The sequence below is a fragment of the Cyclobacterium sp. SYSU L10401 genome (assembly GCF_010993705.1).
GTDB lineage: Bacteria > Bacteroidota > Bacteroidia > Cytophagales > Cyclobacteriaceae > Cyclobacterium.
Genome location: NZ_WOFO01000009.1, coordinates 1 through 57,671, shown reverse-complemented (window position 1 = coordinate 57,671; position 57,671 = coordinate 1). Strand labels below are relative to the sequence as shown.

39 protein-coding genes (1 of these 39 running past the window's edge) are annotated in these 57,671 nt (G+C 43.3%); 8 read left to right on the top strand and 31 right to left on the bottom strand.

The genetic code is table 11. The features are described 5' to 3' along the window. Positions 1–513: the start of a T9SS type A sorting domain-containing protein gene (locus GL182_RS18590; protein ID WP_163381296.1), read on the bottom strand. Its footprint begins 1,617 nt before the window's first position; the window shows 513 of its 2,130 coding nt (coding positions 1–513); it begins with the start codon at positions 511–513; the stop codon falls past the left edge of the window. A gap of 462 nt (positions 514–975) precedes the next feature. Here GL182_RS18590 and GL182_RS18585 point away from each other — a divergent pair, with 462 nt between their 5' ends. Continuing rightward, on the top strand, positions 976–2,268 hold the full coding sequence (locus GL182_RS18585; protein WP_410492719.1) for a UDP-N-acetylmuramoyl-tripeptide--D-alanyl-D-alanine ligase: 1,293 nt from the start codon (positions 976–978) through the stop codon (positions 2,266–2,268). A gap of 61 nt (positions 2,269–2,329) precedes the next feature. Here the strand turns inward: GL182_RS18585 and lpdA are convergent, their stop codons facing one another. From lpdA to GL182_RS18550, 7 genes are all read right to left on the bottom strand, one after another. Continuing rightward, positions 2,330–3,727, bottom strand: coding sequence for a dihydrolipoyl dehydrogenase (lpdA, locus tag GL182_RS18580; protein ID WP_163381295.1), 1,398 nt, complete (start codon positions 3,725–3,727; stop codon positions 2,330–2,332). Positions 3,728–3,793: 66 nt separating this feature from the next. Next, positions 3,794–5,371, bottom strand: a complete 1,578-nt coding sequence (gene odhB, locus GL182_RS18575; RefSeq protein ID WP_163381294.1) for a 2-oxoglutarate dehydrogenase complex dihydrolipoyllysine-residue succinyltransferase — start codon at positions 5,369–5,371, stop codon at positions 3,794–3,796. 89 nt (positions 5,372–5,460) lie between these two features. Continuing rightward, the gene (locus GL182_RS18570) at positions 5,461–8,256 is read right to left on the bottom strand and encodes a 2-oxoglutarate dehydrogenase E1 component (RefSeq protein WP_163381293.1); all 2,796 of its coding nucleotides are present in this window, start codon (positions 8,254–8,256) and stop codon (positions 5,461–5,463) included. A 272-nt stretch (positions 8,257–8,528) separates the two neighbouring features. Next, on the bottom strand, positions 8,529–9,344 hold the full coding sequence (locus GL182_RS18565; RefSeq protein ID WP_163381292.1) for an NAD(P)-binding domain-containing protein: 816 nt from the start codon (positions 9,342–9,344) through the stop codon (positions 8,529–8,531). Positions 9,345–9,501: 157 nt separating this feature from the next. Next, entirely contained in the window at positions 9,502–10,131 is a 630-nt protein-coding gene (locus GL182_RS18560; RefSeq protein ID WP_163381291.1) for a sterol desaturase family protein, read from the bottom strand. Between the two features lie 148 nt (positions 10,132–10,279). After that, positions 10,280–11,422 carry an N-acetyl-alpha-D-glucosaminyl L-malate synthase BshA gene (bshA, locus tag GL182_RS18555; RefSeq protein ID WP_163381290.1) on the bottom strand — a complete coding sequence of 381 codons (1,143 nt, stop codon included), beginning with the start codon at positions 11,420–11,422 and terminating at the stop codon, positions 10,280–10,282. A 67-nt stretch (positions 11,423–11,489) separates the two neighbouring features. Then, on the bottom strand, positions 11,490–14,459 hold the full coding sequence (locus GL182_RS18550; RefSeq protein ID WP_163381289.1) for a glycoside hydrolase family 3 N-terminal domain-containing protein: 2,970 nt from the start codon (positions 14,457–14,459) through the stop codon (positions 11,490–11,492). Positions 14,460–14,708: 249 nt separating this feature from the next. Between GL182_RS18550 and GL182_RS18545 the strand changes: the two genes are divergently transcribed. From GL182_RS18545 to GL182_RS18530, 4 genes are read left to right on the top strand one after another with little or no spacing between them, the layout of a single operon-like run. Next, entirely contained in the window at positions 14,709–15,125 is a 417-nt protein-coding gene (locus tag GL182_RS18545) for a hypothetical protein (protein ID WP_163381288.1), read from the top strand. Beyond that, positions 15,118–16,959 (top strand): DNA mismatch repair endonuclease MutL, encoded by a 1,842-nt coding sequence (mutL, locus tag GL182_RS18540; protein WP_163381287.1) that lies wholly within the window; start codon positions 15,118–15,120, stop codon positions 16,957–16,959. The genes GL182_RS18545 and mutL overlap by 8 nt, the downstream gene beginning before the upstream one ends. 16 nt (positions 16,960–16,975) lie before the next feature. Then, on the top strand, positions 16,976–17,767 hold the full coding sequence (locus tag GL182_RS18535; RefSeq protein WP_163381286.1) for a rhomboid family intramembrane serine protease: 792 nt from the start codon (positions 16,976–16,978) through the stop codon (positions 17,765–17,767). A gap of 6 nt (positions 17,768–17,773) precedes the next feature. Next, positions 17,774–18,700: a rhomboid family protein gene (locus GL182_RS18530; RefSeq protein ID WP_163381285.1), complete on the top strand. Its 927-nt coding sequence runs from the start codon at positions 17,774–17,776 to the stop codon at positions 18,698–18,700. A 7-nt stretch (positions 18,701–18,707) separates the two neighbouring features. Here GL182_RS18530 and GL182_RS18525 read toward each other — a convergent pair whose 3' ends face one another. From GL182_RS18525 to GL182_RS18515, 3 genes are all read right to left on the bottom strand, one after another. After that, positions 18,708–19,334 (bottom strand): TetR/AcrR family transcriptional regulator, encoded by a 627-nt coding sequence (locus GL182_RS18525; protein ID WP_163381284.1) that lies wholly within the window; start codon positions 19,332–19,334, stop codon positions 18,708–18,710. A gap of 70 nt (positions 19,335–19,404) precedes the next feature. Then, the gene (gene rlmN, locus GL182_RS18520) at positions 19,405–20,454 is read right to left on the bottom strand and encodes a 23S rRNA (adenine(2503)-C(2))-methyltransferase RlmN (RefSeq protein ID WP_163381283.1); all 1,050 of its coding nucleotides are present in this window, start codon (positions 20,452–20,454) and stop codon (positions 19,405–19,407) included. A 79-nt stretch (positions 20,455–20,533) separates the two neighbouring features. Then, on the bottom strand, positions 20,534–21,973 hold the full coding sequence (locus GL182_RS18515) for a sulfatase (RefSeq protein ID WP_163381282.1): 1,440 nt from the start codon (positions 21,971–21,973) through the stop codon (positions 20,534–20,536). Positions 21,974–22,208: 235 nt separating this feature from the next. On the opposite strand from GL182_RS18515, the gene clpB reads away from it, so the two are divergent. Both clpB and GL182_RS18505 read left to right on the top strand, forming a co-directional pair. Beyond that, a complete protein-coding gene (clpB, locus tag GL182_RS18510; protein WP_163381281.1) occupies positions 22,209–24,824 on the top strand; it encodes an ATP-dependent chaperone ClpB in 2,616 nt (871 codons plus the stop codon). A gap of 167 nt (positions 24,825–24,991) precedes the next feature. Next, positions 24,992–25,906, top strand: a complete 915-nt coding sequence (locus tag GL182_RS18505; RefSeq protein WP_163381280.1) for a glutaminase — start codon at positions 24,992–24,994, stop codon at positions 25,904–25,906. Here GL182_RS18505 and GL182_RS18500 read toward each other — a convergent pair. The 8 genes from GL182_RS18500 to GL182_RS18465 all read right to left on the bottom strand — a co-directional run bounded on the left by GL182_RS18500 (position 25,903) and on the right by GL182_RS18465 (position 45,366). After that, positions 25,903–26,850 (bottom strand): sugar phosphate isomerase/epimerase family protein, encoded by a 948-nt coding sequence (locus GL182_RS18500; RefSeq protein ID WP_240469885.1) that lies wholly within the window; start codon positions 26,848–26,850, stop codon positions 25,903–25,905. The two genes, GL182_RS18505 and GL182_RS18500, sit on opposite strands and share 4 nt — an antisense overlap. Positions 26,851–26,900: 50 nt before the next feature. Further along, positions 26,901–28,403, bottom strand: coding sequence for a DUF1501 domain-containing protein (locus tag GL182_RS18495; RefSeq protein ID WP_163381279.1), 1,503 nt, complete (start codon positions 28,401–28,403; stop codon positions 26,901–26,903). A gap of 1 nt (position 28,404) precedes the next feature. Next, positions 28,405–31,140, bottom strand: a complete 2,736-nt coding sequence (locus GL182_RS18490; RefSeq protein ID WP_163381278.1) for a PSD1 and planctomycete cytochrome C domain-containing protein — start codon at positions 31,138–31,140, stop codon at positions 28,405–28,407. Between the two features lie 209 nt (positions 31,141–31,349). Continuing rightward, positions 31,350–35,348 carry a CheR family methyltransferase gene (locus GL182_RS18485; protein ID WP_163381277.1) on the bottom strand — a complete coding sequence of 1,333 codons (3,999 nt, stop codon included), beginning with the start codon at positions 35,346–35,348 and terminating at the stop codon, positions 31,350–31,352. A gap of 138 nt (positions 35,349–35,486) precedes the next feature. Beyond that, positions 35,487–40,310, bottom strand: coding sequence for a PAS domain S-box protein (locus GL182_RS18480; protein WP_163381276.1), 4,824 nt, complete (start codon positions 40,308–40,310; stop codon positions 35,487–35,489). A 72-nt stretch (positions 40,311–40,382) separates the two neighbouring features. Next, positions 40,383–40,832, bottom strand: a complete 450-nt coding sequence (locus tag GL182_RS18475) for a hypothetical protein (RefSeq protein ID WP_163381275.1) — start codon at positions 40,830–40,832, stop codon at positions 40,383–40,385. Positions 40,833–41,280: 448 nt separating this feature from the next. Then, positions 41,281–44,265 carry a DEAD/DEAH box helicase gene (locus GL182_RS18470; protein ID WP_163381274.1) on the bottom strand — a complete coding sequence of 995 codons (2,985 nt, stop codon included), beginning with the start codon at positions 44,263–44,265 and terminating at the stop codon, positions 41,281–41,283. Between the two features lie 243 nt (positions 44,266–44,508). Next, the gene (locus GL182_RS18465; protein WP_163381273.1) at positions 44,509–45,366 is read right to left on the bottom strand and encodes a hypothetical protein; all 858 of its coding nucleotides are present in this window, start codon (positions 45,364–45,366) and stop codon (positions 44,509–44,511) included. Positions 45,367–45,426: 60 nt separating this feature from the next. Here GL182_RS18465 and GL182_RS18460 point away from each other — a divergent pair, with 60 nt between their 5' ends. After that, entirely contained in the window at positions 45,427–46,314 is an 888-nt protein-coding gene (locus GL182_RS18460; RefSeq protein ID WP_163381272.1) for an IS1595 family transposase, read from the top strand. A 167-nt stretch (positions 46,315–46,481) separates the two neighbouring features. On the opposite strand, the gene GL182_RS18455 is transcribed toward GL182_RS18460, so the two are convergent. The 12 genes from GL182_RS18455 to GL182_RS18400 all read right to left on the bottom strand — a co-directional run bounded on the left by GL182_RS18455 (position 46,482) and on the right by GL182_RS18400 (position 56,979). Next, positions 46,482–47,198 carry an HTTM domain-containing protein gene (locus GL182_RS18455; protein ID WP_410492718.1) on the bottom strand — a complete coding sequence of 239 codons (717 nt, stop codon included), beginning with the start codon at positions 47,196–47,198 and terminating at the stop codon, positions 46,482–46,484. Positions 47,199–47,550: 352 nt separating this feature from the next. Further along, a complete protein-coding gene (locus GL182_RS18450) occupies positions 47,551–48,135 on the bottom strand; it encodes a hypothetical protein (RefSeq protein ID WP_163381270.1) in 585 nt (194 codons plus the stop codon). A gap of 43 nt (positions 48,136–48,178) precedes the next feature. After that, on the bottom strand, positions 48,179–49,597 hold the full coding sequence (locus tag GL182_RS18445) for a phytoene desaturase family protein (protein ID WP_163381269.1): 1,419 nt from the start codon (positions 49,595–49,597) through the stop codon (positions 48,179–48,181). Positions 49,598–49,963: 366 nt separating this feature from the next. Further along, a complete protein-coding gene (locus GL182_RS18440) occupies positions 49,964–51,136 on the bottom strand; it encodes a Fic family protein (protein WP_163381268.1) in 1,173 nt (390 codons plus the stop codon). A gap of 349 nt (positions 51,137–51,485) precedes the next feature. Further along, the gene (locus tag GL182_RS18435; protein ID WP_163381267.1) at positions 51,486–51,662 is read right to left on the bottom strand and encodes a hypothetical protein; all 177 of its coding nucleotides are present in this window, start codon (positions 51,660–51,662) and stop codon (positions 51,486–51,488) included. Positions 51,663–51,988: 326 nt separating this feature from the next. Continuing rightward, on the bottom strand, positions 51,989–52,711 hold the full coding sequence (locus tag GL182_RS18430) for an NAD(P)-dependent oxidoreductase (protein ID WP_163381266.1): 723 nt from the start codon (positions 52,709–52,711) through the stop codon (positions 51,989–51,991). Between the two features lie 101 nt (positions 52,712–52,812). Next, a complete protein-coding gene (locus GL182_RS18425) occupies positions 52,813–53,520 on the bottom strand; it encodes a DUF4386 domain-containing protein (protein ID WP_163381265.1) in 708 nt (235 codons plus the stop codon). Between the two features lie 11 nt (positions 53,521–53,531). Beyond that, positions 53,532–54,164: an NAD(P)H-dependent oxidoreductase gene (locus GL182_RS18420; RefSeq protein ID WP_163381264.1), complete on the bottom strand. Its 633-nt coding sequence runs from the start codon at positions 54,162–54,164 to the stop codon at positions 53,532–53,534. Positions 54,165–54,171: 7 nt separating this feature from the next. Beyond that, the gene (locus GL182_RS18415) at positions 54,172–54,900 is read right to left on the bottom strand and encodes a GNAT family N-acetyltransferase (protein WP_163381263.1); all 729 of its coding nucleotides are present in this window, start codon (positions 54,898–54,900) and stop codon (positions 54,172–54,174) included. A 1-nt stretch (position 54,901) separates the two neighbouring features. Next, positions 54,902–55,348 (bottom strand): DMT family transporter, encoded by a 447-nt coding sequence (locus GL182_RS18410; RefSeq protein WP_163381262.1) that lies wholly within the window; start codon positions 55,346–55,348, stop codon positions 54,902–54,904. Positions 55,349–55,355: 7 nt separating this feature from the next. After that, entirely contained in the window at positions 55,356–56,333 is a 978-nt protein-coding gene (locus tag GL182_RS18405; RefSeq protein ID WP_163381261.1) for a cyclase family protein, read from the bottom strand. Positions 56,334–56,394: 61 nt separating this feature from the next. Next, positions 56,395–56,979: a Crp/Fnr family transcriptional regulator gene (locus GL182_RS18400; protein WP_163381260.1), complete on the bottom strand. Its 585-nt coding sequence runs from the start codon at positions 56,977–56,979 to the stop codon at positions 56,395–56,397. Positions 56,980–57,671 lie beyond the last annotated feature (692 nt).

Below are 57,671 nucleotides of genomic sequence, written 5' to 3'. Positions count from 1 at the left end.
CCCGTCCCCGTCCAGGTCTTCGATCAAGGGGATATCCAAAATATTGCTGGTCAGGTTGGCCCCATTATCTAAACGGAGAAAATCCTGAGCTACTTCCCAGCGCGGAATATCGGCACCTGCCAGGTTTTTGTAGGCTTTGATACCAAAGGGAGAACCTGTAAACAAGTCTTTTCTGCCATCGCCATCAAAATCTTTAAGTATCATGAAAGCGTTGACATCATCCGGAAAATAGAAAGGAGCCTCGGGAATAGGTACGTACTCCCCGTTTGTTTTTCTGAAAGCCCGGATCATGCCAGCATTGATATCCCAGATCACTAATTCCTCCACTCCATCCCCATCCAGGTCAATTTCTTGTATCTGGGCCGCATTGATCCCACCGGCAAAGGGCATGGAAAGTTCCTGTCCGTCTCTAAACATCACCTTGGAAATACCGGTTTCGAACTGGTATTTTTCCTGTGCATGAACTTGCAGCAGGGTAATGAACATCAATAGGATACTGAGGCAATGGTTCATAGGAGTATGCTGTTTATCTATGGATCTTGGATGCTGGGTTTGAAATATACCTTTTGATTGGCTGGTTTTAAATAAAACTCCTTCTTTAAATATTGGTTCCATTTAATGATGCGATTGTGAAGGGCAAAAAGAAGGACCTGCCTGGTTCCGGTGTAAATATTGCGTTCAAAAGCATTCCTTTGTGTTAACTTTTTTAAACTGAAAATATTGTTAAGAAAGGGGCCATTTGATTGGATTCTTTTTCCCTGAAACAATTACAAGTATAGGAAGAAACCAAGACAGTTGCCTCGATAAGTGGGAAGATGGACCGCCAATTTCTTTGGATAGAAAATTTTTACCCTTTCTATATTTGAAGTAATTTTTGACCCTGAGCAATTTAAATTGCATGCAGATATGTTACTTTTGTTGGATGGAAGTCAATATTCCCATTTTTCTTACAATTGTAAACATAGAAATTTGAGCATGGATAGGATGAATTGGCTGCATGAGCATTTTTTGTCATGCAGGAGGGTGTGTACGGATACCAGAAAACTTCAAAAAGGGGACATGTTTTTTGCCCTCAAGGGACCCAATTTTGATGGGAATGAATATGCGGCAAAGGCTTTGGAACAAGGAGCATCTATGGCCGTGGTAGACGATCCTAAGGTAGTAGCCGGAGATCAGTTTGTTCTGGTTGCAGACGGACTGAAGGCTTTACAGGACCTGGCCACTTTTCATAGGAAGCAATTTAAAATACCGGTGATTGGGCTTACCGGCTCTAATGGAAAAACCACTACGAAGGAACTGATGCAGCTGGTATTGTCCGGGAAATTCAGGGTTCATGCCACGGAGGGTAACCTCAACAATCATATTGGCGTTCCCCTTACCTTATTGGGCATAACTAATGAAACGGAAATAGCCATCATAGAAATGGGGGCGAATAAGCAGGGAGATATTGCCGAGCTTTGCCATATCGCCCTGCCAACCCATGGACTGATCACCAACATTGGGCAGGCCCACCTGGAAGGAATGGGTGGTCCGGAAGGCGTGCTGAAAACTAAAACCGAACTTTTTCAATTCCTACTGGAAACCGGCGGACGAGTTTTTTTGAACACCAGGCAACAGGTATTTGCCAATATGAAACACAGGTTTAAGGATCCGGTCTTGTATCCTGAGTCAGGGAGCTTTTGTCCGGTAAAATTTCTTGGTGCCGATCCTTTTGTGGCTTTTAGTACCGCAGATAGTGATGTCAGTTTCACCTCTGGACTAATTGGGGAATATAATTTTGACAATATTGCTTCTTCCATTTGTTTGGGTAAGTTTTTTGGAGTGCCTTTGGAGGAAGCGGCTAAGGCAGCTGCAGGATATTCCCCATCAAATATGCGTTCCCAAATCCTGGAGAAACGCAGTAATTTGATCGTCATGGATGCTTACAATGCCAATCCCTCCAGTATGGAGGAGGCATTAAAGGCTTTTGGCAGACTGGATAAGAGGAAGCATAAGATGGTGATTGTTGGGGACATGTTTGAACTGGGAGAGCATGAGGTGGCCGCCCACGAAAAGCTCGGAGAACAATTGCAGGGGATGAAATTAGACAAAATCTGTCTCACGGGTAAACTGATCAGGCATGCCCTGCCGAAGGTGCCTAAAGCATTGTATTTCCCAGATCCACTTTCATTCAGAAACTGGCTGAAAGATTCTGCTTTGGAGGATTATCAGATTTTAATAAAAGGCAGCAGGGGGATGAAATTAGAGGCATTACTTGATTATATTTAAATCAACAAGGACCGCTGGATTTCCAGTGGTCCTTGTTTTTTTATGTATCAATTTATTGGTATTAAAGGTGCAGGGCGCGGTTGTCAGTTGCTGCCAGACAAGCTTCCCTAAATACCTCTGTATAGGTAGGATGAGCGTGGGACATTCTTGCAATATCCTCAGCGGAAGCCCGGTATTCCATGGCTACAACGGCTTCTGCGATCATGTCTGCCGTCCTTGGGCCGATCATGTGTACGCCCAGAATTTCATCCGTTTCAGCATCTGCCAAAACTTTTACCAGTCCGTCTGTATCTCCGCTTGCCCTGGCTCTACCTGAAGCCATAAAGGGGAATTTACCTGTTTTGTATTTTTTACCCTTCTCTTTAAGCTGCTCTTCGGTATATCCCACGGAGGCCACTTCAGGCCAGGTATAGACGACTCCCGGAATAAGGAGGTAGTTTACGTGTGGTTTTTGGCCGGCCAATAGTTCGGCTACAAATACGCCCTCTTCTTCTGCTTTATGGGCCAACATGGCCCCTTTAACTACATCCCCAATGGCATAAATGTGCTCCACATTGGTTCTCAGGTGTTTATCTACCTCTACCTGCCCCTTGTCATTGACATTTATCCCCGCTGCTTCGGTATTTAATCCATCTGTATACGGACGTCTGCCTATGGATACCAATACATAATCTCCCTTGATGGCGACCTCCTCGTCTTTGCTATTCTGTGCGGTTACCGTTACTTCTTTGCCTTTTCTTTCTACGCCGGTCACCTTGTGTTTGAGGTAAAATTCCATGCCCAGTTTTTTTAAGGACTTCTGAAGTTCCTTGCCCATGGTTTTATCCATGGTAGGGATGATCCCGTCCAAATACTCCACCACCGATACTTTGGCTCCCAATCTCGCATATACAGATCCCAATTCAAGTCCGATTACTCCGCCTCCAATGATGACAAGGTGTTTGGGGACTTCTTTGAGCTCAAGTGCTTCTGTAGAGGTAATGATCCGCTCTTTATCCAGATTGATAAATGGGAGGTTGGCAGGCTTTGACCCGGTGGCAATGATGATGTTTTTTCCACTGATTTCTTCCTTTTTGCTTCCTTCCTTTTGGATGATTACCGTGTTTTTATCCTTGAAAACACCTAAACCCTGGTGTACATCAATTTTATTTTTTTTCATCAGGTAAGCGATGCCGTCAACATTTTGCTTGACCACTTCCCGTTTCCTGCTGATCATCTGTTTGAAATTAACTTTCAGGTCCTTGAGATCTATACCGTGGTTCTTGAAAGTGTGTGCTGCATTGTGGAAATGCTCGGAGGAATCCAGCAAGGCCTTGGAGGGGATGCAACCTACATTCAAACAAGTACCACCCAAAGTGGGGTATTTTTCTATAATGGCAGTTTTAAGGCCAAGCTGGGCTGCCCTGATAGCGGCAACATAACCACCCGGTCCGGAACCGATTACGATTAAATCATACATAGTTAATCATTTTTTAAATTTTTGCCCGTACCTGGTACAAGCGCGAAGAATAGGTTGAAAAAAGCTTTAGATGCCCAGCAACAGCCTGGCAGGATCCTCCAGCAGCTGTTTCATGCGGACCAGGAAGCTGACAGATTCCCTGCCATCGATGATCCGGTGGTCATAAGAAAGTGCCAGGTACATCATGGGAAGGATTTTTACTTCTCCATTCACGGCCATGGGTCTTTCTACAATATTGTGCATACCCAAAATGGCTGCCTGGGGAGCATTGATAATAGGAGTGGACATCATGGAACCGAATATCCCTCCATTGGTAAGGGTAAAGGTGCCTCCGGTCATTTCGTCTATGGTCAGTTTGCCATCTCTTGCTTTAACTGCCAGGCGGACCACTTCCTTTTCGATTTCGGCAAAAGAAAGTTGTTCTGCATTCCGGATTACCGGTACCACCAATCCTTTGGGTGAGGATACGGCTATAGAAATGTCGCAAAAATCATGGTAGACGATTTCATTGCCATCTATTTGTGCATTGACTGCCGGCCATTCTTCCAAGGCGATGCAGGCGGCTTTGGTAAAAAAGGACATGAATCCCAGGTTTACCTCGTACCGCTCCTTAAACTTATCCTTGTATTGTTTTCGCAAATCCATGATGGGTTTCATGTTCACCTCGTTAAAGGTGGTCAACATGGCGGTTTCGTTTTTTACGGATACCAGGCGTCTGGAAATGGTTTTTCTCAGGGAACTCATTTTTTCCCTGCGGCTTGGCCGATCGCCCCTGGCTTCTGCTGCGGGTTTGGTTCCCTCTGTTTTTTCTTTGGAAGGAGCCTCGGTTTTTGACGGAGAAGAAGTAGATGGCTTTTCCGCCTTTTCCGCATCTTCTTTGGTGATGCGGCCATCCTTGCCGGTTCCATTTACTGATTGAGGGTCAATCCCTTTTTCAGAAAGAATCTTTGCAGCAGCCGGTGAAGCATGCCCGGTAGCGTAACTTTCTTTTCCAGAACTTTCCTGCTTGCTTTCTTCCGTGGATTTACTTTCACTTGTGGCGGATGTTTCTTCAGCAGGAGGCCCATCTGTCACCTCTATTTTGCAAATTAACCCGCCAATTTCCAGGGTTTCTCCTTCAGCAGCTACCTGCCTTAATATTCCCGATGCTTCAGCAGGCAGTTCAAAGGTGGCCTTATCCGAATCAACTTCAGCTATGATGTCATCCAATTCCACAAAATCCCCATCTTCCTTCAGCCAGGAGGCCAGGGTAACCTCAGTAATGGATTCCCCGACAGTGGGTACATGCATTTCTTTGATTTCTCCCGTGCTTTTGGATTTGGCACCCTTTTCAGCATTATCCGGTTTCTTTTCGACAGCATCCGATTCCTTTTTGTTGGCAGGTTTTTCCGGTTTGGACCCTTCCTTGGCCTCAGTATCGATCTCGCAAATGACTGCACCAATTTCCAGGGTTGCTCCTTCTTCAGCTTTGGTGTGAAGCACGCCTGCCGCTTCAGCCGTAAGTTCAAAAGTGGCTTTGTCGGATTCCAGTTCACAAAGGACCTCGTCCATTTCTACAAATTCTCCATCGGTTTTAAACCACTGTCCTACGGTGACTTCGGTGATGGATTCGCCTACGGCGGGGACTTTGATTGCTATACTCATTGGTTATTTGATTTTTTCCGGACGCTGGAAAGGTGCCGGCTTGAAAATTTCAATGTTAGTTTTATAATAATAGGTTATGAAATGGAAAATTAGGAATTTATTTTTAATGCCTTTTCCAAAATTTGCGTTTGTTCTGCTACGTGTACCTTGTGGTAACCAGTGGCCGGCGATGCACTGGCTTTTCTGGCAATCACATCCATGTTCAGGTCTTTGAATAGATTTCTTACCATAAAGGCCCAATACCCCATATTCTCTGGCTCTTCCTGTACCCAAAGTGTTTCTACCTCCTTACCATAAGCATTGATGGCTTTTAAAATCTGGGTCTTCGGTAACGGATGAAGTTGTTCTACCCTGATGATGGCCACGTCTTCGACTTTTTCTTTTTCCCTCATTTCCACGAGTTCATAGTAAATTTTACCAGAACAAAGAACGGCGCGTTTTACCTTTTTAGGGTCCACATGTTCGTCTGTCATTACTTCTCTGAAGCCTCCTTTGGTAAAGTCCTCCAGGGGTGATACCACCTTGGGGTGGCGAAGTAGCGACTTGGGAGACATGACGATGCATGGTTTTCTGAAGTTCCATGCGAGCTGCCTGCGCAGTAAATGAAAGAAATTGGCGGGTTCGGTCACATTGGCTACGACCACATTGTACTCTGCTGCCAGTTGCAGGAACCTTTCCGGTCTGGCATTGGAGTGTTCGGGGCCCTGTCCCTCGTAACCATGGGGGAGCAACATGACCAGGCCATTCATTTTTTGCCATTTGGATTCTCCGGAAGTAATAAACTGGTCAATCATGGTTTGGGCGCCATTGGCAAAATCACCAAACTGTGCCTCCCATACCGTTAGGGCATTGGGATTGGCCATGGCGTATCCGTATTCAAATCCCAGGACCGCATATTCCGAAAGAAGGGAATTGTAAATGTAAAATTTACCTTTACTGTCCCTCAGTTCTTTCAGGGAATTGTACGGTTTGTTGGTGTTTGCATCGTGGACCACTGCATGTCTGTGAGAAAAGGTGCCCCGTTGGCAATCCTGACCGGTGATCCTGACTGTCTTGCCCTCTAAAAGCAGGGAGCCATAGGCCAGCAGCTCTCCGGCAGCCCAATTCAGTGATTTGGACTGGAAAAACATTTCTTTACGCTGTTTTAGCTGCGCTTCAATCTGCTTGATGGGTTTAAAGCCCTTGGGCAATACTGTAAGCGCTTCGGCGATCTTTTCTATGGAATCCGTACTGATACCCGTGTCCGGAGATTTTTCAAAATCCTCCGGCTTGGCCCTATTTAGTGCTTTCCAGCCTTTTTCAAAGGGGCTGAAGGAATAGGGAAGTGGTTTTTCCTTGACCAGATTCAAACGGTCCTGCAGCAGCTGACGAAACTCCTTGTCCATTTGCTTGGCCAGCTTGGCATCTACCTGCCCTCTTTCCAACAATGTTTTGTTATAAATTTCCCTGGGGTTGGGGTGTTTGGAGATGAGGTTATACAGTTCGGGCTGGGTAAATTTCGGTTCATCTGATTCATTGTGCCCATGCCGGCGATAACAGACCATGTCAATAAATATGTCCTTATTGAATTTTTGCCTGAAATCAACGGCCAATTTAGCAGCATAGACTACCGCCTCCGGATCATCTCCGTTCACATGAATTACGGGAGCATCAATGATTTTAGCCACGTCGGTGCAGTAAATGGAGCTTCTGGCATCATCAAAATCGGTGGTAAAGCCTACCTGGTTGTTGATCACAAAGTGAATGGTACCACCTGTATAATATCCTTTCAGATTTGCCATTTGGGTGACTTCATAGACGACTCCCTGCCCTGCCACGGCTGAATCTCCATGGATTAGAATCGGAATCATTTTGTCTTCATCACCAGCGTAATGGTCATCTATCTTGGCTCTTACAAATCCCTCCACTACGGGATTGACTGCCTCCAGGTGAGAAGGATTGGGCGCCAGTTTCAGGATCATCAATTTCCCGTTTTTTGCCGGAACTTCTGAAGAAAAACCCAGGTGATATTTCACATCCCCATCCCCCATGGTAAGATCGGGCTTGGCGGTACCCTCAAATTCGGAGAAAATCTGCTCATAGGTTTTTCCCATGATATTGGCCAGCACATTCAACCTGCCTCTATGAGCCATACCGATCATAACTTCTTCCACACCCATGTCAGAGGCCTGGTTGATCAGGGCATCCAAAAAGGGGATGGTGCTCTCTCCCCCCTCCAGGGAAAATCTTTTCTGCCCCAAATACTTGGTGTGCAGAAAGTTTTCAAAAACCACTGCCTCATTGAGCTTGGATAGAATTCTTTTTTTATCCTCTAAGGGAGGATTGAATGCCAGGGCATCCTTTTCTACTTTGATTCTGAACCAATCCAGCATTTCCGGATCCCGGATATACAGGTATTCAAAACCCATGGATCCCTCATATATAATTTTCAGGGATTCAATGATTTTGGACAGTTTGGCATCTCCTATACCTATTTCATTGCCTGCCTGATAAACGGTGTCCAAATCGTTTTTGTCAAGGCCAAAATCTTCCAGGTCCAATAATGCTCTTCGGTCTCTTCTTTCTCTGACAGGATTGGTTTTGGACCTGAGGTGGCCCCTGGAGCGGTAAGCATGAATCAGGGCACGGACTTTGATTTCCTTGGGCAATCTTTCCATGTCCATGATGCTGCCTTTGGTGGCTAGATTGCCGTTTACGGGACCCTGCACATCTGATGCTGCTGCCCCACCATTTTCATCCTCGCCATATTTGCTGATGGCAAATTCAAAACCATCAAAAAATGCTTTCCAGCTGCTATCGATGGCCTCAGGATTATTTTTGTAATCATCATATAGCTCATCTATATAGGCTACATGGGCATTGGCGATATAAGAATATTTATCCATGGGTTATTTATGTTCTGTTGACAAAATTAGCTTATTAAGTTATTTTTTAAAAACCGCTTATGCGGTTTTACAAATATAGTTGAATATCAGGTTTTTAAATTTACGCATTCAAAATAAAAACTGGTTTAATGGAGTTTGATAGAATATAATTGTTATCTAACCATTTTTATAAAAGTAGATTCTGATTTAGCTCTTAATGGACCGATTATTTCTTTCAATTAATTGGTTTTTTGAGCAGGATAGCGTTTCCTCAAGGCAAATAAAGGGATGGATTATGGGGTATAGCTAAATTCCAATGGATTATTAAATTCAAAAGTAAACCCTGTTTGTATCCATTTGTCTGCGGAAATCTTTTTCCATTTTTGCTTTGGAGGATTTTCATAGCTTGAAGGAGGATCAAAACCAAAATCTGCTGCATTCTTTTCAAACAACTCTTTTTTTGCAGGGTGTTCGGGACATACAATATTGTAAGTTTCGTTCCAAAGGTTTTTTGTTAAAATCCAGGAAATAGCCCTGACAGCATCCTTTCTATGAATGTAATTGACGGGTGGATGACCGGCCACATTTTCTCTGCCAGAGAAATACCTACCGGGGATTCTGTCATCCCCCAATAGTCCACCAAAGCGAATTACAGTAAGGTCATAGCTTTTGTTTTCCCACAATAGGTTTTCGGCAGTCAGAAGGGTAGGATTCCCCGTAATGGCAGGTGTCAGTGCCGCTGTTTCGGTGGCCAATTGATTTTCACTGGGATATACAGAGGTGGCACTGACATATATGACTTTTTTTATCTGGTATTTGATGATGAAGTTCCTGAGTTGCCGGATTTGTTTCGGATGAAAATCTGCAGGCTTCCTCCTTGTGGAAGGAGGAATGTTAATCAGCAGGATATCGGTTTCAAATAATGGTTCTGGCAGTACCCCTTTCACTTCTGGATCCAGTTCGAACAGAAAGGTCTGTATGCCTTTTGCCAGCAACAGTTCTCTTTTATCTTGCCGGGTGGTACTTCCTTTTATGCGGTATCCCTGATGGATCAACTCGCTTGCCAATGGAGTTCCCAGCCATCCCAGTCCAATAATACTTATGGTCATTTTTCTAAATATTTACTTAAAGCTGCTTTATCGAATCAAACTTGAAATTTAAAGCAGTGCTCATTAAAAAAGCGGTCAATTTGCTCAATTGCCGCTTTTAAATCTATAGGATGCCTTCAGGGATTACCTGATAATGATAGCACCAGGTTTATGCCAGCTATCGCTGCTTTTTGGGTACTGTACCAAATACGAAGTCCCAAAGCGGGGTACTCACACCGAAAGCCACATCCGGATCCTTGTAGTGGTGGATGGCGTGATTGATCCAAAGCGTTTTCAGAAAATTTTTGGGAGGTTGGAAAGCATGCACCAGAAAATGTACCCCAAGGTACAAGGAATAGCCTATTAAAAATCCCGGAAGAAAATAAAGGGCCATCTCACCCATCACAAATTCAAATAGAAAATAAAGGATAGCTGCATATAAGCCCGTGATGAACGGCGGAAGGGCCAACCTGTCCTTGTCTTTTGGGTAATCATGGTGTACACCATGCATGGAATATTGAAGTTTGTCTTTGAATTTGGTGTCAGGAACCATATGATAAACATAGCGGTGCAGCAGATATTCCACAAAAGTGAACATGAGAAAGCCTCCTGACAATAACAAAGATGCCTTTAGCAAAGAAATATCGGTAGTGGATATGCCTATATAAAGTGAGTAAGCACCAACACCCAAAAACATCGCTATCGGGATGCTGATGTGGGTTCTGCTTAGTTTTTCCAAAACTGGATTGGCAAACATTTTAGCACTCCCGCTATTGTCCGGTCGTTCCAATCTTCCAATTTTTTTCATTCTTTATGTAATTTTTTATCAGTGTATCTCCTTCAATTTTGATGCCTAAGTTAAGCATAATAATGCTTAAATGAAGGTCATTTGTCACTTAAACGAAAAGCTTGTTATACCTGGTTTCAAAATTGATAAAAATAATTGATGATTTTAATCAGAGATTAGGGGTAAGTAAAGAGTTTTCTATCGTTTTCGAATAGAATGCCTCATACTTGGGTAATATTTCCGTTACATCAAACATTTTAGCCCTGGCAAGGGCATTCTTTTTAAACCCGGGTAAATTTTTGTCGTCCAGAATGAACAATGCTTTTTCCGTCATTTCGCTGATATTGCCAACTTCGCAAAGAAATCCTGTTTCCCCATTGATGTTTAATTCCGGGATTCCTCCAACATTACTTGTCAACAGGGGTACTTCGCAAGCCATGGCTTCCAAAGCTGCCAATCCAAAACTTTCTTTTTCTGAGGGCATGAGAAAAAGATCCGCAACAGAAAGCACTTCTTCGACTGCTTCTAGTTTGCCCAAAAACCGGATGTCTTCGCAGGTGCCCAGCTGCCGGCACAACCGTTCCATTTTATCCCTTTCAGGGCCATCTCCAACGAGTAAAAGCTTGGCTGGAATGGCTTTTCGCACCTCGAAAAATACCCTGATCACATCCTCCACCCTTTTTACTTTGCGGAAATTGGAAGTGTGAACAAGGAGTTTTTCATTCATGGGGCAAATGGCCTTTTTAAAATGCTCCTTTTTTTGTTTTTTAAACCTGTTGAGGTCAATGAAATTTGGGATGACCTCAATGTGGGTGTGTATGTCAAAATGCAGGAAAGTGTCTTTCTTCAGATCCTCTGAGACGGCAGTCACCCCATCGGATTCATTGATACTGAAAGTAACCACCGGCTCGTAGCTGGGGTCTTTTCCGACCAGAGTGATGTCCGTACCATGCAAGGTGGTGACCACCGGAATGTGGATACCTTGTTTCTTTAAAATTTGCTTGGCCATATAAGCGGCAGAAGCGTGTGGGATTGCATAGTGAACATGAAGTAAATCTAGCTTTTCGTACTTTACCACATTGACCATTTTACTCGCTAATGCGAGCTCATATGGAGCGTGTTCAAACAAGGGGTAACTTTTGATATCTACCTCATGGTAGAACAAGTTTTCACTAAAAAAATCCAGCCGGGTTGGCTGGCTGTAAGTGATGAAATGAATCTCATGACCTTTGGCAGCAAGGGCTTTACCCAATTCTGTAGCGACTACACCGCTACCGCCAAATGTCGGGTAACAGACTATCCCGATTTTCATTATTTAAAGTTTTGTTAAAGGCCAGGTTTATACTTCAAACTTTAACACGGTATTCATGTAAAATTGTTCATTTATTGGCCAAAAGTATATGTGTTTTTATGGATTTGTAAATAATATCCTGGATGTCTGAGCGCACATTATCTCTCAACAGCCGGTTGTTTCCGGCATCTGGATGCACCCGGTTGGAGAGGAATATATAGATCAACTGGTTTTCAGGGTCTGCCCAGGCGGCCGTTCCCGTGAATCCGGTATGGCCAAATGTACTTAATGGAGCCAGGTTTCCGGTAGGGCCTTTATCCTTCTCCGGGTCAGGTTTATCCCAACCCAGGGCCCTCCTGCTGCGGAAAGATTGTTTACTGGTAAATTTTTCAACGGTTTCCTGGTTCAAGATCTCTAAAGAGCCGTATTTCCCTCCCTGCAGCATCATTTGCATCAATTTGGCCAAATCGTTCGCCGTCCCAAAAAGGCCTGCATGTCCGGCTACCCCCCCGTATATGGCTGCTCCGGGATCGTGCACATAGCCATGTACCAGGGTTTTCCTGAACAACCTGTCGTCCTCTGTTGGTGCGATTTGGTTGGGACTAAACCTTTGAAGGGGTAAAAAGCCAAAACGGTTCATGCCCAGGGGGCTGTAGAAATGTTGCTCCAAAAAATCATTCATAGGTTGATTGACCATGGTTTCAATTAAGCGATGCAGCAAATACATGCCTACATCCGAATAGCGGTAACTGTAGCGTCCACTCTTGGTGCCTGTATACCTCAGGTTGGACGCCACCGTCCATTTCCAGACACTGTCGGGTAAATTCTGGTGGGCGTACACCCCATCGGCCAGCGGTAAGGTATAGGGAGGCTGATTTTTTCTGCTGTAGTACTCGGTCTTCCACTCATTGCCTTCCAGGGTATTGGTAAAATGGGGAATATAAGGTAATAAGCCGGCCTCGTGGGTTAGTATATCTCTGATGCGGAGCTTAGCTTTATTGCTACCGGACAATTCCGGAAGGTAAGTCTCCAATGTTTCATCCAAATCAATAAAGCCCCGGCTCTCCAAAAACATGATGGCCTGTGTGGTGGCCATTACCTTGGTGAGAGAGGCCAGGTCATACATGGTTTTCTCATTTACCGCCAAACTTTTGCTGTAATCATGGTGCCCATAGGATTTTTCAAACACCACCGATCCGTTCTTTGCCACCAGGACTGTACCCCCGGGAGTAGCCTTGTTTGCGATGGCCTTTTCCATGAGCGCATCAATTTTCATTAATTCCCGGCTATCCATATTCTTGGCCTCAGGTGTGCTGTAAGCCAGCCTATCCAAAGAAGACGTCTGAATTCCATGCCCCAGAGACCAATTTTGATCCAGACTTATCGGTAATTTTCCTGTTCCCGGCCTGCCGCCGAAAATTACCTGCGGCGCCAGACTTTGGGTAAATTCATTTTCCTCATAAACCAATACCAGGTTTTCCTGATTTTTGAATTTTTCCGCAGCATAAGCATTGCCAAAAACAACGGTGATGACTTTATGATTTTCCTGCAGCCGGTTGATGAATGCGATTTCTTCTTCATTCAACCCATAATTCCTCCTGCTGTTATTGGTCATTCCCATTACCCCAACCACAATGGTACTGTAGTCTTTGAGGTTTTCCTCCATGGCCGCAAAATTTTCCCGGTTGCTATTGGACCTGAGGGTATAATGGGTGAATCCGGTATATTTGTCCAGATAGGTTTTAAAAGTCTCCCCTTTATCACCCAGGGTAAGGGATGCCATGCGCTCCATGTCCAGGTGCCTGACCGGTATGGCTTCGTTGTTATTGTTCAGGACCGTAATAGAAGAGGCATAAAGCTGCTCGATCAGCGCCTTGGTGCCAAAATTACTTAAACGCTCCACCAACCTTTGGGAGTTAACTTGCTGGGGATGGTGCAGACCTGACCAATATTTGGCATTCAACACCTTGCGGACCCTACGATCAACTTCTTCTTTGCTGATTTTTCCTTGTTCTACGGCTTCCAGGATTAGTTTTTTGGATTTTGGAACATCCTCAGCATATAAGAGTATATCATTTCCCGCCAACAGGGCCAATAAATCTACTTCTCCGGGTTTGTACAGGTTACTCACCCCTTTCATATTGAGGGCATCGGTAAAAATAAGCCCCTGAAAATTCATTTCTTCCCTCAAAAGGCCGGTAACCACTTTAGGAGACAAAGTCGTCGGGAGCCTGGCTTCACTTCCCAGGCTTGGTATATGCAAATGGGCCACCATGACACTCATCAGTCCCTTATCAATCAGTTCGCGGTAGGGATAGAGATCAATGTCAACAATCCTTTCTTTGCTGCTTAGGATGACCGGTGTGGTAAAATGGGAGTCTGAGTTTGTATTTCCATGTCCTGGAAAATGCTTGGCATTGGCAATGATACCATGATCCTGAAGGCCCTGCATGTAAGCCAGAGACTTTCTGCTGACCAATTGTTTTTCCTCTCCAAATGACCGGTACCCAATGACCGGGTTCTCCGGATCAGAATTGACATCTACCACAGGGGCAAAATTGATATGCATGCCCATTTCCTTGAATTGGCGGGCAATCTCCCGGCCCATCTGATAGACCAATACATCGTCTGACGCTGCTCCGAGGGTCATTTGTTTCGGAAACCGGAGTACACTGTCCAGTCTCATTCCCAGTCCCCATTCGGCATCCATGGCAATGAAAAGCGGGGTTTTTGCCAGCTGCTGGTATTCATTGGTCAATTGGGCCTGGCGCACCGGCCCTCCCTGGAAAAAAATCAGGCCGCCCAGATTTTCATTTTGAATCAACTCAGAAATTTCATCCTGGTGTGCTTTTCCTTTATTGGAATAAGCAGCTACCATAAACAATTGCCCGAGACGTTCTTCAAATGTCAGGCTATTGAATACGCTGTCTACCCAAATTTGCTGGGCACTAGCATCCTGGCTCAAAAACAGGTCCTTGTCAGGTGCAAAGGAATGGCTGGAAATCAAGCCCAACAACAGGATGGAACAAAAGGCAAAAGCATAAACTTTTTGACACATGGGCGTGTTAAAATTTTATTGGTAATAATTTAAGGATAACTTTGTGTCCTACAAATCCGGATTTATTCAAACATACATAAATTCCAAACTTCTACCTATGTAAAAGTGATGAACAGGAATAAATTTATTCAAAAAACAATAGTTATTTAATTTCGGTTTCGGTGGCACAGGGTTTTTTCCTATAGGAGAGCCTAATATTAAAACAATCAGATCGATTCACCGATCCTTGAGACGCAGAAAACGGACACCATGAAATTTCCATCTATATTCCGTGTAAATCAACCAAGAAGGTTCCAGATCAACCCCAGGCATTATGATCCTGTCAAGGAAGAAATTCATAGCAGGACCGAAGATATCAAGAGAGAATTGGAAGCCAAAGGAGTGCTTTCTCCAGATGAAAACGAATTGAATCAGCAGTTGGGATACAGGCACGGTTCTGCCATCAGAGGGGCTTTTACCAGCGGGAGTCCCATAAAAAAGCAACCTTCAGGTTTACTGCAAAGTGCGGGCCTGATGCGTACAGTAATCTTTGTCCTGCTTGTGGGAGGCTTTGGAGGATACCTTTACATCGGGCCTGACATCATCTATTACCTGCTTTATTTGGGGGCAGCGGTGGCTTTATTGATCGGCTTGTTTAGGCTAAAACCCCGGAAGAAAAATGGATGATCTGATTCAGTTGTTGCCGGATGCCATTGCCAATCAAATTGCTGCCGGAGAGGTGGTGCAAAGGCCATCATCAGCATTGAAGGAGCTTTTGGAAAATGCCATCGATGCCGGGGCAAAAAACATTCAGGTGGTGGTACGGGATGGAGGTAAAACACTGATCCAGGTAATTGATGATGGATGGGGCATGTCCCTTACCGATGCGCGGATGTGCTTCGAAAGACATGCGACTTCAAAAATTAGAAAATCCGAAGATTTATTCAATATCCGGACGCATGGGTTCCGGGGAGAGGCCATGGCCTCCATAGCGGCAGTCGCCCAGGTCGAGTTGAAGACCAAACGAACAGGTGATGAATTGGGCAGTCTGATACAAATTGAAGGTTCCATGGTAAAAAAGCAGGAGCCGGTGGTTTTTCAGGATGGTACTTCCATTGCTGTAAAAAACCTGTTTTTTAATGTGCCCGCCCGCAGAAATTTCCTGAAATCCAATGCGGTGGAGACCAAACACCTGGTGGAGGAATTCCAGCGTGTAGCCCTGGCGTACCCGGAAGTGGCATTTTCCTTTTACCAAAACGACATGGAGCTTTTTAAATTGACTTCAGGTAAACTCAGTAAAAGGATCGTTGGTATTTTTGGAAAACAGTATAGAAATCACCTGATTGTGTGTCAGGAATCCTCGCCTCACATCGATATTAAGGGGTATGTAGGAAGCCCTGAGCAGGCAAAAAGAACCCGGGGGGAACAGTTTTTTTTCGTTAATAAGCGTTACATCAAAAGTAATTACCTGCACCATGCCCTTTTAAATGCCTTTGAAGCATTGATAGGCACAGACCAGCATCCCTTTTATGTGCTTTTTTTAGACATTGACCCCAAGCACATTGATATCAATGTACATCCTACCAAAACCGAAATCAAGTTTGATGATGAAAGAACCATTTACGGGATCGTGCGTTCCGCTGTAAAACAGGCTTTAGGGGCACATCATGTGGTACCTACTATTGACTTTAGTCTGGATGTAAATTTTACAGACAACTGGAACAATGACCACGACAAAGGTCAGGAAGTAAGCACTGAAAACAACTACCGGACATTCAGGGGACCCAGTTCCTTGAATAAAGATGCCAGGGGATGGGAACAAATGTTCCAACAAGATCATGAGGAAAGGGCCATCCATTTTGACCCCGAAAAGGAAAACCAGGAGGCAAGGCATCTGAAAACCTTTCCAAGCAAAGTAAATGGTAGGGATATCGCTACTGAAGACCTTTCTAAAGTTCCCGGCAAAACATTTCAGATAGGGCAGGCCTATTTTGTCACCCAAACATCTTCCGGCCTGCTTATATTTGATCAGCAGGCTACCCACCAGCGAATTTTATACGAACGGTATATCAGGCAGCTGGATCAATCGGCTGGGGCCTCCCAGCAGTGCCTTTTTCCGCAGAATATCAAGTTAAGCCCGGCAGATTTTGCCCTGGTAATAGACTTAAAGGAAGAGCTTAACAACCTGGGCTTTCAGTTGACGGTTTTTGGTCAAAATGCTATTCTGATTAACGGAGTGCCTACAGATATTCATATTGCCAGCGAAAAGGTGCTGTTTGAAGAAATGCTGGAACAATTCAAGCATTTTAAGCATGAACTTTCCCTTGGCAGGAAAGAGAATCTGGCAAGGTCATTGGCAAAAAAGACTTCGATAAAAAAAGGAGATCAATTGAAAAGCCAGGAAATGGAAAACCTTGCAGGTCAATTATTTGCTTGTCAGAATCCCAATTATAGCCCGGAAGGGAATAAAACCTTTATTAAATTGGACTTAAATAAAATAGAAAGATTTTTCTATTCCTGATACTAAACAAAAACCTATGTTCAGAGCCCTTACCCCCATTGTGAAGAACCTACTGCTAATCACCGTGGGGATGCATGTAATCGCCTCCTTTTTTCTGCCACAGCTTAAAAATCTTTTCGCACTCTATTATGTAGAGAGTAGATTTTTCATGCCTTTTCAGTTCGTGACCTACATGTTTATGCATGCAGACTTCTGGCATCTGTTTAGCAATATGTTTGGGCTATTTATATTTGGCCCACTTTTGGAACAATTTCTTGGACCAAAGAAAATACTGATCCTTTGGATGGTGTGTGGCATTGGTTCTGGGGTCATGTATTCCGGCTACAATGCTTACAAGATGGGGAAGCTGAACAATAGCATAGAGGCCTTTACTGCAGATCCGGACCCTGAGGCATTCAACCGTTTTGTTTCAAATAACCGACACATGTTTAACCCTGCTATATATGATTTTATAGATAATTACAGCAGAAATCCGGATGACTTTGAAATTCAGGAGCAGGCTAAAAGAGCCATGCTAGATATCAGGGAAAGTCAGGCAAACATTCCCATGGTAGGTGCTTCAGGGGCACTTTTCGGGATTCTAATTGCTTTTGGCATGCTGTTTCCGAACACCCAGCTGTTTTTGCTCTTTCCCCCAATGCCGGTAAAGGCAAAATACCTTGTATTGTTCTATGGACTATACACAGTTTATAATATATTTGTATCTAATCCCACAGATAATGTAGCTCATTTTGCGCACTTGTCCGGGCTGATGATCGGTGCGGTGTTGGTCGTATATTGGAAAAAAGACAGAAGAAATTTTTATTAAGGAAAAATGTACGGAGGATTTTGGTATCATATCAGGCATGCCTTTGACCATAAAGATAATGGTCTGTATAAGATTATAGCGATTAATTTATTGGCGTTTTTGGTACTGATGGTGTTGAGGGTATTTCTGACCATAGGAGGTGCGGAAGAAGCCTATCGGTCCATCGTTTCGTTTTTTATGATGCCTGCATCTATTTCCAGGTTTTTGATGCAGCCCTGGACATTGATCAGTTACATGTTTTTGCATGAAGGTTTTCTGCATATCATCTTTAACCTGCTTTTTTTATATTGGTTTGGGATTTTGGTTCAGGAGTATTTGGGTAGCCGTAAGTTGGTCAACCTTTATTTCCTGGGAGGAATTGCCGGTGGGTTGCTGTATATGGTGCTGTATAACATTGCTCCATATTTCAGTGACCGGGTAGATGGGGCTTTGATGCTGGGAGCCAGTGCCGGGGTTTATGCGATCGTTGTTGCAGCCGCTACCCTCAGGCCAGATACTCAATTTCACCTCCTGCTTCTCGGTCCGGTCAAAATAAAATACATTGCCATATTTTATGTGCTTATTGCATTTGCCAATTCAGCAGGCTCGAATGCCGGTGGAGAACTGGCCCATTTAGGTGGTGCCGCACTGGGATATTTTTATATCCTTCAGCTCAATAAGGGTGTAGACATGGGTAAACCCATTCAGGCTGTAGGCCAGTTTTTTGAAAAATTGTTTACTTCAAAGCCAAAAGTCAAAGTGACCTATAGAAGGGGGGCGGATTCCGGTAAAGGTACTTCATCCAAAAGCAGGAGCAATACAACTTCAGGTGGAAGTAGTAGCACACAGGAAGAAATCGACCGAATCCTGGATAAGATTGCCGAAAAAGGATACGATAACCTGAGTAAGGAAGAAAAACGAAAACTTTTTGATTTTAGCAATAAGGATGTATAAGTTGAAATCAAACCCCTGATTTGTCGTACCCCAATATCTTTTTGTAGGATTTCAGGCCATTTTCTGTTAGAAATGGCAAGACCATTGAAAATACCAATTTGCTGTAATACTGGTAATGAAAAATTTCGTTGCCGAAAATGATCTGGTTATGGGTGGGCCAGTAGTCGGATAACATGGTCATTTGATTGGCCAGGTTCTCATAGCTTCCGGCAAAGTTTTCATTGACAAAAATTTCTTCCTGGCGAAGCAAACTAAAGAGATGTATCAATTGGGCCTTTCTCAGGGAAATCAGCTCAAAATAACGGTCCTTGACAGGTTCATGATTGTTGATGATAGAACCAAGGTCCATGAAAAAAAAGCGGTATTTGACCTGTATGCGATAGGAAGTAATGGTGCTGGCATACAGTAGCTCCAGGGAGGTGCTGTTTTTGTCAATTTCAGCCGTGGCAGCATCCGATTCAGAACACAAACTGTAGAAAATTTTTACGATCAGGTCCTCAAAATCAGTAAACTCCCTTTTAAAGTCAGAAGGCCTGATCTGCAGGCTGTCCATCAGCAAGTCCATGTCCATATGATGGTACCCATGCTCATTAAATACGGAAAGTGATTTGTCAATGAGGGTTTGGAGTTCCATCTTAATTATTGAAAGTGTATTTCAAATTTATAAAAAAGGTGTTCATATCCGATAAAACTTGCGTAATTTATTACAACTCATTTTTATTGGCCAGCTGTCCGCAGGCTGCATCGATGTCCTGGCCACGGGATTTTCTAACTTTGGCTACAATTCCAGCTGCACTTAAAATTTGGATATATAAAGCTACTTTATCCGCCGACGCTTGCCTGAACTCCCCATCGTCTATGGGATTGTATTGGATAATATTGACTTTTGAGGGAATGTGTTTGCAGAATTTTACCAGTGCCCGGGCATGGGCTTCATCATCGTTGATACCGTCCCAAATCACGTATTCATAAGTGACCCTTCTTTTTGTTTTGGCATACCAATATTTGAGCGCATCGGCCAGTTCTTCCACCGTATTGGTTTCATTGATGGGCATTAGCCGGCTTCTGGTTTCGTTGATAGCGGAGTGCAGGGAAAGGGCTAAATTGAATTTGACCTCCTCATCAGCCAGTTTGCGGATCATTTTGGCTATACCTACAGTAGATAAGGTAATGCGTTTTGGCGAAATACCCAGCCCCTCCGGGGAACAGATTTTTTCAATGGCGGCCAGCACGTTTTGGTAGTTAAGTAGTGGCTCACCCATTCCCATGAATACTATATTGGTCAAAGGGCGGTCATAGTAGATGCTGGCCTCCTGCTGTATGGCCACTACCTGGTCATAAATTTCATCCGGATGCAGGTTACGCATTCTTTTCAGCCTGGCGGTTGCACAGAAATTACAATCCAGACTGCAACCCACCTGTGAGGATACACAGGCGGTTATCCGCTTGGAAGTAGGGATAAGTACAGATTCTACAATGTTGTTGTCAAAGAGTTTGACTGCATTTTTGATGGTGCCATCTGTGCTTCGCTGAAATTGGTCTACCTGAATGTGGTTGATGGTGAAATGCTCCTTTAAATGCTCCCGGGTGGGTTTGGAAATATTACTCATGTCATCAAAATTTTTGACTGACTTGTTCCATAACCATTCATACACCTGCCTGGCCCTGAATTTCTTTTCTCCTATGGAAACAAAGTAATCCTCCAATTGCGCCAAATCCAGTTTTCTGATGTCTTGTTTTTTATCCTGTTGCATGACTTTCATTTTTTCCGGGCCAGTGAAAACAATAACCAGCTATCAAATGGTTCAAAAATCTATTTTCTCAGTTGCTAAATCACTGTTTGTGCCGAGGAAACCTGGCTCCTGTGGCTTCCAGTTGCTGCATCAATCTATGCTGCAATTCCTCCGCTTTTTCCGGGAATACCTTACTCAGGTTTTCATTTTCTCCCGGATCCTTTTCCAGGTCAAAAAGTTCGCTGACCTGATTTTCGTAGAAATGGATCAGTTTCCATTTACCCTCTCTGATGGCCGAACCCGGCTTCCAGGCACTGCCGTGGTACTGTGGATAATGCCAGATTAAACTTTCCCGGTCCAATTGGGCTTCCCCCTCCAGCAAGGGTGTCAGGTTCTTTCCATCGTTGTTTTCATGGGGGATACCAGCCAGGCTGAGTAGGGTGGGAAACATGTCCATGCTGATCACCGGAGTATGGGAAACAGTCCCGCCTTGCTTAATTCCAGGCCCCTTGATGATTAATGGCACCCGGATACCACCTTCATAGCACCAGCCCTTTCCCGCCCTAAGGGGTCCGTTGGCCGTTGGCGCCCCTTCTGTAAATAGGGTGGAAAGCCCGCCATTATCACTGGTCAAAATGACCCATGTATTATCCTCCAGTCCAGTATCCTTCAAGGCCTGCAGGATTTTACCGACATTATCATCCATGGCTGAAACCATAGAGGCATAAGCTGCATTGTCCTGGATCAATTTGGTTTTCCCAACGCCTTCTGACCTGTATGTAGCCTGATCGGCTGGAGGTTGAAGCGTTTCTTTTTTCTCCAGAAAATAATCGTGTCGCTCGGGCGCGGCCTGAATGGGGGTATGCACCGTATAAAAGGAAAGATACAACAAAAAGGGATTGTCCTGGTTTTCCCGAATCAACTGAATACTCTCGGCAGTCAACCTGTTGGTCAGGTATTCCCCTTCAGGACCGTCTTCGAGCCTGGGATTGCCATAGGGAGCATAATAGCCATTGGCCTCCCCTTTTTTCAGCTGGGGAGCCCCTACACTCCATCCACCAATATTGATATCGAAACCCTGATGTTCCGGCCAGTATTGGTCTTCTTCTCCCAAATGCCACTTTCCAATAAAGAAAGTCTGGTATCCTCCTTCCTTGAATTTTTCGGCCAGGGTAGTTTCTCCCAATGCCAGTTCATGATTAATGGCGGGAGTTTCCAATAGCCAATTGTTTCTGTCCCGGCTGAAGCCCGGAATCCAATCGGTGATATTGACCCGGTTGGGGTGCTTTCCCGTCATCAGGGCGGCCCTAGTAGGGCTGCATACCGGATGGGCAGCATATGCTTGTGTGAAACGCATCCCCATGGCCGCCATATCGTCCAGGTGGGGCGTTTCGTAAAAGGTATCCGCATAGTTGGCCTGTATATCCGCCCAGCCCAGGTCATCTACCAGGATAAATACAAAATTTGGTTTTTTTTCTGGTTTATCCTGACAGGCAAAAAACAGGGAAGCTACCAAAAAAGCCAAGGTCCATTTTTTCATAGAAGGTAATTTGATCCTAAAGTTAAATAAATCGGACCATTATGCCGGTATTCTCTTTTGATTTTCTATCGGGCCGATCAGCCTGTATTTTCCTGCCAAAAAGTCTGAAAAATCCTTTATAACTGTTCGAAAACGGACATAATTACAGGTTTTTGGAGCTAAAATGGGTTTGGTTGCATATTTGATAAAATGAACCAAAGAGATTGTCACCAAACAGCACTTAACCCATAACATCATGGATTTCAAACAATTTACCATCAAATCTCAGGAGGCCATACAGAAGGCCCTGGAGCTGTGTACAGCAGGGCAGCAACAGCTGATAGAACCAGCCCATTTACTCAAAGGCATTATTCAGGAAGATAGCAATGTCACCGAATTTTTGTTTAAAAAATTGGGTGTCAATAGCCAATTGCTTACCCAGAAATTGGATGAGATCATCCAACAATTGCCCAAGGTGAGCGGGCAGCAGCCCTATCTTTCCAATGCCACCAACCAGGTATTGCAAAAGGCGAAGGATTACCTGAAGAATTTTGGTGATGAATTTGTTGCAGTGGAACACCTGGTATTGGGAATTTTGGCCGGTTCCGATAAGGCTGCACAGCTTTTGAAAGACCAGGGCCTTAATGAAAAGAAATTAATAGAAGCGATAAAGGAACTAAGAAAAGGAAATAAAGTGACAGATCAGAACGCAGAATCAAAATACAGGTCCTTGGAAAGGTATTCCAAAAACCTGAATGAACTCGCCAAGAAGGGTAAAATTGATCCTGTAATCGGCAGGGATGAAGAGATCAGGCGGGTTTTGCAAATCCTGGCCAGGAGGACCAAAAACAATCCCATTTTACTGGGAGAGCCAGGGGTGGGTAAAACAGCCATAGTGGAGGGCCTGGCCCAAAGAATAGTCAGTGGAGATGTACCAGAAAACCTCAAAAGTAAAATTTTGATTTCCTTGGACATGGGCCTCCTGGTGGCGGGTGCCAAGTATAAGGGGGAATTTGAGGAACGGCTGAAAGCAGTTATCAAGGAAGTAACCGATTCAGAGGGAGAGATAATCCTCTTTATAGATGAGATCCATACCCTGATCGGTGCAGGCGGAGGGGGAGAAGGGGCCATGGATGCGGCCAACCTGCTGAAACCTGCCCTGGCAAGGGGAGAGTTGCATGCCATTGGAGCTACTACACTTAAGGAATACCAGAAGTATATAGAAAAAGACAAAGCACTGGAGCGGAGATTCCAGCAGGTGATTGTAGATGAACCAGATGCAGCAGATGCCATATCTATTTTGCGCGGTATCAAGGACAAATATGAATTGCACCATGGGGTGCGTGTCAAGGATGATGCCGTCATAGCTGCGGTAGAGTTGTCCCAAAGGTATATTTCAGACCGGTACCTGCCGGACAAAGCCATTGACCTGATGGATGAAGCAGCCGCCAAGCTTAGAATGGAAATAGATTCATTACCACAAGAACTGGATGAGCTTAACAGGCGGATCATGCAGTTAGAAATTGAACGTGAGGCGATCCGACGGGAGAAGAATATAGACAAGGAAACTGTTCTCAGTAAGGAATTGGCTGAGCTTACCGAAAAAAGACAGGGAATCAAAGCCAAATGGGAGAGTGAAAAAGCGGTCATACAGGGCATTCAGCGTGAAAAGGAAAACATAGATAAATTCAAGCTTGAAGCCGAACAAGCCGAAAGGTCTGGAGATTTCGGAAAAGTCGCTGAGATACGCTATGGGAAGATTGTGGAAAGTGAGAAAAAATTGCAGTCTTTTCAGGAGCAGTTGAAGGAAATGCAGGAAGGATCTCCCTTGCTGAAGGAAGAAGTGGACAACGAGGATATAGCAGCGGTGGTCAGCAAATGGACCGGTATACCGCTTGCCAAAATGATCCAGAGTGAGCGGGAAAAACTACTTTATCTGGAGGATGAATTGGGTAAAAGGGTAGCAGGTCAGCGAGAGGCTATAGCCGCCATATCTGATGCCGTGCGAAGAAGCAGGGCCGGATTGCAAGACCCCAAACGACCCATCGGTTCATTTATATTTCTGGGAACCACAGGGGTGGGAAAGACGGAATTGGCCAAGGCCCTGGCAGAATACCTCTTCAGTGATGAAAATGCCATGGTGAGGATAGACATGTCTGAATATCAGGAGCGTCATGCTGTCAGCCGCCTGGTAGGTGCGCCTCCCGGTTATGTGGGATATGATGAAGGCGGCCAATTGACCGAAGCGGTACGCAGAAAGCCCTATTCCGTGGTTTTACTGGATGAAATCGAAAAGGCACATCCGGACGTTTTCAACATCCTGCTGCAGGTGTTGGATGATGGCCGTTTGACAGACAATAAGGGTAGGATAGCCAATTTCAAAAATACCATCATTATCATGACGACCAATATTGGCTCTACCTTGATACAGGAAAGGTTTGATACCATGGATGAATGGAACAAGGAACAGGTAATGGAAAGTACCAAAGAAGAGGTTTTTGCACTCCTGAAAAAGTCCGTTCGTCCGGAATTTCTGAACCGTATTGACGAGACCATCATGTTTGAGCCTTTAAACAAGGATATCCTGCGAAAAATTGTGGATATTCAGTGGAAAGAGATCCAGCAGCGTTTGGCAGAATCGAATATCGAAATTGATGCTACCCGGGAGGTATTGGATCATTTGGGTGAGATAGGCTTTGACCCTCAGTTTGGGGCCAGACCCTTGAAAAGAACCATGCAACGCCTGGTATTGAATGAATTGTCCAAGCAGATCCTGAGTGGGTATATCAAAAGCGACAGTGCTGTTTTGGTAGACCTGGATGCAGACAAGCAGGTTTACTTTAAAAATGTAGATCCCATAGCAGTGGAGTAATTTGGCTTGGTGGGTTAAAATAGAAAGCAGTTGGCCGAAATTCCGGTTGACTGCTTTTTTTTGCTTGTGTTTTTTTTAAAATGATGCAGGAATGCCAAGGAGCAGGACAATTAATCAGCTATTTTTGGTTTTGAGTAAGGCAGGCATTAAATTTTAATCAGTAAGCTATGGATTATCAGGAATTGATTTCAGAAGTATACGATGAGGTAAACGCACTGGGCCTTTCCGGCAAGGTGGCGGATTATATTCCTGAATTGGCGAAAGTACCGGGCAATCGTTTCGGAATGGCTTTGGTGGACCTGAAGGGAAATGTATATGGAGTGGGAGATTATCAGGAGCCTTTTTCCATTCAAAGTGTCTCCAAGGTATTTACCCTTACCATGGTGTTTCATGTTTTTCGCAGTAAACTCTGGTCCAGGGTAAATGTGGAACCCAGCGGTAATCCTTTCAATTCGATCGCTCAGCTGGAATACGAACAGGGCATACCCCGAAATCCTTTTTTGAATGCCGGTGCTTTGGTCATCACCGATGCACTGACCAGCAAGTTTGAAGACCCTATACGATGTATCCGCGAATATATTGATGAATTGGCAGGGCAGCATTGTGTACGGATCAATGAGGAGGTGATGCAATCAGAGCTCAGGCATGCCGAAAGGAACACAGCTATGGCTTATTTCCTAAAAGCATACAAAAATTTTGACAATGATATTCAGGAGGTAGTGAAAACCTATGTTTCCCATTGTTCCATAGAAATGTGCTGCGAGGAGTTGGCCAAGTCCATTTCTTTCCTGGCCAATGATGGTTATTCCATTTTTGCCAACAGGGAGGTGCTGAGCGAGAGCCATACGAGGCGGATCAATGCCCTGATGCTCACCTGTGGGTTTTATGATGAATCCGGGGAATTCGCCTTTAGGGTAGGTTTACCTGGCAAGAGTGGTGTAGGTGGGGGAGTGGTAGCCCTCATGCCCGGTAAGTTCAGCATCGCGGTATGGTCTCCTGAACTGAATGAAAAAGGGAATTCCGTAAAGGCCATCAAGGCCCTGGAAATTTTGACCAATAAGTTGAAGTTTTCCTTGTTTTAAACGAGGTTGATGGTCCGCCACATGGCTTTTGAGGTGGCGGCCAAGGCCTGGTCATTTTCCATGGCGTTTAATTTTGCATTAAATGGTTCTGCCCGGACAGGACCATCATAGCCAATATTTACAAGGGCCTGCATAAATCCCTTCAGGTCGATGAGTCCACTGTCCCCTGGAAGTTGCCTTTCTCCGTCGATTTGTTCGGCCAGGCTCCTTCCGGCAGTAGCATCATTGAGATCGCAGGTAATGATCTGGTCATTCGTCAATTTTTCCAGATCGGCCGTGGTTTCGTTGGAGGTATACCAATGGAAACTGTCGAGTTGAATCCCCACATTGGGTCGGCCTATATCGGCAATGAGTTCCAGCATCTCTTTCATGGTACCTACAAACGGGTATCGGGAACGAATTTTTAGGTTTTTGGTGCCCACATATTCAAACCCGAGTTTTAAACCTTCTGCTTCAAGTATTGCTGCCACCTTACCCAGCCTTTCGCTATGTTGCCTGAAATTTTCCAGGTACGATAATTCATCGTGCGTAGGCATGATCCAGGTACTGACCCTGCTCACCCCACAGTTGCTAAGGGTAGCGGCAGCTTTGGGCAGTGCTTTCAGCCCCTGCTCAAAAGTGGCTTTGTCTTTCCTGAAATCAACGGGCAGGCCGGCAGCATCCCAGGTCAGTTCATGCGCTTCCTTTTTTTCCAGAAATTCATTTAATTTTCCGGAAGACATCTCCATCAGTTGTCCGGGTACCGGCAATATGGCTTCGAAATTAAACTCCAGGGCTTTATCGATCATTTCTTCCTGATTGATGTCTACCCCAATGGCATAGGGATTCAGGCTTAGTCTGAATTTTCTCTTTCCGGGCATTTCAGGACTGATGGACCAGGCTGGGCCTGTAGCCAGGGCCATAGAAAGCAAACTGCTGTTTTGGATAAATTTTCTTCTCTTCATGGGGTAGCTGGTAGCGTTGTGAAATAGGTTTGTTTATGGGAGATTTTTTATTAAGCCAGAATTTCCCGGATAATTTCCCCTTCTACATCTGTGAGTCGAAAGGGGCGTCCCTGAAAATCAAAGGTAAACTTTTCGTGGTCAAATCCCAGGAGATGCAGGATGGTGGCGTGTACATCATGGACAGACACTTTGTCTTCCACCCCTGAAAAGCCGATATCATCCGTTTGACCATGGGAGGCACCTTTTTTGATGCCACCTCCGGCCATCCACATGGTAAAGGCGTCCACATGATGGTCCCTGCCCAGGAAACGTTGGGTTTTTCCTTCCCTGTTTTCCTGCATGGGGGTTCTGCCAAATTCCCCACCCCAGACCACCAGGGTTTGATCCAGCAGGCCTCTTTGTTTGAGATCGGTTAGCAGGGCTGTAATGGGACGGTCAATTTCCCGGCATTTGTCTTTCATGCCCAGGTCAATGGCAGTGCTCTCACCGGTTCCGTGCGCATCCCAACCCCAGTCGTAAAGTTGGACAAAACGTACCCCCTTTTCTACCATTTTCCGGGCCAGTAAGCAGTTGTTTGCAAAGGATTCTTCCCCTGGTTCGGTGCCGTACATTTGCTGGATGTAATCCGGCTCCTCATTGATATCCATTACCTGTGGGACTTCTATCTGCATGCGGTAGGCCATTTCATACTGATTGATTCTGGCCAGTATTTCCGGATCTGCATAGGTCTGAAATTCTTCTTCGTTGATATGATTGATGGCGTCCAGCATTTTCCTTTTCACATTTCTGGACATGCCTTTTGGATCTTCAATGTACAATACCGGATCTCCTTTGGAGCGGCATTGTACGCCCTGGTATACGGAGGGCAGGAAACCGCTTCCCCATACACTTTTTCCGGCATCAGGAGTTTTGCCACCGGAAGTCAGCACCACAAAACCAGGCAGGTTTTGGTTTTCAGACCCCAACCCGTACGTTACCCAGGAGCCAATACTGGGCCTGCCTAACCTTGGACTTCCGGTTTGCATAAAGAGCTGGGCAGGACCATGATTAAACTGGTCCGTATGGACGGCTTTCAGAAAGGCGACCTCATCCACTACTTGTTTGAAATGAGGCATGTAATCGGATACCCAATTGCCCGAATCTCCGGATTGTTCAAATTTTGCCTGGGGCCCCAGCAGTTTGGGTCTACCCCTGATGAAGGCAAATTTCCGGCCTTCCAGTAAAGATTCCGGACATTCCTGATTGTGGAGTTTCAGGAGCTCCGGCTTATAATCAAACATTTCCAGCTGGGAGGGTGCTCCGGCCATGTGCAGGTAGATGACGGACTGTATTTTTGGCGAAAGGGGAGGAGCCATGGGAGCCAGGGGATTCAAATCCCTTTCAGAAAGTTGTATGCCACCACTCGTTTTCTTTGGTCCATCGCAACCCAAAAAGAGGGAACCCAGGGCCAGGCCTCCCATTCCGCTCACGCAGCTTTTGATGAAATGCCGCCGGGTATTGGCTTGTAATTCACTTCTCAGCCGTTCGGCCATTAGTTTTTTCAGCTCATCCATATCAGGATTTGTTTAAATATTCGTCCAGATTCATCAGCGCATTGGCCACTACCGCTAGGGCAGCGAGCTCAGGTGTTTGGTTTTCCTCATCCGCAAATTGCAACCAATCGGCCATGGCTTCAGGCTCGCGGATAAAGTCATCCAGGGCATATTGGTACAGCTGCTCCAGTTGTTGTTGTTTGGTTGGGCTGATGGGTTGGAGCAGCAGCTTTTTATATGCCCAGGCAATGGGTTTATCTTCCGGTATTTTTTTCATTTGAAGGGCCAGGTGAAAAGCAGCTTCCTGATATACCGGATCGTTCATGGTTACCAAAGCCTGCAATGGGGTATTGGTCAGGGTACGGTCGATGGTGCAGACTTCCCTGCTGACGGCATCGAAGGTAATAAAGGATGGATAGGGACTGGTTCTTTTCAAGTAGGTGTATACCGATCTCCGGTAGCGGTCCTCTCCTTCGCTGGTTTTCCAGGATTCCCCGTTGTAAACGGTTTGCCATACATTATCCGGTTGTGGAGGCATCACACTTTTGCCGTACATTTTTTCACTCAGCAGACCGGATACCGCAAGGGCCTGATCCCGGATTTGCTCTGCGCTTAGCCTGAATCTCGGGCCTCTGGCATACCATTTATTGTCTGGATCTTTTTCATGCAATTCGGCGGAGGAAATGGAGGATTGGCGGTAGGTACCGGAAAGTACCATATCCCGGATAAGGGGTTTTATTTGCCAGTCATGTTCCTGCATGAATCTCATGGCCAGCCAGTCCAGCAATTTCCTGTGGCTGGGGGGGTCAGATTGCGTTCCCATGTCTTCCAGACTGGCTACCAGTCCCCTGCCAAATAGCTGGGCCCAGATCCTGTTGACCATGGTCCTTGCGGTCAATGGGTTGTCTTTACTGGTAAGCCAATAGGCAAGTCCCAGTCGGTTCCTGGGCCATTCCGGATTCCAGGCATTGAGGATTTCCGGTACATCCGGTGTCACTTCATCACCCTTCATGAGCCAGTTGCCCCTTTCAAAAATTCTGGTTTGCCTTTTCATGTAATCGGGATTTTCGACCATGATCGGCAGGGTAGGGGTATTCGTATTGAGCAAGGTCATGAAGCTTTCCTCTGCTTCCTGATGTCCTGCCTGCTTTCCTCCGGGCAGGGCAGGGAAAAAGGCAAACCAGTTGATGGCGGAGCTGGTCTGCTGCTTTTCCAGGTTTTTGTTTTCCATGTGCAGGTAGAGATCCACCTTTTCGTTTATTTTTTTGAAAGGATACCGCCGGATCACCCTGCCATTGGTTTTTTCCAAGGTAAAGCGGGACAGGATCTCTCCTTCCGGCCCCCCATTTCTGATGGTCAAAAGGCTGCCTTCATTTCCTGTCCAATAGTTGAGGTAAATATAGGGTGAGCCCTCAGTATAGATGTCCCGGAGGTAGCAGGATCCATCATCCCACAAACCCAGCCATTTGGTATCGATCAATTCTCCATTCTGGAAATCTTCCGCCAGGTGGGCATGGTATTTTGGCTCCTGATACAACAGGAAATCTTCCACTTTTTCCTGCAAGTCTTTAGCTCCATGTTGTCCCATCCAGGATTTGATATTGGCCAGCTTCAGGCTATCTTCCCCCTGATAAAACTTTAACCTGGGTTCCTCTCCATGGGTGTCTTCATCCCGGCTGTTGTTAAAAAATGCCATGGCCTTGTAATAATCTTCAAATTTAAAGGGATCATAGGGGTGGCTATGACATTGCACACAGGCCAGGGTGGTGCTTTGCCAGACTTCAAAGGTGGTATTGGTGCGGTCGATGACTGCCGCTACCCGGAACTCCTCATCTTCTGTACCCCCTTCATCATTGTTCATGGTGTTGCGGTGGAAGGCTGTGGCGGTAAGCTGATCTAAATCGGGCTCGGGTAGCAGGTCGCCGGCCAGCTGTTCGATGGTAAACTGGTCAAAGGGCATGTCCTGGTTCAGTGCCTTGATCACCCAGTCCCGGTAAGCCCAGATTTCCCTGCCCACATCCCGTTCATATCCTTTGGTATCCGCATAGCGGGCAAGGTCCAGCCACCAGGAAGCCCATTTTTCACCAAAGCCTGGATCATTCAGAAGTTCATCCACCAATACCTGGTAGCTGATGCTGCCTGATTCCCACCTTCCGACCAGTTCTTCACTTGGAGGTAGGCCAGTCAAATCAAGGCTTAGTCTTCTGAGAAGTGTCATTTGGTCAGCTTCCCTTGCCGGCAAAAGTTCCTTTTGCTTCAAAGTAGCCGCTATAAAATGGTCAATTTCATTCCGGACAAATTTATCCGCTGACTCGGAAGAAAATCCAGCTTTTAGGATGCTTTCTGGAACCTCGGGAGTTTGAGGTGGTTCATAAGCCCAGTGTTTGCCCCAGGCTGCTCCCTGATCTACCCAGTCTGTAAGTAATTTGATTTCCTCCTGGCTTAGGGGAGGTTTGTCATAGGGCATTCGCAGTTCCGGATCCTTATGTTTTAGCCGGCTGATAAATTCACTGCTGCCCGCATCTCCGGGAATAATGGCAGGATGGCCGGATTCGGTGGGAGCCAGGGCTTCTTCTTCAAAAAGCAGGCTGAATCCCGCATTTTTTTTCACCCCTCCATGACAGGAAATGCAGTGCCGGTTCAGAATAGGTTTGACCTGGGTGCTGAAGTCCACCTGCTTTTCCCTGGACAAGGCAAAGAAAATGAGCCCTGCCAGCAGCATACAGGACAATCCGATAATAATACCTGATTTATTCATGGGTGATTCATTTGCAAATATCAATGCCAAAATAGCCAGAAAAGCATGGAATCGCAAGGTTTTGTTGTTCAGTGGATTGGGAATGCCAGCCTGCTCCTCTATTTAATCGCTCAGCTTTCATTTATTTGCCATTGGCACTAACCCGATGGATAAAGCAGGCATTGATTTTTCCCCTTCAAGCACCTTTTCTGTTCCATCAAGCCATCTACTCAGGATTTTATTTCAAAGAAGAAGGACGTTCCTTCACCGACTTTGGAAGCCACCCACATGTTGCCTCCATGGAGTTCTACGATTTTACGGCTAATAGAAAGTCCAATTCCATTGCTGTCATTATTGGGGATTAGGGAGGTGAAAATTTTGAAAATATTTTCATATTGATCCTCCGGGATTCCCATGCCATTGTCACGGATCTCGAAAGTGACTTTCTCTGGCAGGTTTTCCCGGCAGGAGATTTTTATTTCCGGAGGAGAGTCAGCCCGGTATTTGATGGCATTACTGATCAGGTTGGTGACCAATCGCTTAAAAAGAATGGGGTACACTTGAATCTCTCCCACCTGTAAATCCACAAGTATTTTACCACCCAATTCCTCCAAATCTCTGTCAAACTGCCGGGTAATTCCCTTCATCAGTTGGGGAAGATTCATCACTTCTATTTCTTCCTGAGATCTTCCGGTTCTGGAATATTCCAACAGGTTGTCAATCATCCGGTTCAGTTCTGTGGCAGATTTGACAATGATATCAAAGTAATGGTCTCTTTTTTTCAGGTCTAATTTTTCTCCTTTTTTCCTGATGACATCCAAAAGACCCCGGATGTTGCGCACAGGAGTCTTCAGGTCGTGAGAGGCCACATAGGCAAATTCCTCCAGGGCGGTATTGACCTCTTCCAACTTAAAGTTTTGTTCCTTAATTTTTAAATTGAGCTTATGGATTTCCTCAAATTGATCCTTTTGATGGGTGACATCTGTCTGAATGGAAAAGAAACCGATGAATTGTTTTTCGTAATCATACATGGGCTCCGCCTGGATCCTGACAAAATATTTATTTCCGAATTTGGAGTAATTGATCAACTCCACATCGAAAGGCTGAGTTTTTCTGATGGCATTCGACATGATGTTAACAATGCCGGGGTCGCTTTCTTCGCCCTGAAGTAATCGGCCAGGGATCATCCCCATGGTTTCTGAGGCTTCGTAGCCTGTCATTTTCTCAAAAGCCCGGTTGGCAAATGTAATCCTGCCAGCTGGATCGGTGATCAGTACGGCATTGCTGGTTTGTTCGGCAATGAGTGCCAGCTTGTATTTTTCTATGTCATCCAGCATCCTTTGATGGATATCCCGGGTGGTCACCAGAATTCTGGGTTCTTCAGAATTTGAATGATACAGTTGCTTCAGGTTGGATTCCATCCACCTGAAATTCCCCTTTGCCGTTTTGAGTTTGAAATGAATCAAGCCGGGATCCTGCTGCTTGCTCAGGTCAGCAATGGCTTTTTGCCAGCGTTCCTGATGGATGGGTGCTATCACCTGTTGCAGAAAGTTCAGCTCATACATTTTCTCCAAGCTATACCCGGTAATATCAAAGCCTGATGGTGAACAATATTCCACTTTCCCTACAGAAGAAATAATAGTAACCAGGTCTCTCAGGTTATGGGTGACGAGTTCGAAAATTTCATTTTGGTTGTCATGTTTTTGTTTTAATGCTGCCAGGCTTTGGTCGGAGATTTCCAGGGCCTTTTGCATGGTGCTGCTTTGGGAAATATCCACAAATACCAGTACTACACCCTGGATATTGTTTTTTGGTGTTTTAAACGGTGAGATTTTCAACAAATATTCTTTTTCCTTGATGTCTTTCACCTGAACCTGAAAAGGGACCAAACTGGTATATACCTCTTCAATGCGATCTAAAAAGTCTTCCAACTGGATTTTACCCCTAAAGTGACTGATGTTCCGCCCAACATCGTGGGGAATCAGGTTCAAGATTTTTTTGATCTCGGGGGTGAATTTGCGAATATTTAACTGAGCATCCAGGAAAAGCAGGGCAATCTCGGTGCTTTGAATCAGGTTGTTGAGGTCATTATTGGCCTCTGAAAGTTCCAGGTTTTTTTGCTGATATTCTGCATTAACGGTATAGAGTTCTTCATTGACGGATTCCAGTTCTTCATTGGAGCTTTGAAGCTCTTCATTTGCAGCTTGCAGTTCCTCATTGCTGGATTCCAGCTCCTCAATCGTGGTTTGCAGCGTTTCCTTATTGATCCGGAGTTCCCGCTCCAGGATATTGATTTTCTCCATGGAAGCGGTACCCATGTCTATTTTCACGGTATCGCTTTGTTCTTTCCTGGTATTTTCCGGTTCAAATGTGATGAAAAGGTGAACCGAGTTTTCTATAAGTTCCGTTTTATGAACCGTGACGGTTAATGATTTCTGATCCTTAAAGTATGCTGAAAGCTCATTGTTTACGGCTACATTGTTCAGGGTGATGGGCTTGCCGGATTGAATCACTTTATTGGCCACCACTTCCAGAGGAACTGCCAATGATTCGGGCAGCATCTTCATGACGTTGGAGCTGATTTCACCTGAGGGCAGGCGCAACCAACGATTGGCATTTCCTGTGGTGTGCAATAAGTTAAAATATTCATCAGTCACAATGGAATCCGGTACATATGCCTGAAGGAGCGCATGTTGGATCTCACTCACCAATTTATTTCTCCCCGGAGCCGGAGGAGCAGATCCCTGCTCTTTTGCCTGTTGAATATACTCATTGGCAGCGGCCAACTTTGCTTTGGGAGAGCGGATTTGCTGGATAAATTTCTTATTCTCCCGGTTGATAAAAATCTTGTTCCTTTTATCAAATTCGATGAAATCCTCAGTGGATTTGCCCAATGATTCACTGGATCCCAAAAACAAAAAACCCTCACTCTTCAGGGCATATTGGAAGAGGGAAAACAGCTGTTGTTGAACCGTATCGTTGAGGTAAATCAGGAAATTCCTGCATGCGATCAGATCAATTTTATTGAAAGGAGGGTCCTGAATGAGATTGTGTGCTGAAAAGACGATCATTTCCCGGATTTCCTTGGCAATGGTATAGCCTGAACGGTGGGGAATGAAATAGGTACTGAGGTATTCCGGAGGGATTTCTGAACTGATATTTTCTGGAAAAACCCTGTTGGCAGCGAGTTTAATGGCCTCTTTGTCCAAATCCGTTGCAAAAATACTGACATCATATTGCATTCGCTGTATGCGTAAATAATCCTTGATCAGAATGGCAATCGAATAGGCTTCCTCCCCCGTGGAGCAGGCTGTAACCCAAACCCGAATGGTTTTGGAATCCTGATTGGCTTCCACCAGCTGGGGAATAACCTTGTTTTTTAATGCTTCAAAAGCCTCCTCATCTCTAAAAAACCGGGTTACCCCGATCAATAGCTCCCTGGATAATAAATGCGCCTCTGCAGGGTTACTTTCCAGATAGGAAAGGTAATCTACCATGGCTGAATATCCCAACAGACTCATTCTCCGACCAATTCTTCTGGTCACTGTAGTATATTTGTATCCTGTAAAATCCACATGGATTTGATTCATGATACTGGTCAATATGGCTGAAATAGTAGTCCTGGTATTGTCCGATTCCAGTTGCTTTCCGGTCAAAGCTTCCTTGTGGAGAAAATATTTCTCTAATTCCTGCTGCATGTGCTCCACCCGGCAGACTTTATCCACCGCTCCTGTGTTAATGGCATTTTTGGGCATGCCGTCAAATTTGGAAGTTCCGGGATCCTGGGCCAAAACCAATCCCCCCTTTTCCTTGACATGCTTGACTCCCTCTGACCCGTCACTGCCTGTACCTGATAGCACAATGGCACAGGACTGTTCCTGCTGATGATCGGCCAAAGAGCTAAAAAAACTACTGATGGGAAAACTCAACCTGCGGTCCTCTTTTTCACTCAGGTAGAATTTCCCATCCAACAGGCTGATAAACTTTTTAGGGGGATTGAGGTAGATGGTCCCCTTTTCCACAGGCATAAGGTGGGCTATGATTTTAATGGGCAGTTCCGTATGCCGGGAAAGTAGTTCGTCCATTAAGCTCTTGTGATTGGGTGCCAGGTGCTGAATCAATACATAGGCAAAGCCGGAATCTGGTTTAGCCTGTTCAAAAAACACCTCAAGGGGCTCTAAACCTCCTGCTGAAGCTCCGATCGCAACAATGGGAAAATCTACTTGCATTTTTATCCTGAAAATTTTCTGGTAATTGATTTATTTTGGAGCTGGGGATTTTTGTTAAAGTTACATAATTATATGACTTCTCTAAGAATGCCTTTTCCCTTCTTTCCTTTTTGAGTAAGGAGCCCTGGTACTGATTGATCAGGGTTTGTTTTTTGGGATGGTAAAATAGAAAACGGAACCCTTGCCAGGCATAGATTCCAGCCAAATTTCTCCTCCCCAGGATTCTACTTGCTTTTTGGCGATGGATAGCCCAATGCCTGTACCCGGATAATGGTCCCTGTTATGCAATCGCTGGAAGATAATAAAAATTTTATCAAAGAATATCGGGTCAATGCCGATGCCATTGTCCTCGATCCGAACCTTCCAGAAGCCATCCGATTCTTCTGCGGAAAGCTCAATATGGGGAGGAGGGTCCGCTTTGGAATATTTGATGGCATTGTCCAGCAGGCAATGCAGGGTCTGGGTAAGGGGGGCTTTATAAGAATGAATCACCGGAAGTTTAGCGATGGTTAATTGAACGGATTTTTCAGTGATAACTGTCCTCCTTAAAAGCTGGTAATCGGCCAATACTTCATTCAGGTCTATTTCTTCTTTGGATTCTGTTAATTTACCAGCTCTGGAGTATTCCAGAAGATCCAGGATAATCTGCCTCATCCGTTTGGCCCCATCTGTGGCATAGTGAATGTATTGGTGCCCTTTTTCATCCAGGCGATCCCCATATTTTCGTTTCAGCTGGTCCATAAAACTGGATATCATCCTTAATGGCTCCTGTAAATCATGGGAGGCAATAAAGGCAAATTGCTCCAATTGTTCATTGGTAAGTTCGAGCTCGAGGGCGTATTGTTTCAAGGATTTATTTAACTCGAGCAGTTGCTGTTCAAAATGTTTCCTTTCGCTGATATCTGTCATGGCTCCTACCATCCGGATAGCTTTTCCCTTCTCATCTCTGATTACCTTACCTCTGTCGATGATTTCTGCAAAAGTGCCATTACTTTTTTGATAGCGATATTCGGCCTTCCAGTTGGATTGATTTGGATTATGGAGTATTACTTCTATACTGTTATTAATGCGGTCCCGGTCATCCGGATGGATTTGCTTGGTCCAGGACTCCACGCTGGGGGTGGTTTTGTGTATTTGATAGCCAAATAATTTTTCATAGCCACCTCCCCAATACAGCGCATTATCGGAGATATTCCAATCCCATATGGCATCGTTGGTTGCCTCGGCTACCTTTTCAAAACGCTCCTTAGCTCGCTGAAGGCGGATATCCGCTTCCTTTCGAAGCGTTATATCTTTGAAATATACGGATAAACCCTCTTTGGAGGGATAAGCAGATACTTCAAACCATTTCTTTAATGTGGGGTAAGATTCTTCAAAATTGACTGTTTCCCCAGTTTCCATGGCTTTGTGATATTGCCGGTAAAAATCTGAGTCTATGGCATCGGCATATTCCTCCCATAAATTTTTACCTATCATCTCCTCTCTCTTGCGACCAAGAAATTTTTCTGCTTCTTTGTTCCAATAGGTTACCGACCAATCTTTATTGACACTAAAAAAAGCATCTCCAATGCTTTCGAGTATGTTGGTTTTTTCCTGGTAGGCTTTTTCAAGTAGTACTTCCGACTGTTTTCGCTCATTTATATTTTTGAAATAGGCGGATAGGCCATCCCCGGAAGGGTAGGCGTTCACCTCATACCATTTTCCGTCTCCCGGGAAAAGGTATTCAAAGGATTCAGGTTTTTGCGTTGCTTTTACCCGGCGATAGATCTCATCCAGGGAAGTGTTCACAGCTGCAGGAAATACCTGCCATATATTTTTCCCAACCACATCCGAATTTCGTTTTTTCAGAAGGTTTTCGGCTTCGCGGTTGAAGTAGGTGAAGTTCCATTCTCCATTTACAGCATAAAAGGCATCCGAAATACTTCCCAAAATCTCCTGTATCCGGATTTCCAGTGACTTGGAGACATGAATGTCCTGATAACTGCCGTAAATTTTGACACATTTACCTTGAACACATTCGCTCTTTCCGATGCATCGCACCCATTTTTCTTTTCCTCTAGCTGTAATGATGAGCAGTTCCTCGTCGAAGGCTTCTCCTCCCTGAATCAGTTGATCCACGGCTTTTTGTATGCGCTGTTTGCTTTTTTCGGTATAAAATTCATAGCCTCCGGTAAGGGAAGGATTGTATTGCTCGTCTACTTCAAGGATTTTCATGGTCATGGGTGACCAATACATGGCATCGCTACTCTCATTGACCAAATCCAGTTCCCAGCTGCCTATCTGTGCCATATGGGTGGCCTGTTCCAGAAGTTCTTCGTTTTTGGCTTCCTGGGTGATATCCAGGATTACCGAATTGTAAATCACCGAGCCATCAGCCAGAAAATGGGGTGTGCCGGTACCCAGGTGTGTTCTGACCTCAGAGTTGGGCAAAACATATTTCCACCTTGCAGTCCATTTACTTTTTGTCTGGATAGAGGCCATAATGCTTTCCCTCACCGCTTCAAATTCTCCTCCTGCCTTGATTTGATTCCATACCAGCTCGTTGTTTTCAATCACAGCATCAGCTGCGAAACCCCAAACCTGTAAAGCTCCTTTGGTAACGTATTTTAAGGCATCCTTGCCATCAGGGTACAAATGGTACTGAAATACTACTCCTGGTAAATTATCTGCCAGGGATTGGAGACGTACTTCGGCTTCCTTGCGGTCATGGATATCCTGGAAACTACCATAAATGCGCTGACACTTTCCCTCGATCATTTCGGGATTTCCTATGACCCGGACCCACCTTTCTTTCTGTTTGGGGGTCACCAAAACAGCTTCAAAATCAAAGGGAATTCCCGCTGTCATGCAATTTTCTACTTTTTCACTTACCGATGACCGATAATCTTCCCGATAAAAGTTGATGGCGGTTTTCATGTTCGGGTCAAACTTTTCCGGCTCCGCTTCGTGTATTTCGTAGACTGTGTCCGACCAAAACAACCTGTCTCGGATCAGGTCAATTTCCCAACTTCCAATTCTAGCCAGCTTAGATGCCTGTTGGTTCAACTCCCTGAGTTTTTTTTGTTCTGTAATATCCTTGGCAGTAGCATAGATCAAACCTTCTTCTAAAGCTGAATTACAGGTCCAGCTTAACCAGATGATGTTTCCAGCTTTGGTAAGGCAGCGATTTTCAAAATTCAGGGTCTGTTCTCCTTTGCCCAGTTTCAGCATCTCCAGGGTAGAAAAATCCTTGTCTTCCGGGTGTACAAACGCATCAAAAGACTGGTTAAGAATCTCTTCCTCCAAATAACCCAATAACCTGCAACCTGCTTTGTTTATTCTTAAAAATCTCCCCTGTAGATCAGACAGGCAGAGTACATCCGGAATGGCCTGGTACAAATGGCTTAAATCGTTTTCCAGCATTTTCAGTCGCTGTTCTTCTTCCTTTCGTAGGGTAATATCTTCGCAAATGGCAACAGTACTGATAGCCTTTCCCTGCTCGTTCCTGATAAAGGCAAGGTGAATGCGTACCCAAATTATCCTTCCGTCTTTTTTTACATAGCGTTTTTCATTCCTGTATTCTTCTTCACCCCGGGCAGCCCTGCTGAATGCTTTCCAATCTTTCTCCCTGTCTTCGGGGTGGGTGAGTTCTAAAAAATTCATCTGAAGGAGTTCCTTCGTTTGGTAACCTGTAATGGATTCATAATAGGAATTGACCAAAATTATCTGGCCATTGGCTGGATTTACCTGGGCAATTCCCAGAGAGGCAATCTCAAAAATGGTCCTGAACTTGGCCTCACTTTCCCGCACCGCTACTTCGGCCATTTTACGCTCTGTGATGTTTTGGGTAAGTATGGCAATATCCTCTCCCATAGCTACAATTACGAGGCGGAGCCAGGTAGGTACTGATATGATTTCCCCCACATATACCTCTTCTAATATCCTGGATTCACCGGTATTGGCTACATGGATATAGGAACTAAAAAGTGCTGTTTCCTGGTGGGAAGGAAATAGGTCTAGAAGCCGTTTGCCCACTACCGCATTCGGGTCTGTACCGTTGATACCTGCGATTGCCTGATTTTCAAAAACCCATATAAAATCTATTACCTCACCTTTATTGTCTCGCAAAGGATGGAATATGGTAAACCCATCCGGAGAAATTTCCTGGGTAATTCTGAAACGTTTCTCGCTTTCGCTGAGCTGTTCACTGGTACGGATCAAACGCAGCTCGACCTCTTTTTGCTCGGTAATGTCTTGTACCGTGCCCTCAAAAGCGATGGGTTTTCCCTGCTTATCCCTAACCAATCTACCGAGCTCATGCACCCATTTGACGCGCTGATCAGGCATAATAATGCGATGTACAAAGTTAAGCTCTTTTTCTCCTGCAAAAGCGCTGTGCTGCGCTTTCTCGAAGCTTTCCTGATCATCCGGATGGATGGTTTCGAAAAAATGCGCATAGCTCAGGTCAAAATCAGGCCTATTCCGATTCCAAATCCTGTAAACCTCATCCGTCCAGGAAAGCGTATTGGCATCCAGCTCTAATCGCCAGTATCCCAGTTTGGCAATGCTGGTGGCCGCTTTCAGTCGCTCTTCTGAGGCTTTAAGCTGACTTAGCTGCTTTTCCTCCAGGGTTACGTCCTGGCAGACCACCATCATGCAGGCTCTGCCCAGGTAATCCACCTTATGACCATTGATTTTCATTCGGATAAATTCACCACTCTTTTTTTGATGGGTGTAAACTCCGAAATATATATTGCCTTCATGCTTTTCTATATCCACATGAGCAGATACAAGCTTAGGGATGTCCTGGCTGGGACGGAGATCTTTTAACGTAAGCTTTAAAAATTCCTTTTCGGTATACCCGTAGTGGTGTATGGCCGCCTGGTTTACATCTTTGATTTGAAAGGTCTCCAATTCATAAACCCATGAAGGTAGTGGGTTGAAGTAAAAAAAGGTACTGTAATCGGGATTTTGCTTATTCATTCTTCATTGATTTCCGGACAATCTTATTGCTCAATAAGGGCAGAAATGATGGTTTTGCTCAAAAAGATTAAATTATTTCATGAATAGCATGGATACAGGCAATAAAACGAACAAAAGGAGGGCATAGATGGATAGGGTAATTATGGTAAATATTCCCATAAACTTAAAGAGTGATTTCAGGTTTTCAAAACCTGAAGCAACGCTTTGTTGATCATTTCCGATGACCCCCAGTTTCATTTCTTTTGAAAACCTGTGCAGATAATTAATCGGAAAATAATAAACCACTGCGATCGCTATATAAATCAGTCCTACTCCTCTCATATCAAGGCCATTGTTTATTCCGGGATTAAAATAAGAAACCCCTACCAGCATCACCAAAGCTAAAAGAACAAATAAGCCTATGCCTATATAACCTACAATGGCCAGAAATTTCCCCCATTTGCTCGTTTCCAACAGATAATTCCTGATCTCATTACCAAGGGGTAAGGCGTTTTCAGTTTCATTTTTTTCGATATTTTCCATTATATTACAGGGTTTGTCTAAACTACAAAATTATCTGGGGAATCTTGCGCTTCATTCTGTTATACTTTTCAGCCTGATTATGCAAATTGAATATAGTTTAAAAAGTTGACAGCTCCAATTACTGAAATCTTTTTTCAGGCTTTACGGAGATTTGAAGTTAATCCGATTTCTATTTTTCAAGTTGTCCTCCGGCAGAACGGGATTGACCATCAGGAGGATCCTTCTGAATGGTGTAGGCCTGTGGGTATCCGGTTTTGCTGACTGGTGCCACGCATTCAGGTGCAATTTATGGGGACAGCCCCACCCTATTGTTTGCCCTTCCTGTCAACCCGCCTGAACTACAAACGCACCTGTCTTTCCAAATAGCCGGCGCTGTTAATAAACAGGTTTATGACTGTGCGCTGAGTTTATTGTTTCAATGGTTCGGTCGTTATCAGAGGACGGAATCCTAGCCGTCAAACAACGTTTTTTGATAGACACCTCCTTTGATTTTATTCATTAATTCCCTTATAAATTCATAATGCTTCACATACTGATTGGGTATGGCCATTCTAGCGATATTTTTTGCACTTAGTAATTGAAATTTGATCCTATCTGAGTTGATCCGTTTTTTATTTTTATAATGTTCAGCACCATTTATTTCAAAGACCACCTTTGGCGTCTTACCCTGATAAATTACCCCATCAAATTCTTTTTTGTTTACATCAGGATTGTTTATTTCTCCCGGAAAGACATCCGTTACTTTGACATTCCTTTCAAAACGGGTGCCCTGTATGGTGCAATAATGGCTCATCGTTTTATAAAATTCGTCTTCAAATTTTGAATCATTCGAAAACCCGATGGTAAACCTGTTTGCTGCGCTCTGTTGGATTTGCGTGGTACCGTTTTTTTGTACATAATCAATCAGGGCGTACAGATCGTCATCTTTCCTGGATAAAATGCCTACTGCTGTTTTATCGGCCACCACAATCAAATTTTCCTGTGCCCTTGTAACCCCAACATTGATTAACTGGCTGTTGTTTTTTATCCAATCGTATGTTCTGGAAGTCGTATTTCTAGAGATGGAAGTGGATAGGATGATGGTTTTGTTCTCTTGGCCCTGGATTTTGTGAATGGTACCACAACTTACGGATGAATCGATTTCTCCATTTGCGCTTGCTTTTCTCAGGTAATGATTCAAAACCTCCTGCTGGTTACGGAATGGGGTGATGATAAAAGTATCCGTCAATTTATTTTCTGCGATATATTTTACTATTTCCTGGGCTTCTTCAATGCTGGCATTTTTGTCCTTTTGGTTAACATTATTCACATCGATCAGCTTCACCTCCCCATTTCTTTTGATCTTTGAAAGGTTTAATCTGTTCTCATAAAACCGCATGTTTGAATAATTGATAATTTTACTGCCACAGCGATAATGGTAACTCAGTAAAATATCTCTGGAGATATTATCAATCCTTTTATAAATGGACAAGATAGAATTACTGTAGTAGTCATAAGTACTATCTATACCAAACTGGCTCATCAACTGTTGGTTTCTGCTTGCTTCAAAAACAACAATCGGCTTTAGCTGATTGGTGTCGCCAATCAAAACCATGTTTTTGCACTTTGAAATAGGTATCAGGCTGGTGGCTATATCGCATTGCCCGGCTTCATCCATTACCAGTACATCAAATTTATATTTTTGTCCCAACTTACGGCTGGATATATTGGTCGTTATAATAATGGGAAATATTTTTGTGAGCTTCTCCAGGTTTTCGTCAACGGCCACCCATTTATTAAATTCTTTGACCTGCCTGTCGCTTTCCTCTATATGCAGTATTTCTACCAATGGGGTATAATCCTTGCTTTGCAATCTTTTTACATACTTTAACGATTCGAAGTAGAAAAACTGCAACAGCTGCTGGTTATCCTTAATCACTTCATATAAGTCGTCCAGGTCATCATTGTTGGTTTCAGGAATCTGCATTAGTTTTTCCTCAATGGCCTTTTTTTCTTTTTCCAACAAATGGTTGTTTCCTTTTGATAACAGACTGCTGACAAATGACAGGTTTTGTGACTGTTCAATTCTGGTTTCGTAATTTTTAATTCGCTCCAGTAATTTTTTGTTTTTCTCCTTCGACTTTTCTTTGATGTTCACCAAAAGTTGTTCCTTAGGCACATCTTTTGTTTCAAAGTCATACCGTTTTTTCATTGCATGTAGGGCTTGCGCTACACGATTGTTGTTTCCAAGTCTGAGAATGGGAAGGAGGATTTCTTTGTTTCGGTACTTGCCCAGGTATAGCTTATCTTTAATTCCATCAATGGGCACATTGTTATTGGACGAAACCAATAGTGTTTTTCCATTGGTAAGGCCATTCACAATGATATTTAATATGGTTTGGGTTTTGCCTGTTCCCGGCGGGCCCTGTACATACGTGATGGGGTATTTCAGCGCATTATAAATGGTTTGAATCTGATCTATATTTATATTTCGGTCATACAGCGCAATGTGAGGTTCCTTTCGATTTTGTCTGTCAAGCAATGATAGGTTCTGAAAAAATGCTTTTAGCGGAACTTCCATTTCTTTGTGCTCATAGGCTGCATGTATGTTGTCGTAAATTCCAGATATATCAATCTGTGCGTATCCCAAAACAACCACCTCGGGCCTTGTGTTTGGCAATTCCCCGGTTTTGAAATTGGCTCTCAATATTTCTAGAGCTTTAGATGTATCTTTTGTGTAAATCTCCTCAAAATCCGATGGGCTCAAATCGGTGTAATAGGACAAAGAATGCTTGACCTCATTGATGTAAAAGTTGGGATTGAATTTTGTTTTGCTACCTACATGTAAGGTTTTGTTTACGGGGTCAAGCGCTAGTTTTCTGTATGCAATTACAAATTTACCCTTCGAATGTAAGTCAATGGAAAATTCACTTATAGCCAGCTCGTAATCATGATATTTGTTGTAATCATTGTGATAAATCTCTTTTATGATCTGTTTTTGTTGTTCACAAGTCAACTGGTACGGATTTTTCTGAGTTAATTCCGCTAAATCCACTCCCGGAATTAAATGTGCTTTATATAGAAAGGGATCTTTATTGGCTTTGTAGCATTCCAGGTAGTAGTTTAATATGTTATTGTCATACCGGTCAAATTCATATACCTGCAACCTTTCATCTTCGTCCAGCTTTTTTATCAGGTTTTCGGACACCTCATAGTGTGAAAATTTCAGGATTTCGACGGTCTGAATGCTGGAAATAAAAATTTTGGCATCTCTGATGGGGTCCTCTTTGGTTACATTAAACATGTTTACCCACAGTTCACCCTTTTCATTGATATCCAGAATACCTATCCAAAATGGTGTAATCTCCCCACTCTTATTTTTGTAGGTAATGTTCAGGTACTTTCCTTCCCGAATGGCCTTGCCAATAAGTGTGGTGATATTTTTGTCCATCATTTGGGAGGGTTTTTATACTTCATGATGCTAGTAGCTCAGGTCCTGATTAGGCTAAATATTTTTTTATTGGTAAATCATTGTCATTAATGTTCAAATATTAACCTGATACAGGGTTTTGGGATCAATCTGGAATCACGGTCTCCCGTTAAGTAGGGGAGTACCGAACTGATAGATTTGCCTGTCTATTGCAGGCAAATCTATCACCTTAACCGCTATTAGGCCCGATTGTAAACCCGCCTTATCCTACAAATCTAAATCATTTAACAATTGTAGTGTAATAATTTCTGAACCAAATGAATTCAAATGATCCCCATCGAGAAAGCATTTGTCTGGTAAATCGATTAAGGAATAATCTAAATGCACAATGCCCTCCTTCTTTAGCTGATTAACAATTTCACGGTAAGCCTCATTAAATTCAGATGGAATCTTATCTTTATATAATTTGTGTAAAGGCATGTAAACCAGGTAGAATTCTATATTATTTTTACGGCATAAATCATTTATCTTTTTAATGTAATCAATTTGTAATTGACTAATATCGTAAACTGTTTCGCCCTTAGGGTAAAAATGTATATTTATCTTTTCATTAATTAAGTTTGTATCAAGGATAGACTTTTCTGATTTCAAGTATTGACCAATGTAGGCATTTTCATTACCTATTATAGATTTAATATTGATTTTCAGGGTGGGGATAAATGTAGATAGTAGATTTCCATTTGAATTAGAAATAATATCTTTTATTCCGCTTGTGTTTAAGCAAAAAAAGTATTTCGGGTAGAGGTCTTTATATCTTTCAGATCCATTGATAGCATAAGTTTTTTCATCTTGAAAAAATGACAAGTTATGAGGTGAAAAACCTAGGATTACTTTTTTTGGCTTTTTAATAGAAAAAATATTTTTTAATTTAAAATAGGTAAAAAAGTAAGTTTCACTTGCCTGAGATATATTGTTTAATTGGACATCCAGGCTATCATTAATGCCGGTTTCAGTGTGAGAATCTCCTAAAATAATAATCTCCTTATTGTTGTTGGAGTATTTTTTATTTAATATATGATGATCTAAAATATTGATTCCAAGTATTATTAACGTAAATAACACCATTGAATAAGGCGTTTGTTAAATGGCACGAATAAGGATATATTGCCGTTAAACGCTGATTTTATGGAAAAGAAGTATAAGAGTCTGTCTATATTCGAATTTAAAGACCGGTTCCCCGATGATAGGTCATGTTATGAATATTTGGCTGAAATGAAGTGGAAGGATGGATATATTTGTAAAAAATGCGGCCATTCACACCATTGCAAGGGGATTAATGAATTTGACAGACAGTGTACCAAATGTGGCCGTCTGGAATCGCCAACGGCTGGCACCCTTTTTCACAACTGCAAATTCCCTCTTCTTAAGGCATTCTATATCGTTTATTATGTCTCTACTGACAAAAATGGAGTCAGTAGCGGGGAATTAAGCCGTAGACTTGAGCTTAGGCAAAAGACTTGCTGGTTTTTTAAGCGGAAAGTGATGAAGGCAATGGAAAGCAGCCAGAACTTCCCCATGATGGGGAAAGTAGAAGTGGACGAAACCTATGTGGGCGGGCAGGATGACAAAGCATTGGGAAGAAACGAGGGGAATAAGAAAATCATGGTGGTGGGCATAGAAAGGGGGTTAGGTGGTGTTTCTCGTTGGTACGGAAGGGTTATTGAAACCGCCTCAAAGATCAATCTTGGTGGGTTTATGACAGATCACATAGATAAAGACGCACAGGTAAAGACTGACTGCTGGAGTGGCTATAAGGGTATGGAGGCCCATTTCCCAAGACTGATCCGTGAAAAATCAGGAAAGAAGGGAGAAAATTTCAAGCAGATGCATCGGGTAATTATGATGTTCAAAGCATGGCTGAGAGGAACTCATCATTCGGTGAGGGATCTTCAACCCTACATTAACGAGTATACCTACCGGTACAATCGCCATAAAATGAAAGAAGGGATTTTTGAAAATCTAATGCAAAGGATGGTGGCGAAGCCACCTTATCCGTACAAAGCCTTTATTTGATAAGTGCCTTATTCAATTCATCAAATTGCTTTTTAATCCTTTAATTATGACCAGTTTTCTTTTCTGATGAAAAAGGGATCCCTATTTGATTCATATATATTCTCATCTTTACTGGAATATTAAAATTAATTATAACTGCGAATATTCAAGCCAGATCACCGATTAAATTATTTTTCATGAGAATCTCTTTTGCTCAGCTTATCAAGTAGCGGCCGGGTAAATTCCGGTATAACCATAAATAATGATGGAATACATACTAGAAACAAGATCAAATGTCGTGGAAAGCTAAATAATCTGGGATAATAGTCGGTAATGATTACTACACATAAAATTAAACCGATCGTTAAAAAAACTTTTTTATTTCGGCTAAAAAAATGTTTTGCTCTTTCGGAAAACTGAGAATTATTATCGAAATAAAAATAAATAATATAGGGTAGAAATACCAATACGTGCAATGAAAAGGGAATATTTACAGTTAATAAAACACCAAGATGAAACATAGCTGCTATTCCGATCGCTCGTAAAAACAGGGCAGACCAAAATATCGTGAGAATGAATCCCAATTCGAATAATAAAGTGCTGTAATCTAAGATTTTATAAATAAAAAGATTGTTTATTTTTACAAACATTTCATTTAAGTACATGGGGTCTGCACCTGAATAATACCTTCTTAAAATGAATCCAGCAGTGGTAGAATAGGACACATCTAACCAGCCTCCAATCAGTTTTGGCAAACCGGCAGTAAAATAACCCCATCCCAATAAAAAGGAAAGGAAGGTTAGTGGCCATCCTTTGGGAATTTTGTTTCTGGTTCTGTTTCTTAATGCGTCTATTGACAAGGCACCTCCCCAATTGGTAAAAGCCATTAATAATGGAAAAATCACCGGAAAAATGTTATGATTAATTTTCCCATAACTGTAATCATATGTAAAACCAAATAACAGAAGTAACCCGAAAATAATGGATGACGCCTTTGTTCGAAAACCTATCAATATCAAGGCGAAACTTATTCTCAAAATCAGATCAAACGTCCACCAAAAATCTTCTGAAGTGATTGGACCAATCAACCGGGAAATCCCCGGAGGTGGGTCAAAAAACACCAATTCAAAGCTTGCAATCTCTATAAACTGGGGAAGGTCAAAAATAAAAAAACCGAGGCAAAATAAAATCCTGGTTAGCCCTAATTGGAAAAAAGTAGGCTTCCAGGTATTTTCAAGCCAATTGGTGATGCGCTCGTTAATTTGTAGTATCCTCATCAAATGTAAATTTTCGTTGTTTGACAATTTCCCTAGACTGAAAGCCCTCCACCAGGTGGTAATATTCTTTGTACTCATTGACAATAAAGCCAGTTACCTCCTTGGATTCAAATGGCCTCTTTTTAAACATTAGTTTAGGCACCTCTTTATCTGCTCCACCGATCACGTTATTCGTTGTCCATTTTTGTAGTGTTTCATGGATTCTCACCCCACCTGGTATCAAGGATATTATTCTTCGTTTTTGCTTTTTTGATTCTTCCAAATTCGTTCCTGCCTGATTGAAAAAAATAAAGTGCATGTTATTTCTATACCTGATTAGATTTTTTGGAGGCAAAACCTCCTGTAGATCTCCCTTCCATACTTCTTCGCCATTGTTCAAATAGATTATTTCAAAATAACTGGCAGGTAAAACGCCATTGTCAATTCCACTTCTTGTAAAGGCCGGCATATTTAAACTTGGATAGGGTTCCCTTACTAATCTTGCGAATACCATCGATACCAATAGAAAAATGATGGTCAAATAAAAAACCAAAGTAATTTTATATTTTTTCAGGAATTTATTCATCTTATTTTCTTTTTTCAAATATTAAATATTCGTTTATCGAAACTTAGAATAAATCTTTAATGGCCCTTGTTGCCGCGTGGTAGCCACCCATTCCATGGACGCCCCCTCCTGGGGGAGTCGATGATGAGCAAATATAAATGCTTTTGAATGAGGTTCTATAGGGTGATATCCTCAATGCTGGCCTGGTAAATATTTGTGACCAGTCCTGTACACCGGAATTGATATCTCCCCCGATATAATTTGGGTTATATTTTTCAATCTCCTGGCTATTGAAAGTATGCTTGCCAATGATGGTTTCCTTAAAACCCGGAGCGTATTTCTCGATCTGATTTTCGATAATGGCTGACATGTCAAATTCAGACCCGGCAGGTACATGGCAATAGGCCCATGCCGTATGATACCCTTCTGGAGAACGTGTTTTATCAAATAAGCTTTGTTGGGATAAAAGGACAAATGGATCTTGACTATATTTTCCTTCCCAAACTAATTTTTCTGATTTTTCAATGTCTTCTAACCTGCCACCTAAATGTACGGTGCCAGCGCCCCTAAGCGTATCGGATTTCCAGGGTATAGGTTGGGAAAGGGCAAAATCCATTTTAAAAACACCCATGCCATACCTAAACCTATTCAGTTGCCAACGATACAATTTAGAGAACTTATCCCCGGCAATCTTCAATAGGCTTTTCGGGCTAACGTCAAACATCACCAATTTTGCATCAGGAATTTGACCGAAATGAGATATCATTTTCCCTTTTTCAATTTTGCCTCCGAGAGCCAGAAAATAATTTGCCAAAGCATCGGCAAGTATTTGGGAGCCACCCTTTATCATCGGCCAACCGCCGTGATGGCCAGCAGCCATCAATACCATGGCAATTGCCGAAGTAGCTATATTAGTTAATGGCTGTATGCCATGAGCTGCCATCCCGGCCCAAAGGGCACGGGTCCCTGTTTCTTTAAATTTTTTCGCAAGAAGGGTGGAGGGTTTGAGCGCATTGATTCCAAATAAACCCAGTTTTATTGGATTATCCGGAAATTTTAAAGGGGATAAAATGTCGGGAGACAAAGCGTCCCAATGTTCAATTAGGGGTTGTAATAAATCAATATAAGCTTTTCTGTCAGATCCCAGTTGATCTGCGGTGTCGAATAGGGACCGGTGCAAGGTAGCTACGGTTCCATCCGGTAGCGGATGTCCGGCAAGAATTTCAGGGTGGATAAACTCAAGGCCATATTGATCAAGTGGTAAGGTCTTAAAAAAAGGACCTGCAGCTGCCATGGGGTGGATGGCTGAACAAACGTCATGTTTAAAACCAGGAAGGGTAAGCTCCATTGTTCGCATGCCTCCACCTATGGTATCCTTACCCTCAATTAGGAGTACATTTAATCCATGCTTTTGTAAAACAATTGCCGCTGAAAGTCCGTTTGGGCCTGATCCAACGACTACGGCATCAAAAGTCTCATCCATAATCATGTATTTTTCACAAAGTAACTGGTTTTTTTCAGGTCAATAAAGGAATTATTAAATTTTAAATAGAAGATACTTTATTCTTTATCAGAAAAATACCACCTTCTCCGTCAGATGTTAGATCAATAGTAGATATTGAGCGGCAAAAAATTTGATCCTTTCCTTCCTGAAAAGAGTAGATCCACAAAACCTTTTCAACATTCCGTTCCATAGCTCTTCTGGTTATTAGATCATTTCTGAATTAAAAAAAATCTCTTTATTATGGGCCAGGTAGCGGGATGCAACCAGAAAAGGGGGAGGGTCCTGACAGCGTCAGGATCAGAGTCCGATTCTGATTTGTTTCGGTTAGTCCAATACCCTAGAATTTCATCGAATTTCTTTTCGGCTAGAGGAGACCATTTTATATAGCTCAGGTCGGGATACTCGATTACCAGCTGGCATTCCTATCAATTCATAATTTGTACTTCTTCCTCCTGCTGCTTCTTTTTTCAATATTGCTTTTTCAATCAGATCGTTTATGTCCCGAACAGCTGAATCTTTTGAACATTTTGCAATTTTTGCCCATTTTGAAGATGTTAATTTCCCTTCAAATCCGTCCATTAACTTATTTAACAATTTTCTTTGTCGCTCATTTATAACAGTTTCCATGTGCTTTTGCCAAAATTCAGCTTTGAACAATACGCTTGTTAGAACTGAATCCGTAGATTTCAAAGCATTAATCAAACAGTTTAAAAACCAAACAATCCAATTGGTTATATCTAAATTACCTTTTTGTGTTTTTTCCAGCATCTCATAATACTGATTTCTTTCTAATCTGATCTGTGCTGACATACTATAGAATCGCTGGTTACTTTTATCAGACTGGGCAAGAAGCATATCTGTCAATGCCCTTGTTATTCTGCCATTTCCATCTTCAAAAGGGTGAATAGTTACAAACCACAAATGTGCAATTGCAGCCTTTATAACCAAATCAATTTTATCGTTATTAAACCATTCTATAAACCGGTGCATTTCCTTTCCCACTAATTCAGGATCAGGAGCCTGAAAATGAACTTTCTCTTTTCCAATTGCTCCGGATACAACTTGCATTGGCCCCGTGGTGTCCTTTCTCCAGTCTGCAACCGTAATCTTATACATTCCACTTCTACCTGTCGGAAATAAAGCGGCATGCCAATCAAAAAGTCTCTCGGCAGTCAATGGTGCAAAACAATTTTGCGTTGCATCAAGCATCATTTCAACTACTCCGTCTACATTCCTGTCAGATTCAACTGCTCCTGCTATTTCCATTCCTAATCTACGGGCAATTGAAGAACGCACCTGGTTTGGGTTTAGAAATTCTCCCTCAATCTCTGAGGACTTTATTACATCAAGTGTCAATGTATCAAGTATGGCCTCATTTCTTAATTCGAAGCCCAATGTCTCCATTTTACCAATTAGTCTGCCCTGTAAATTTCGTGCTTCACTTAACAGGCTTATGAAATCATTACTGTTCCATGTAAATTCAGGCCAATTGTCTTGTTGATGTATAAAAGCCTCCATTCAATGCAATATTTGCAACGAAAGTAGTTTTTATTCGTCGCAAATCAAAATTAATCGTTGCTTATTTTGCATCAAAAAACCATATTATTCGTAGCACTATCGTTTTTTTGCTTGCTGCTAACGGTCCGCAGCTAAGAAGTGTGGGGCATTTCGGAGCAATTACTTGTTTGTTAGAACAAAAGTTTACTCGAGGAAAAACTTCCTTTTACCGCTGGCTGCCCCATGCTTTCTTAGGTGCTGTGTGTGCCTTGAATGGTGAATATAGGTCAAAAAGTTGACCGTTCCAACGGGTGAAAAGCCTGTGCCGATCTTTCGGTATCCCTTAAGCGCTGGGGTAACCCTGACTGGGTCAGGGCAGGCTGTCCCGAAGCCAAGCAAGTGGCAAAGCCTGTCCCGATAGCACTGCGTATCGGGAGGCCAGGCAGCGGGCTGCAACCAGAAAAGGTGGATGGGCAGTAGCCCAGAGTCCAATTCTGATTACTACAATCACTTTGTCCCGCTTAAGAAGAAAGGGGTATGAATCCATGCTTTCCTATTACCTCAAATATAATCCAGTGAACTGGGACTGAGCGTTAAAAAATGATTCGCCGCGGCGAATCATTTTAGCGAAGGGCCGGGATGCAGGGGAGCTACGAGACCCGTACGCTCGGTGGTGAGAGAGCCTCAACCTGAGCTATTTAGCTCAGGTTGGGCTACTCGATTGTGCACTGGCTTTTAATTTTCTCTTATTGGCTAAGACAAGTTGATTGTCTGGATATATTGACCTATCGATGGTCTTAAGCAGATAACCATAGGTAGCTGCAACTTAGGGAGCGAAGCAAGTTGTTCATTTATTTTGCGTTGAACACTTATTTAAGCAGATTTGTAGATTACGGGCATCTGTCCTTTCCATTTCGCCCACAAGTCTTTTTCTGTAATTAGTTTGGCCATAAAATGACCAACGTTTATTCTACTCACTTTTCCTGCGTTAAAAAAAGCACTTCTAGTTGGTGAAGGGAAAACCTGGTATTCGCTGACTTTGTCCTCATTTATTAAAGCATCGGGACGAACAGCTACCCATTGAATTAGATTATTTTCTTGCCCAATCTTAGTTCTTAGGTAATCGGCAGCTTTTTCATTATCCACATGCGGAGGTATCAATAATCTAAGTAATGATACTACTATTCTTTCACCAACAGAATTGGGTTCATTGAGGTCTCTGTTACGGTTGCCCGAAGTATTCATCAATACAACTTTCACAGGATTGTTGGGTGCGTTTTTTAAAATTGCCCTACAGGTGAGGCTGACAGCATCAGTAACTAATTTCCGTGGTTTCCCATACATACCTTGCCATGTAAGGCTATGGCCCAAACAAGAAGCAATTGCATTGCAATCTTTTACATATTTGGCCATTTCATCTACAGTAATTTCTGAAACATTGGCTTGAAAGATAGATAACTGCTTGTTGGTTTTCCAGGATTCGGGTAATTTTTCAGGTGAACGAACAATGACCTTTACCTGTTGATTAGACTGCAGCAGTTGATCAACTAAATGTTTTCCAGTTGAGCCTGAAGCTCCGATTACTAAAGTTGTCATATTATTATTCTCTAATTTTTGAGTTAAAAATTCGTTTCCGATTGCCTAAAATGTATAAGTGAGGATTTAGTGAGAATGTATCTCAGCCCGCATTCGCCAATTTATAGTAAATGTGCATTGTCTTGCTTTCCTTTTACTCCTTTAAACAATAGGAAGAAAGTAAGAGATACTTCACCAATTGCTGCTGAAACACCTACAATATTGGCTAAAACAATTTGATTACCCGGAAATATAAAATTACCAAAGGTCTCAAGCAGATAGCCTCCGGCAGCTAGAACCATTAAAATGCCAAACACTTTCGGAAATAGTTCCGAACGATAGAGTAATATTCCCAAAAGCAAACAATGAATGCCAAAGAATGCTCCTGCCAAAAGATATCCCGCATTGTGTGCATTCATGAAAAGTATTGTCCAAGCCTCTTGTTGCTCAATTCCCAAACTTGACATGAATCCACTTCCACTGGCAGCCTGTAAAGCCATATAATGATTCAGAAGATTTAAGCTTGCAATGGCTGGGTGTGCCAAAAGACGGAAAACAGCAGCAATTACAGCCATTGTATTATTGACAGACTTTAATAATTGATAGAGTAATATTGAAATGACAGCATCTAATAAGAAAGCCAATAAATCACTTACCAGGCCAAGACGGAAAAGCCCTTCAGATGAATTGATGTTTGACAGGGTTGCCTGTGGATCATCTGGAATAAAAATCATTCCACGAACATAACCTTGGCTAAAACCAGCCGATATGATTACCAGCAGATATAAAATACCGGTTAGTCTTGCTTTATTTTTTACTTTGGTGTTCATTTTCTTCTTTATTAAGCAGTTAAAAATAGTTCTTCAATTGTTTTTCGCACTTTTCTCCTTCCTTTTGTCTCATCTTTATTAGACCTATACCCTACAGGGGCGATCACCGAAGCATTGACTCCCATTTCATCCAGACCGAGAATACGGTTGTACTCTTGTTTATCAAATCCCTCCATTGGACAGGCATCAATCTGCTGGTCTGCGCATGCAACAATCAGATTGTTAAGAGCCAAATAGGTCTGTTTTTCTGACCAGCTTTGTCGCGCTTCGGTGGTCATATTCGCAATGCTGGATTTAATAGACTCCCCATACTTTTTCAGCCCCTGAATATTTTCAGTCTTTTGGGTATCAATGACGAGTTGAATGTAATTGTCTACTTGTTGATCGTGGTTTCTAGTGTAGTTGCAGAAAACAAACAGATGAGATGAATCCGTTATTTGAGCTTGATCCCATGAGGCTTTGCGCAGTTCCTTTCGAATCTCCGGGTTCTCGATAATCAACACTTTGTACATCTGTAAGCCATACGAAGAGACCGAAAGCCGGATCGCTTCCTTTAGAAAGTTTAAATCATCCTCTGACACCTTCATGGAAGGGTCAAAGACTTTTGTGGCATAGCGCCAATTGAGTTTATCTAGTAAATTCATTTGTTCTTTAGTTTTTGTGTTTAATAAATGTTTTGATAATAAAATCTTGCTGAAAGCCGATTTTGAAATAGAGTCCCTTTCCCATATCAGAAGCTTGCAGGGTGGCGTTTGTTACACCCTTTATTCTGGCGATATTCATCATGTGAATAAGTAATTCTTCAGCATAACCTTTTCTGCGCTGCGACGGAATGATGCCCATGGAGTGGATTCCAGCAATACCATTCGGATCCACAAAGAGTACTGCGGTACCAACAGGAACTCCGTCATGCTTGCCAATGAAATACTCAATGGAATTCATAGTTCGGCTCACAGTGTCAGCACTTATCTCATATCCGAATGCTTCCTGAAATAGCTGTGACCAAATTTCAGCTAAAGGTTTACTCGTCACTTTCTGAATGATGACACGCTCCGCATGATCAGGAGCATCTTTCAGGTTCATTGACATGGCTACTTGCGTGAGTTTCTCTTCAAAACCATAGGCTTTAAGCATCAATTCTTGCCTATGAAGGTCATCGCCCCAAACAGGAAGTGATAGTTTATCCATGTTCCATTGGAGCTGGATATCCATGATTGCCTGCATGTCCATTGGTTTGGTGAACCACAGTTTGTTTGGCCATTCACCGCTACCTGAAATGCTTAATCGATAGCTTGGCTCTTCAATATATTGTCCGGCCAGCCGACCTCCAGTTTTCCAGAGAGCAGCCAGATTGTTTGTATTTGCTTTGATTAAATCCATGTTATGCTTTGATTAGAATAACACTTGTGATCATCAACAACAACCCTGCGATCTTCTTGATGGTGATAGGCTCTAGCGGCATATTGAACCACCCAAAATGCCCGGCAATTGCTGCGAAAACAAGTTGCCCGGCTAAACCAAAAGTCACAGCTGTTGATATACCCACTTTCGGAATGATGTAGTAGAAAAGCGTTACCGCCAGAAAGCTCAGCAACCCACCGGTTACCCACATATAGATAGGAATCTCTCTGAGTTGATGCATACTTGGAAACTGTCGAACAGTGATCAGTACCGCAATCAGTGTGAAACTCGCACCCATGGTCAATGCTGTGGAAGTCGCCAGCAAGGAATTGTTTAGTAGAATACCAAGTCGGGAATTTATCCCACCTTGAATCACCACCATAATTCCAACCAAAAAGGAAAGAAGAAGCAATATTTGGTTGTTCATCTTCTGCTTATTTGGTATTTATAGGAATAGCGATTGGTCGCATGGGTGAGCCACTTGCACCTTTCAGCTTCAGTGATGCTGCAATGAAGGCAAACTCATACACTTCATCTTTCGCCAGCTCTTCCAAGTACATCTGTTCAATGAACATCACCCCTTTTTCTGCCAATAGGTAAGTATGTACTGGCACCCAGTTATCTTCTCGCTCTGGAGGAAACGCTTCAAATGAGAGGTTGTCTGCACCAAGAAGCATGATACCATTGTCTTCGATAAGCCACTTGACTGCAGCAAGGCTGATACCTGGATAGTTGTCGAGATAGTGATCGGCATCCTCATAAAACTCAGCTTGACCTGTGCGGATAACAACAACATCACCAGGTTTAAGTACAACTCGCTGTTTTTTAAGCGCCTCCTGAAGATCATTGGCGGTAATCCGATAGTTCTTTGGAAGTACCCCTTTCAATGATTTAACATCAATCATTACACCGCGCGCAATGATAGGAGGGATGGTCTCAGCACCGGTCTTCTTCCAGCCTTTGTCGCCCAAGTGTTCTTCAGGAGTGAATCCATTCCAGATTTTTCCATTTAGACCAAAATGGTTAAGTGCGTCAATATGTGTTCCCATGTGGGTGTACATAGAAATGGCATCTCCGGTGTAACTCACTTTGCGGTTCATGGCTTCACCAAGTCCATTAGGGTTGTCCACGATAGTGCCATGTGGTGTATGGGTCAACCAGTATTGATAAGGAGGGTCACCCAATGCGTGGAAGCTGGGCATGCCCACGAAATATTCAACACTTAAATCATAGGTTTTACCAGATTTGATCTGAAATAATACCTCGAATCGCGTGGAATTAGACATTAGATTCAATGAACCTATTTCATCATCTTTTCCCCAAGGGCTTTTCCCTACGGTTTCATTTTGTTGACCCAATACGGTCAATTGGCCTGCAAAAAGCAAGGCTAGTACCAAATTTGTCTTTTTCATGATTTGAATTATTTGTTTGAGCAAATTTCCAAACCATGTAGGCCAAATCCATTAAGGTATCTTAAGAAAGCTTTCGGGCAAGATTTTTTCGAAGTGCGCTTAGGTGTTCTGGCGTTATTCCAAGGTACGAGGCAATCATATATTGGGGAATCTGTTGCTCCATAACCCTGTACCTCTTTACAAATTCAAAATAGCGCTCTTCAGCAGTTTGACTCATGGAGTTAATTGTTCGTTCTTGAAGTGCAACATATCCATTCTGAGTTTTAATTCTGAAAAACCGATCCATCATATGAATCTTATCATAAAGTTTATCGAGTTGATCTCTGTGAACCTGTAAAACAGTGCTATCGGTAATGGCTTGTATGAAAAATGTGGCTGGCTTTTGAGTCAAATAGGCATAAAGGTCATTTACCCACCAACCTTTAATCCCAAATTGAAGAATATGCTCCTTGCCAGTATCCTCAATACGATATAGCTTGAGGCATCCTTCTGCTACAAATCGCATGTGGTTGGATGATTCCCCTTTTTGAAGTAAAAACTGTTTTTTATTTAGTTGAACAGGAATGAAAGCATTCTCAATTAGCAAGATATCATCTGCCTTTAGGGGGACCATTTCTTGAATATTATCAATTAAAGTCTTATGCATCGAAATTATTTAATCTCTGGTATTTGTGTCCATTTTTGCTGGTGCGCAACGGTCAAGTATAAGCGTAGTGTGGGATTTCGGACCAATTCACTGTCCGCTTACCGCAAAGTTTATTAGGAGCAAAAATGCTCATTTTTAGCCGTTCAGCCCGCATTATGCTTATACAATGTGTGTACCTAGCATGGGCCTCTGGTATCGAAGATACCAAATTATTCCCGAGGGTGAAAAGCCTGTGCCGATCTTTCGGTATCCCTTAAGCGCGGGGGTAACCCTGACTGGGTCAGGGCAGGCTGCCCCGAAACACTAGCAAGTCGCAAAGCCTGTCCCGCCAAAGCGGGGCTCATTTGCTGTAAAGCATGGAGTGAAGGAAGCGAGTCTGCAAACCCCGGTTCCAACGAACTGAGCCTGTCCCGTACTAGCGGGAAACTGGATACTGAGGCCTGACAGGTTGGATGAGAGGACTGAGCGTTAAGAAATCTTTTTGTAAAAGATTTTAGCGAAGGGCCGGGATGCAGGGGAGCTACGAGATCCGTACGCTCGGTGGTGTGTGAGGCGCTCCCCGTTAGAGGAATCTGGCGGGGCCGTCTACACGATGTGTGCTGTGTAAGCTATGATAAAGATGAGGGTAGGCCCCTCGGTGAGGGTTTTTAGGAAAACTCACCAAACCACTTCTATGATGCATCCGCGGTAAC

Coding starts and splice junctions, on each gene's coding strand:
- GL182_RS18585 (WP_410492719.1), top strand. CDS start 976: ATGGATAGGATGAATTGGCTGCATGAGCATTTTTTGTCATGCAGGAGG.
- lpdA (WP_163381295.1), bottom strand. CDS start 3,727: ATGTATGATTTAATCGTAATCGGTTCCGGACCGGGTGGTTATGTTGCC.
- odhB (WP_163381294.1), bottom strand. CDS start 5,371: ATGAGTATAGCAATCAAAGTCCCCGCCGTAGGCGAATCCATCACCGAA.
- GL182_RS18570 (WP_163381293.1), bottom strand. CDS start 8,256: ATGGATAAATATTCTTATATCGCCAATGCCCATGTAGCCTATATAGAT.
- GL182_RS18565 (WP_163381292.1), bottom strand. CDS start 9,344: ATGACCATAAGTATTATTGGACTGGGATGGCTGGGAACTCCATTGGCA.
- GL182_RS18560 (WP_163381291.1), bottom strand. CDS start 10,131: ATGAAAAAAATTGGAAGATTGGAACGACCGGACAATAGCGGGAGTGCT.
- bshA (WP_163381290.1), bottom strand. CDS start 11,422: ATGAAAATCGGGATAGTCTGTTACCCGACATTTGGCGGTAGCGGTGTA.
- GL182_RS18550 (WP_163381289.1), bottom strand. CDS start 14,459: ATGTGTCAAAAAGTTTATGCTTTTGCCTTTTGTTCCATCCTGTTGTTG.
- GL182_RS18545 (WP_163381288.1), top strand. CDS start 14,709: ATGAAATTTCCATCTATATTCCGTGTAAATCAACCAAGAAGGTTCCAG.
- mutL (WP_163381287.1), top strand. CDS start 15,118: ATGGATGATCTGATTCAGTTGTTGCCGGATGCCATTGCCAATCAAATT.
- GL182_RS18535 (WP_163381286.1), top strand. CDS start 16,976: ATGTTCAGAGCCCTTACCCCCATTGTGAAGAACCTACTGCTAATCACC.
- GL182_RS18530 (WP_163381285.1), top strand. CDS start 17,774: ATGTACGGAGGATTTTGGTATCATATCAGGCATGCCTTTGACCATAAA.
- GL182_RS18525 (WP_163381284.1), bottom strand. CDS start 19,334: ATGGAACTCCAAACCCTCATTGACAAATCACTTTCCGTATTTAATGAG.
- rlmN (WP_163381283.1), bottom strand. CDS start 20,454: ATGCAACAGGATAAAAAACAAGACATCAGAAAACTGGATTTGGCGCAA.
- GL182_RS18515 (WP_163381282.1), bottom strand. CDS start 21,973: ATGAAAAAATGGACCTTGGCTTTTTTGGTAGCTTCCCTGTTTTTTGCC.
- clpB (WP_163381281.1), top strand. CDS start 22,209: ATGGATTTCAAACAATTTACCATCAAATCTCAGGAGGCCATACAGAAG.
- GL182_RS18505 (WP_163381280.1), top strand. CDS start 24,992: ATGGATTATCAGGAATTGATTTCAGAAGTATACGATGAGGTAAACGCA.
- GL182_RS18500 (WP_240469885.1), bottom strand. CDS start 26,850: ATGAAGAGAAGAAAATTTATCCAAAACAGCAGTTTGCTTTCTATGGCC.
- GL182_RS18495 (WP_163381279.1), bottom strand. CDS start 28,403: ATGGATGAGCTGAAAAAACTAATGGCCGAACGGCTGAGAAGTGAATTA.
- GL182_RS18490 (WP_163381278.1), bottom strand. CDS start 31,140: ATGAATAAATCAGGTATTATTATCGGATTGTCCTGTATGCTGCTGGCA.
- GL182_RS18485 (WP_163381277.1), bottom strand. CDS start 35,348: ATGCAAGTAGATTTTCCCATTGTTGCGATCGGAGCTTCAGCAGGAGGT.
- GL182_RS18480 (WP_163381276.1), bottom strand. CDS start 40,310: ATGAATAAGCAAAATCCCGATTACAGTACCTTTTTTTACTTCAACCCA.
- GL182_RS18475 (WP_163381275.1), bottom strand. CDS start 40,832: ATGGAAAATATCGAAAAAAATGAAACTGAAAACGCCTTACCCCTTGGT.
- GL182_RS18470 (WP_163381274.1), bottom strand. CDS start 44,265: ATGATGGACAAAAATATCACCACACTTATTGGCAAGGCCATTCGGGAA.
- GL182_RS18465 (WP_163381273.1), bottom strand. CDS start 45,366: ATGGTGTTATTTACGTTAATAATACTTGGAATCAATATTTTAGATCAT.
- GL182_RS18460 (WP_163381272.1), top strand. CDS start 45,427: ATGGAAAAGAAGTATAAGAGTCTGTCTATATTCGAATTTAAAGACCGG.
- GL182_RS18450 (WP_163381270.1), bottom strand. CDS start 48,135: ATGAATAAATTCCTGAAAAAATATAAAATTACTTTGGTTTTTTATTTG.
- GL182_RS18445 (WP_163381269.1), bottom strand. CDS start 49,597: ATGGATGAGACTTTTGATGCCGTAGTCGTTGGATCAGGCCCAAACGGA.
- GL182_RS18440 (WP_163381268.1), bottom strand. CDS start 51,136: ATGGAGGCTTTTATACATCAACAAGACAATTGGCCTGAATTTACATGG.
- GL182_RS18435 (WP_163381267.1), bottom strand. CDS start 51,662: ATGGATTCATACCCCTTTCTTCTTAAGCGGGACAAAGTGATTGTAGTA.
- GL182_RS18430 (WP_163381266.1), bottom strand. CDS start 52,711: ATGACAACTTTAGTAATCGGAGCTTCAGGCTCAACTGGAAAACATTTA.
- GL182_RS18425 (WP_163381265.1), bottom strand. CDS start 53,520: ATGAACACCAAAGTAAAAAATAAAGCAAGACTAACCGGTATTTTATAT.
- GL182_RS18420 (WP_163381264.1), bottom strand. CDS start 54,164: ATGAATTTACTAGATAAACTCAATTGGCGCTATGCCACAAAAGTCTTT.
- GL182_RS18415 (WP_163381263.1), bottom strand. CDS start 54,900: ATGGATTTAATCAAAGCAAATACAAACAATCTGGCTGCTCTCTGGAAA.
- GL182_RS18410 (WP_163381262.1), bottom strand. CDS start 55,348: ATGAACAACCAAATATTGCTTCTTCTTTCCTTTTTGGTTGGAATTATG.
- GL182_RS18405 (WP_163381261.1), bottom strand. CDS start 56,333: ATGAAAAAGACAAATTTGGTACTAGCCTTGCTTTTTGCAGGCCAATTG.
- GL182_RS18400 (WP_163381260.1), bottom strand. CDS start 56,979: ATGCATAAGACTTTAATTGATAATATTCAAGAAATGGTCCCCCTAAAG.